This window comes from Micromonospora sp. DT68 (genome assembly GCF_049847245.1).
Classification (GTDB): Bacteria; Actinomycetota; Actinomycetes; order Mycobacteriales; family Micromonosporaceae; genus Micromonospora; species Micromonospora profundi.
On the sequence record NZ_JBNCNZ010000001.1, the window covers coordinates 55,593 to 112,111 of the forward strand.

The following is a 56,519-nucleotide window of genomic DNA, read 5'->3' on the forward strand; positions in this document are numbered from 1 at the left end:
ACTGGTACGTGGACACCGGTTTCGCTTCGCTGCTGATGTTGCTCACGGCCGTGGACGAAGGGCTGGGGGCGTGCTTCTTCGGCATTCCGCCGCAGCGGCTGGCCCCGTACCGGGAGGCGTTCGGCGTGCCGGCGGAGTTCCGCCCCATCGGCGCGGTCACAATCGGTTATCCCGCACCCGACCATCGGTCACCATCGCTGCGCCGAGGGCGTCGCGGAGTGGACGACGTGGTGCGACGTGGGCGGTGGAGCTGAGTCATTCCTCCCAGTTGTCCGGCTGAGGAACGGACGACGGGTAGCGAAACTGACATCAGGGAGCAGAACGCGGCGTGCACTGGGCCGCTAGGCTGGCACGGTCATCGGTGCCGCGCCGCGCGGTGCCCGCCGCGGCCCGGCTCGGCGCCGTCGGTCGGCCCGGCCACGGGGAGGGGAGCGTACCGTCGTGATCTTCAGAGCGGTCCGGGACGGGCGTCCCTATCCGGAGCACAACCTGACGCTCAAGCAGTGGGCGGACATTCCGCCCCGCCCGCTGCGCCTGGATCAGTTGATCACCACCAAGCGGGAGTTGGCGCTCGACAAGCTGCTCGCCGAGGATTCCACCTTCTACGGTGACCTCTTTCCGCACGTCGTGCAGTGGAACGGCGGGCTCTATCTGGAGGACGGTCTGCACCGCGCCCTGCGCGCGGCCCTTCAGCAGCGCAACCAGATCCACGCCCGGGTGCTTGTGCTCTCCGAGCCCATCGAGTGAGCGGTCCCGCCTGAAGCTTCGTTAGGGTGGCGTCCATGACCGCTCCACTGGACCTGCTCGACCTGGACCCGTCGCTCAGCGAGGAGGAGCGGCAGATCCGGGACGTCGTCCGCCAGCTCGTCGACGACCGGGTCCGCCCGCACGTCGCCGACTGGTACGAGCAGGGTCGCGTGCCGGCCCGGGAGCTGGCCCAGGAGTTCGGCAAGCTGGGGCTGCTCGGCATGCACCTGACCGGGTACGGCTGTGCTGGCGCCTCCGCCGTCGCGTACGGGCTGGCCTGCCAGGAGCTGGAGGCCGCCGACTCCGGCGTCCGCTCGCTGGTCTCGGTGCAGGGCTCGCTTGCCATGTACGCCATCTGGCGCTACGGCAGCGAGGACCAGAAACGGCGTTGGCTCCCCGCGATGGCCACCGGCGAGGCGATCGGCTGCTTCGGCCTCACCGAGCCCGACCACGGCTCCGACCCGGCCTCGATGGCCACCCGCGCACGCCGCGACGGCGACGACTGGGTGCTCAGCGGCGGCAAGATGTGGATCACCAACGCGCCGATCGCCGACGTCGGGGTGATCTGGGCGCGTACCGAGTCCGGTGTGCGCGGCTTCGCCGTACCCATGGACATGCCCGGTGTCACGACCCGGGAGATCCCCCGCAAGATGTCGCTGCGCGCCTCGGTGACCGGCGAGATCTCCCTCGACGACGTCCGGGTTCCGGCGGCGGCGCAACTGCCCGAGGCGGTCGGCCTGAAGGCACCGCTGAGCTGCCTCACCGAAGCCCGCTACGGCATCGTCTGGGGCTCTGTCGGCGCCGCCCGCGACTGCCTGGAAACCACATTGGCGTACGCCACCACCCGCACCCAGTTCGGCCGCCCGCTCGCCGGGTTCCAGCTAACCCAGGCCAAGCTCGCCGACATGGCGGTCGAGCTGGTCAAGAGCCAACTGCTCGCCCTGCACCTCGGCCGGCTCGCCGACGCCGGCCGGCTGCGCCCCGAGCAGGTAAGCGTGGGCAAACTGAACAACGTGCGGGAGGCCCTGGCCATCGCCCGGCAGTGCCGCACCATCCTCGGTGCCAACGGCGTCTCCGGCGAATACCCGGTGATGCGGCACGCGAACAACCTGGAGAGCGTGCTGACGTACGAGGGCACCTCGGAGATTCACCAACTGGTCGTCGGGCAGCGGCTCACCGGGCTCTCAGCATTCGCCTGACCTGCCCTTTTGTGCTTTCCGGCCGCTCACCGCGCGGCTGTCGTACCGGGGCCGTACCGTCATTGACAGACGACGTGTCTGACGAGGACGGTGAGTGTGATGGCTCGCGACGCTGACATCAACGAGCCCACCAGGGAGTTCCCCGGTTACCCGACCGGCGACGATCTCAAGGAGCGCTCGACCGCGGCACCCGAACCGCCCGCGGACACACCCGGCGACACCGGCGGCCCGACGCCCGGCGGAGCAGGTGGGGCGGCCCGTGGCCTGCTCCTGCTGCTCGGTGCCGCCGCGCTGGCAGTGGTGGTGCTGCTGGGCGTGCAGGCGACCGGCTTCCTGCCGGACTTCCGCAACCCGTTCGCCAAGGAGCAGACCGACCGCAGCCAGCCGCCGCTGCTGAAGTCGATTCAGGACCTCAGCCGCTACGTTGCCGCCGAGGGCAACTTCCAGGTCGTGGTCGACACCCAGAACGACAGGCGCAACGTTCCCGACTTCCTGCTCAACGAGCGCACCCTGTTCGTCGGAGCAGGCAGTGTCGAGGCGTACGTCGACTTCACCAAGATCGGTGAAGGTGCCATCGTGCAGTCCGCCGACGGTAAGTCCGTCGAGATCAAGCTGCCCGCGCCGCAGCTCGGCAAGACCAACCTCGACATGGAGAAGAGCTACGTCTTCGCCGAGCAGCGCGGCCTGCTCAACCGGCTCGGCGACCTGGTCGGCAACGATCCCAACCGGCAGCAGCAGGTCTACCAGCTCGCCGAGGAACGGATCACCGCCGCCGCCCGGGACAGCGGGCTCTCCGCCCGCGCCCAGGAGAACACCCGCAAGATGCTGGAAGGGTTGATGCGCTCCCTCGGCTACCAGCAGGTCACTGTCACCTTCACGGCTCCCTGAGCTACGTACGTTTCGTACGCGCAAACGCCCGCCCCGACCTTCGTCGGAGCGGGCGTTTCGCATGTCCCTGGCATCGGATGCGCCTGGCAGACCTTGTGATATTCACACCGCCCGTTCCGCCGGCCGCTCTGTTCGCTTACCGCCCCAGGCGCCAAGATCCGCGCAACTTCAGGGATGTTGTTGTGTCGGGCGCCGCCGAGGCAGCAACTTCAATGTTGTTGCTGCCTCGACGCCGCCGCTCAGTCAGGAGAGGCGGGGGTCAGCGGCCGGTGGAGGCTAGGTAGCGGTCCTCGTTGGGCATGAGGACCCAGAGGATCAGGTAGACGATCACCTGGGTGCCGGGCAGCAGCAGCGACAGCAGGAACAGCAGCCGCACCATCCCGGCGGACATACCGAACCGCTGACCGAGGCCGGCGCAGACACCGGCGAGCATGCGCCCCTGGCGGGGCCGAACCAGTTTGCGACTCATCGTCGTACTCCCACTCTGCGGCAATGCACCGCGTCTGCAATCCACGGTACGAAGGGATGGCCACCCTTGCCCTCGGTCTCGAGGAGGATCGGCGACCCGTGGACCCGTAGGTACATACCCGTGCGGTCCCCCTCCAACGCCTCCCGCACCCCGACCTCACGCCCCGACCTCACGCCCCGCGCCCCGACCTCACGCCTCGACCTCGCGCCCCGCACCCCGACCTCACGCCCCGCGCCCCGGAGGGAGATCGTGCTCGATCCTGGATCTAGTGGCCTCATCCCGGCTCGAGGCCACTAGATCCTGGATCAAGCGCGCTCTTGAAGGCGCTTGCCTGTGACGGGGCGCCCGCTTGTGACGGGGCGTTCGCTTGTGACGGGGTGCTCGCGACCGTGTTCGGGCGCGGCGCGGTGGTCGCGACGGGGTGGCGGTCAGGTCGCTCCGGGGGCACCGGGTCGCCGGGAGGTACTGCGGTCGCGTGGTCCGGTGGGCGGTGGTCTGGGCGGGTAGGCTCGCAGGTCGGGCACCCACCACCCCGGGTGGCCGGCGGGCGCCCGACCGGGCGACCACGAGCGGGGCCGCCTGACCGGTGGCCACGACCGGGCCGGATCCCGTACGACGGGACGACGGCGAGGAAGCGCAGCCATGATCAGTGTTTTCGACCTCTTCAGCGTCGGTATCGGGCCGTCGAGTTCGCACACGGTGGGGCCGATGCGGGCCGCCCGTACGTTCGTGTCGGGGCTCAAGGCCGACGGGTTGCTCACCGACACGGCGCGGGTGCAGGCCGAGCTGTTCGGTTCGCTGGGCGCGACCGGGCACGGGCACGGCAGTGGTCAGGCGGTGCTGCTGGGGCTGGCGGGCGAGGCGCCGGAGACGGTCGACACGGACTCTGTCGGCTCCCGGGTCGAACGGATTCGCGCCGAGCGGCGGATCAGCCTCCTGGATGCGCACGAGATCGACTTCGACCCGGACCGGGACCTGACGCTGCATCGTCGCCGCTCGTTGCCGTACCACCCGAACGGGATGACGTTCGCTGCGTACGACGGGGCGGGCGCCGAGCTGCGCAGCCGCACCTACTACTCGGTGGGCGGCGGCTTCGTTGTGGACGAGGCGGCGGCCGGCGCGGATCGGATCAAGCCGGACAGCACGCGGGTGCGGTACCCGTTCCTGACCGGGGCGCAGTTGCTGGAGGTCACCACCGCGACGGGCTTGTCGATCAGCGAGGTGATGCTTGCCAACGAGCGTTCCTGGCGCAGCGAGGCGGAGATCCGGGCGGGTCTGCTGGACATCTGGCGGGTGATGCGGGAGTGCGTGCAGCAGGGCTGCGAGCGGGACGGCGTACTCCCTGGGGGGTTGAAGGTTCGGCGGCGCGCGGCGGAGCTGCGGCGCAGCCTGGAGGCGGACACCGGGAGCACCGACCCGCTGCGCGTGATGGACTGGGTGACGCTGTTCGCGCTGGCGGTGAACGAGGAGAACGCTGCCGGCGGTCGGGTGGTCACCGCGCCGACCAACGGCGCGGCGGGGATCATCCCGGCGGTGCTGCACTACTACACGCGGTTCGTGCCGGGTGCCGACGAGGACGGCGTGGTGCGGTTCCTGCTGGCGGCCGGGGCGATCGGTGTGCTGTTCAAGGAGAACGCCTCGATCTCCGGCGCGGAGGTGGGCTGCCAGGGTGAGGTCGGTTCGGCGTGTTCGATGGCCGCCGCCGGGCTGGCCGAGGCGCTCGGGGGCACTCCGGAGCAGGTGGAGAACGCCGCCGAGATCGGGATGGAGCACAACCTCGGGTTGACGTGTGACCCGGTAGGTGGCCTGGTGCAGATCCCCTGCATCGAGCGGAACGCGGTGGCTAGCATCAAGGCGATCACGGCCGCCCGGCTCGCGCTGCGCGGTGACGGTGTGCACGCGGTGTCGCTGGACAAGGTCATCAAGACCATGCGCGAGACGGGCGCCGACATGAAGGTCAAGTACAAGGAAACGGCGCGTGGCGGTCTGGCCGTCAACGTGATCGAGTGCTGAGTCGGCCGATTCGGGGCATTCGTTCACCGACTGCTAACCTGTCGTCCGTTTCAGGAGGCGGGAGGCTGCGGTGACCGCTGGCGTCGCGGCGTTGTGGTCGCACCGCAACTCGCTGCGCATCCTGGTCCGGCGTGATCTGGCGGTGAAGTACCAGCAGTCGGTGCTCGGCTACTTCTGGTCGCTCATCGAGCCGCTCGGCATGGGCGCCATCTACTGGTTCGTCTTCGGGGTGCTGTACTCCCGGGACACCGGGCGGCACCTCGGTGAGGCGGCCGGGTCGTACCCGCTGTTCCTGATCACGGGGATCTTCGCCTGGATGTGGACCAGTTCGGCGCTGAGCGAGGCCACGAACGCCCTGACCGGCCAGTCCCGGCTGATCACCACGATGAACGTGCCCCGGCAGGTCTTCCCGATCGGGCGGGTCACCGGTCGGTTCGCCGAGTACGCGGCCGGCCTGCCGATCCTCGCCGCCATCGCGGTGATCTACACGGTGCACGGTCGGATCCACCCCGGCTGGTCGCTGCTCGCTCTGCCGCTCGCGGTGGCCGTCCAGGCGGCCCTGCTGATCGGGCTGGCCCTGCTGCTGTCGGCGTGGAACGTGCTGATGCGCGACGTGGAGCGGCTCATGCGGCTGATCATCCGGGTGCTCTTCTACGCCACGCCGATCATCTACCCGCTCAGCCTGGTCCGGGAGTCCAGCCTGCCTGGCTGGCTGAAGGTGGTGTACGAGCTGAACCCGCTGGTCGGGATCTTCCAGCTGCACCACGCGATCTGGTACCCGGACGAGTTCCCGGACGCCCGCCTGCTCGCCACCACAGTCGCCGGCAGCCTGCTGGTGCTGGCTGCCGGCTGGTGGTCGTTCCGCCGGCTGGAACCCGCAGTGCTCAAGGAACTCTGAGATGGCGCCGATCATCGAGGCCGACCAGCTGGGCATCCGGTTCGTCCGCAACCGTCGTCGCCAGCTGCGGCTGCGGGAGCTGTTCATCCACCGGGGCGCACGGGGTGCCCTGCCGGGCCAGTTCTGGCCGCTGCGCGACGTGTCGTTCACCGTCGAGCCGGGCGAGACCGTCGGGGTGATCGGCCGCAACGGCACAGGTAAGAGCACACTGCTGCGGCTGATCGCCGGGGTACTCATCCCGGACGAGGGCAGCATCCGGGTGCACGGGGCGGTGGCCCCGCTGCTGGAGTTGTCCGCTGGTTTCTCCAACGACCTGACCGGGCGGGAGAACCTGCACCTGGTCGGTGGTCTGCACGGGCTGTCGACGAGCTACCTGAAGCGGCACTTCGACGAGATCGTCGAGTTCGCCGGTGAGCAGGTGGAACGGGCCATCGACACGTCCGTGCGGCATTACTCGTCGGGGATGAAGGTGCGGCTGGGCTTCGCGATCATCTCGCACCTGCCGCACCCGATCCTGCTGATGGACGAGGTGACCGCGGTTGGCGACGCGGAGTTCCGCAAGAAGTGTTACGCGACGATTGATCGTCTGCTCGGGGAGGGGCGCACCTTGGTGCTGGTGTCACACAACGAAAAGGACCTGACCCGGTTCTGCCGTCGGGGGTTGTTCCTCGACGCGGGCCGGTTGACGCTCGACGGCACCATCGCCGAGGCGCTCGACGCGTACCACGCAGCGGTTCCGCGGTGACGCTCGCGATAGTGCTCGCCGCCGGGATGCCCGCGGCGGGCCTGACCACCGCGACCGGCGAGCCCCTTGCCGACCGGCTCGCCGCCCAGTTGCGCCGGGCGGGGGCGGACGAGGTGCGTTTCGCCGCCACCCTCGACGAGTTGGCGGCGCTTGCCGACGCCGCCACCGGCCCGCTGCTTGTCACAGGGACAGACCTGGTGGCGCACACCGCCGTACTGCGGCACCTGGCCACCAGCCCGGTGGGGCCGACGGTGGCGCTGGTGCTCAGCGACCCGCCGGTGCCGGGCCGGACTGCGGTGCGCGAGGAGCGCGGGCAGGTAGTGGACGCCGGCGCGGTGGGCGACCTGGACGGCGACGCCACCGGCGTGTTCGGTGGTGCGCTGCGGGTCGGCGTGGACGACCTGCCGAACCTCGCCGCTGCCGCCCGCGCCGCCGCGTCCGGGGTGCTCCCCGTCGCCGCCCCGATCGGCCCGGCCGGTGACGTGTCGCCGCTGCCGGTGGCCGGCGGCGTGGGCTCCGCAGGCTCGTCCGCCGCCGGTGGTCCCGGGTCCGCCGTGGACCGGCTCGTCGCGGGTCTCGCGGGGCTCGGCACACTGATCTTCGCCCAGCGGGTACGCCTGCTCGTCGCGCACCGGGTCGAGGACGCCGCCGGGCTTGCCGTTGCCGAGGCGGCGGTGACGGCTGTGGACGAGGACCGGGCCGAGTTGCGGCTGTCGGTGAAGGAGAAGGACGACTTCTTCTCCACGTACTTCGTCAGCACCTGGTCGCCGTACGTGGTGCGGCTGGCGGCGCGGATGCGGCTCACCCCGACCGGGGTGACGGTGATCTCGGTGCTGTTCGCGCTGGCTGCCGCCGTGCTGTTCGGCGTCGGCGGGCGACCCGCGCTGGTGGGCGGCGCGGTGCTGCTCTACCTCGGGTTCGTGCTGGACTGCGTGGACGGTCAGTTGGCCCGCTACACAAGGCACTTCAGCGCCTGGGGCGGTTGGCTGGACACGATGGCCGACCGGGCGAAGGAATACCTCGTCTACGCCGGTCTGGGCTTCGGGGTGAGCCACGCCGGGCTGGGCAACGGCTGGGCGCTGGCGATCGCGGCGATGACGTTGCAGACCGTCCGGCACATGACCGACACCTGGTACGGGGTGCTGCACGACGAGGCGGCACGCCGGCCCCGGTCGGCGACGGGTGCCAGCGGCGGGATCGGTGACCGGCTCAACGCGGCGTCGACACGGGTGCAGGCGGACACGGGTTCGCTGTCGTACTGGCTGAAGCGGACAGTTGTGTTCCCGATCGGCGAGCGGTGGGCGCTGATCGCGATCACAGTGGCGCTGTTCAACCCGCTTGTCAGCCTGGTGGCGGTGCTCGTGTGGGGCACGTTGGCGTTCGCGTACACGGGTGCGCTGCGTACGCTGCGGGCCCGCTGGATGTGGGTGCCGGTGCTGGACACTGTCGACGCGACACTGCACCGCGATGACGGGCCGTTGGCCCGCCGGTTGCCGGTGGTACGCCCGATGGGGCCGCTCACCCTGGCGGTGATCGCCGCGCTCGGTCCTGCGGTGCTGCTCGTCGTGGCGCTGCTGGGCGACTCGCCGGAGGGTCTGCGCTGGACGGTGCCGGTGGCGTTGCTGGTGCTGCTGGCCGGTGGCCTCGGCGCCGGGGCGGCACACAACGGCCCGCTGGACTGGCTGGTGCCGGCGGCGTTGCGGGCAGGCGAGTACCTGTTCGCCATCGCTGTCGGTGTGGTCGGCGACGCGCCCGGGTGGCTGATCTTCGGGTACGTATTCGTGCTCACCGTGCACCACTACGACCTGACTGCGCGACTGGAGAAGCGGCAGGTGGCACCGCCTCTGCACGCGGCCACGCTGGGCTGGGAGGGACGTTCGGTGCTGCTGACCCTCGCCGCGATTGCCGGTATGGTCAGTATTGGCATGGCTACACTCGGTGCGTACCTTCTCGTGGTCTTCGTGGCGAGCGCCGTCCTGGCCTGGTTCGTCCGACCGGCCCGTGACGCGCGGGCGTCGGCCGCATCCCTGGGCGCGGGAGGTGTGACGCCCCGCTGACGGAGGGACGGCCGGATGGCCCTGATCAGTTTCGTGGTGCCGGCCTTCCGGGTGCAGGGATATCTGCGCGAATGCCTGGACTCGATTCTCGGGCAGCCGGACGTCGACCTCGAGGTGATCGCCGTCGACGACTGCTCGCCGGATGCCAGCGGCGAGATCATCGACGAGTACGCGGCCCGCGACTCCCGGGTCCGGGCGGTCCGGCTGCCGGAGAACGTCGGCCTCGGTCCGGCCCGCAACATCGGGCTGGACCGAGCCGTCGGCGAGTACGTGTGGTTCGTCGACGGCGACGACTGGCTGGTGCCCGACTGCCTGCCGGAGGTCGCCGAGCGGCTGCGGACGACCCGACCGGACGTGCTGCTCGTCGATCACGTCCGGGCGCACTGGAACGACACTGTCACCCGCAGCGCGATGGCCGAGGTGCTTCCCGAGTCACCCGGGACGACCACGTTCCGGCTGCGGGACCGGCCGGAGGCGATGCGGCTGCTGCACACCGCCTGGAACCGGCTGGTCCGCCGGGAGTTCCTTGTCGACCTGGGCCTGCGCTTCTCGGACGGCTGGTACGAGGACGTCTCGTTCAGCTATCCGGTGCTGATGGCGGCGCGGCGGATCGGCGTACTCGATCGGGTGTGTGTCAACTACCGGCAGCGCCGCGCCGGCGCGATCACCAAGACCCGGGGTGACAGGCATTTCGAGGTGTTCCCGCAGTGGCATCGGGTCTTCCACCTGATGGACGCCTGGTCGCCGGCTGTGGACGAACTGCGGCCGGCGGTGTTCGAGCGGATGATCTGGCACTACCTGACGGTGCTCGGCAACGGCCAGCGGATCGCACCGGAGCTGCGGTCGGCGTTCTTCGCGCAGATCACCGAGGACTACGCGCGGTGGCTGCCCGAGGGCGGCTACCCCGTACCCGAGGGGGTGGAGGGGGTCAAGCACCGGCTGGTCGCGTCAGGCCGGTGGCGGACGTTCACTGCGCTGCGGGCTGCCAGCCGAGCCCGTGACACGGCCCGCCGGCAGGTGCGGACCGCCAAGCGGCGGGTCGGGCCGGTCGCCCGTCGCGGTGCCCGGGTGACCCGGGACGGCCTGTTGCGGGAGTACTACCGGGCGGAGCTGCGCCGGCCTGTCGATCCGGCCCTCGCTGTTTACGCCGCCTACTGGTACCGCGGCTACGCCTGCAATCCGGCGGCGATCTACGAGGTCGCCCGCCGGTTGGCCCCCGGTGTGCGTGGGGTGTGGATCGTGCGCCGCGACCGGGTGGATGCCGTACCGGCAGGGGTGGAGTACGTGGTGGCCGGCACTCCTGCCTACTACCGGGTGCTGGCGCGGGCCCGCTGGCTGATCAACAACGTGAACTTTCCGGACTTCGTCCGCAAGCGGCCGGACCAGGTGCACGTGCAGACCCACCACGGCACTCCGGTGAAGGTGATGGGGTTGGACCAGCAGCGCTATCCCATCGGTGCGGGGCGCATGGACTTCGCCGGGCTGCTGCGCCGGGTGGACCGCTGGGACTACAGCGTCAGCGCCAACAGCTTCTCCACCCAGATGTGGGACCGGGCGTACCCGGCCACGTACACCACGCTGGAGGTGGGCTATCCGCGCAACGACCGGCTGGTCACCGCCGGTCCGAACGAGGTACGGCGGCTGCGGGAGGAGTTCGGCTTCACCTCCGACGAGCAGGTGGTGCTGTACGCCCCGACGCACCGCGAGCACCTGCCCGGCTACCGGCCCCCCTTTCAGCCGGACCGGTTCGTCGAGGCGCTTGGTGACTCGGGCCAGTTGCTGATGCGCAGCCACTACTTCCACGACCGGGACCGCCGCCCCGGCCGGCCGGGAACCTGGGAACGGGTACGCGACGTCAGCGGCTACCAGCGGGTGGAGGACCTCTACCTGGTGGCCGACGTTCTGGTCACCGACTACTCCTCGGCGATGTTCGACTACGCGGTACTGGATCGCCCGATCGTGCTCTACGCGCCGGACTGGGAGTCGTACCGTCTGGCTCGCGGGGTCTACTTCGACGTCACCGCCGAGCCGCCGGGCGCGGTGGCCACCACCTTCACGGATCTGCTCGACCTGTTCCGCACCGACGCGGTGCGGTCGGCCGGGGCGACCATTGCCCGGGAACGTTTCCGGGGCCGTTTCTGCACCTTGGACGACGGTCGGGCGGCGGAGCGGGTGGTGCGCCGGGTGTTCCTGGGCGAGCCGTCGGAGCAGTCGAGCCGGTGCTGACCGCCTGACCCGAGCGCCTAGTGTCGTGTAATAGCAACGTCATCGGCCGAACATGAGACGTTTACCCGATGTGCGAGCGCAATGATCCTGGTCACAGTCTTGTGGGGTTCGGCCGACAAGCTGGGGGAGGTGACGGTGAGCACCGTCGCGCTCAAGGATGTGAGCAAGGTTTTCAAGGACGGCACGCTTGCCGTCGACAAAATCAACCTGGATGTGAACGACGGCGAGTTCATGGTGTTGCTGGGCCCGTCCGGCTGCGGCAAGTCCACTGTGCTGCGGATGATCGCCGGTCTTGAGGACCCGACCGAGGGCGCGGTCCTGCTCGACGGCGAGTTGGCGAACGACCTGCCACCGCGAGATCGCAAGATCGCGATGGTCTTCCAGGACTTCGCGCTCTACCCGCACATGACAGTGGGCGACAACATCGCCTTCCCGCTGCGGCTGGCCGGAGTGGAGCCGGAGCCGCGGGGTGAGCGCGTCACCGACGTGGCGAGCGCGCTGGGCATCAACGACGTTCTGGCCCGCAAGCCGGGCCAGCTGTCCGGCGGGCAGCGCCAGCGGGTCGCGATGGGCCGGGCAATCGTCCGACGACCGGGGTTGTTCCTGATGGACGAGCCGCTGTCCAACCTTGACAGCGGGCTCCGCGCCGAGCTGCGCGCGGAGATCTCGGGCCTGACCCGGGAGCTGGGCGTCACCACCATCTACGTCACCCACGACCAGGCCGAGGCACTGACAATGGCCGACCGGGTCGCGATCATGCGCCGCGGAGTGCTCCAGGACGTGGGCACGCCCACCCAGGTGTACGGCCGTCCGGCGACTCTCTATGTGGCAGCCTTCCTCGGCAGCCCGCGGATGAACCTGCTGGAGGCGTCGGTCTACGTCCACCTCGACCGGTACGTCACGCTCACCCTCGGTGACCAGGCGCTCTACCTGCCCTGGAACGACATCCGCAGCCGGGCGGTGGCGCACTACCACGGCGAGCGGATCGTGGTCGGAATGCGAGCCGAGGCGCTCACGCCTGTCGCTCCGGACACCCCCGGTGACGTGCTGCGGGGCCGGATCCGCTATCTGGAGCACCACGGCCACGAGTCGCTTGCGTTCCTCGACATCGGGGCGACCGCGATCATGGTGGACGAGATGGGTGCGCCGCTGGACCCGCCGCCGGTGGGTCAGCGGGGCCTGCGCCGGTTCGGCGCGGTGATGCAGCGGCTCACCGGCAAGCCTGTGGAGACCGAGGAGCCGCAGGCCAACGGCGCCCGCACCAGCGTGCTCCCCGATCCGGGTCGGCACCATCGCCGGCCTGCCGAGTTGGCGGTGCGGCTGGCGCCGTACCCGGCGGTCACCGCCGGGCATCCGCTCGCGGTCTCGGTGCGGATGGACGCGCTGCACTTCTTCGACGAGCGCGGCGCCCGGATCGACGTGGGTTGGCGGTGACGCCACGCCGGAGCGGGGTGGCGGGGCGGTCACCTGGTGGCCTACCGTCTGCCCGCCCAGTCCACTGTGAAAGTCACCGAGAGGGGTGCACCCGTGTCGGGTGACCGTCCCAGCCCGCTCGTCATCGAGCGCATCCTGCGTGACCGCCAGGGCATCTGGCAGCAGATCGTCGCCGAGCGTGACCTCAACGCGTTGACCGGCCGGATGCTGGCCAGCTCGGCAATCGCACTCGCCTGCTACGGGGCGGTGCTCGGTGCCTTCCACAGCCCGCTCATGGCGCTGACCTCCGCGCTGAAGTTGCCACTGCTGTTCCTTGTCACGCTGGCCATCTGCCTGCCCACGCTCTACCTGTTCAACCTGGTCTTCGGCGCCCGGTTGTCGGTGCGCCAGTCGCTGGCGCTGGTGATGGTGGCGATCACCGTCACCTCGATGCTCGCTGTGGCATTCGCGCCGATCAGCCTCTTCTTCCTGATCACCGCTCCGGACTACGGCTTCTTCAAGCTGCTCAACGTCGCCATCCTGACGCTGTCGGCGCTGGTCGGGCTGCGCTTCCTGACCGGGGGGATGCAGGTCCTCAACGACCACGGTCTGCTCGCCCCGGCGGTGGCCGCCGAAGCCCCGGCCCAGGTCAACGCCCAGACACCGGCCCCGGTGTCCGCAGGCGCGGTGCCGGCCACCGTGGCCGCCGGTTCGACCTCCTCCGCCGGTGCCGAGCCGGTCGCCGTGCCGGCCGGAGCGGCGGCGGCAGGGTCGGGCGCGAACGGCGCCACGCCCGCCGCGGCACCGACCGTCCAGACCCCGGCGCAGGTCCCCGCCCAGGCCCAGTGGGGCGGGCAGCCGGCCCCCGGCACGCTGCCGCCCGGCTACCCGGCGACCAACCGCCCGTGGGGCACCCCGCCGGCCCGCCGCAGCGAGCCGGCCCAGCGGCCGGCAAGCATGACGTTGCTCTACATCTGGATCCTGCTCTTCGGCTTCGTGGGGACCCAGCTGGCCTGGACACTGCGCCCGTTCTTCGGCGACCCGGGTCAGGATTTCGCCTTCTTCCGCAGCATCGACGGCAACTTCTACGCCGAGATCCTGCGGACGATCGCCAACCTGTGACCGGGCTGGCGGATGGAGAAGCCCTGGTTGCCGCCTTGGTTACCCGCGAGTAACGTCGGGACATGACAATCGACTCCCGCCAGGTGGCGGCCGGAATGCTGGAAGCGGTGCCGTTCGCCCGCACCCTCGGCATCGAATTCGTCGAGGTGGCACCCGAGGCGGACGGCGGGGTGCGGGCCGTCGTGCGGCTGCCCGACGCCCCGGCCATCCACAACCACATCGGCGGGCCGCACGCCGGCGCGATGTTCACGCTCGGCGAGACGGCCTCCGGCACTGTCGTGCTTGTCGCCTTCGGACACCTGCTCGACCGCATGGTGCCGCTCGTCGTCCGGGCCGACATCGCCTACCACAAGCGCGCGTACGGGCCCGTCCTGGCCACCGCCCGACTCGGGCGACCCGCTCAGGAAGTGATCGACGAGCTGGAAGCCGGCCAGCGACCCGAGTTCCCGGTCGAGGTGCAGATCGGCACCGAGGACGGCAAGCACACGTCGGCGCTCACCGTTCTCTGGACGCTACGGCCGAACTGAGCGGCGGCGCGCGTCACAGAAAGGTGTTTGCGGACCGGCTGGGTGGTTAGATTCGTACCGTGCTGGGCCTACCTGCTCATGTGACCGCCTGTCTCTTCGATCTGGACGGTGTGCTGACGCAGACCGCCCGGGTGCACAACGCCGCCTGGACGCAGACGTTCGACGAGTTTCTGCGCCAGCACGCGACGTCCACCGGGACTCCGTTCCAGCCGTTCGACCCCGGCCCCGACTACAACAGGTACGTCGACGGCCGACCCCGCGCCGACGGCGTCCGGTCGTTCCTCGCCTCCCGTGGGATCGTGCTCCCCGAGGGCAGCCCGGACGACCCACCGGACGCCGACACTGTGAACGGCGTCGGTAACCGCAAGAACGTCCTGCTGCTGGAGCACCTACGCACCGACGGTGTCGAGGTCTACCCGGGCTCGGTGCGCTACCTGGAGGCGGCGGTCGCCGCCGGGCTGCGTCGGGCAGTGGTGACCGCGAGCGCCAACGGGGGTGAGGTGGTCGCCGCAGCCGGGGTGGACCGACTGCTGGAAGCGCGGGTCGACGGGATCGTCGCCCGGCAGCAGGGGCTGCGCGGCAAGCCGCAGCCGGACACCTTCCTGGCCGGAGCCGCCCTGCTCGGCGTCGACCCCACCCAGGCTGCCGTCTTCGAGGACGCGCTCTCCGGCGTGGCCGCCGGTCGTGCCGGCGGTTTCGGCTTCGTGGTCGGCGTCGACCGGGTCGGTCAGGCCGACGAGTTGCTCGCGCACGGCGCCGACATCGTGGTCAAGGACCTCGCCGACCTGCTCGACGCGGGCGACGCCGACCCACCGACGCGCCCGGTCGACGCGACGACAAGCGACGAGCGGGGCACCGCGTGATCCGGGAACGGGCCTATCCCGTCGAGCCCTGGCACATTCGGGAAACCCGCCTGGACATGGACGTGCTGGCCCAGTCGGAGTCGGTCTTCGCGCTGTCGAACGGTCACGTGGGCCTGCGCGGCAACCTCGACGAGGGCGAGCCGCACGGCCTGCCCGGCACCTACCTCAACTCGTTCTTCGAGCTTCGCCCGCTGCCGTACGCGGAGGCCGGCTATGGCTTCCCCGAGTCCGGCCAGACCATCGTCAACGTCACGAACGGCAAGCTGATCCGGCTGCTCGTCGACGACGAACCCCTCGACGTGCGCTACGGCGAGCTGCTCTCCCACGAGCGGGTGCTCGACATGCGGGCCGGCACCCTGCACCGCGAGCTGCACTGGCGGTCCCCGGCCGGCCGTGAGGTAAAGGTCCGCAGCACCCGGTTGGTGTCGTTCACCCAACGGTCGGTGGCCGCGATCAACTACGAGGTGGAGGCCGTCGACGGCCCGCTGCGCCTCATCGTGCAGTCCGAGCTGGTGGCAAACGAGTCGCTGCCCGCGCAGAGCAAGGACCCGCGGGTCGCGGCGGTCCTGGAGTCGCCGCTGCAGGCCGAGGAGGAGCTGACCACCCCGGACGGTGGGCAGCTGATCCACCACACAAAGGTCTCCGGGCTGCGGGTGGCCGCCGCCATGGAGCACGAGGTGCACGGCCCGGACCGCACCACGATCGAGTCCGAGGGGTACGAGGACTGGGTCCGCACGACAATCGCCTGCGTACTCAAGCCCGGTGAGAAGCTGCGGATCGTCAAGTACCTGACGTACGGCTGGTCGAGCCGACGTTCCCTGCCGGCGTTGCGTGACCAGGTCGGCGCGGCGCTTGCCGGTGCCCGCCTCGACGGGTGGGAGGGGCTGCACCGGGAGCAGCGCAGTTATCTCGACGAGTTCTGGGACGCGGCGGACGTGCTTGTCGAGGGCGACCCGGAGATCCAGCAGGCCGTCCGGTTCGGTCTCTTCCACGTCCTGCAGGCCGGTGCCCGGGCCGAGCAGCGGCCCATCTCGGCCAAGGGGTTGACCGGCCCCGGGTACGACGGGCACGCCTTCTGGGACACCGAGATGTTCGTCCTGCCGGTGCTGACGTACACCCAGCCGAGCGCGGTCCGCAGCGCGTTGCAGTGGCGCCACAGCACGCTTGACCAGGCGCGCGAGCGGGCCGAGACACTCAACCTCAAGGGCGCCGCGTTCCCGTGGCGAACCATCGAGGGGCCGGAGTCCTCCGGGTACTGGCCGGCCGGCACCGCGGCGTTCCACATCGCCGCCGACATCGCGGACGCGCTGCGCCGGTACGTGCTCGTCACCGGCGACACCCAGCTGGAGCGGGAGATCGGGCTCGAGCTGCTCGTGGAGACCGCCCGGCTGTGGCGCTCGATCGGGCACCACGACCGGCACGGCCAGTTCCACATCGACGGGGTCACCGGCCCGGACGAGTACACAGCTGTGAAGAACGACAACATCTACACGAACCTGATGGCGCAGCGGAACATGCTCACCGCTGCCGAGTCGGCGATGCGCTACCGGGACGAGGCGTTCCGCCTCGGTGTCACCGACGAGGAGGCGGCGAGCTGGCGGGACGCCGCAACCGCGATGCACATCCCGTACGACGACGAGCTGGAGGTGCACCAGCAGGTGGAGGGGTTCACCCGCCTCCAGGAGTGGGACTTCGCGCACACGCCTGCGGAGAAGTACCCGTTGCTGCTGCACTATCCGTACTTCGAGCTGTATCGCAAGCAGGTGGTCAAGCAGGCCGACCTGGTCCTTGCGATGCACTGGCGGGGGGACGCGTTCACCCCCGAGGAGAAGTTGCGCAACTTCCTCTACTACGAGCGCCGGACGGTCCGTGACTCGTCGCTGTCGGCGTGCACGCAGGCGGTGCTGGCCGCCGAGGTGGGCTATCCCGAGCTGGCGCACATCTACCTGCGCGAAGCCGCGCTGATGGACCTGCACGACCTCAACGAGAACACCCGCGACGGCGTGCACATGGCCTCGCTCGCCGGCGCGTGGCTCGCCCTTATCGGTGGGCTCGGCGGGTTGCGCGACCACGACGGTCAGCTGTCGTTCGCGCCCCGGCTCTCCAGCCGGCTCAGCCGCCTCGAGTTCTCGTTGCAGTGGCGCGGGCTGGCGCTGCGCGTGGACGTGCGACCGCACGAGACGACGTACTCGCTGCGCCACGGCGGCCCGGACGACGTTGTGGAGTTGCGCCACCACAACCAGCTGCTACGGGTCACCTCCGACGAACCGGTGACGGTGCCCGTGCCGCAGGCGGAGCCGACGGCTGCGCCGCCGGAGCACCCGCCGGGCCGGTCGCCACTGCTCCGGCTGCCCGAGCGCGACGAGTGAACGGCCGGGACGGGAATGCTCCCGTCCCGGCCGTTCCACGCGTACGTCAGACGGGTTCTCCGGTCGACGGGCGGCCCAGGGCGTCCCTGGGCGCCATCGCCCGGGGATCGTCGGGCAGGCGGGCCTCGGAGGCCTCGTCCCCGAAGTTCCGGCTCCGCTCGATGTCCTGTTCGCGCCGGTTCTGCTCGTCCATCTGCTGCTGCCGGGAGGTCTGCTGCTTGGCCATGGCGATCCTCGCGATCCGTCGGGGCGCGGTTGCGCCTGCGCGGTCTGCGGTCACCTCCCGGCTACCCGGCGGCACCTGCGACAAACGCGGCCCTGGCCCCGGGCATCCGCACGTCTGCCGGGTGAGTGCGAAGCCCCAGGCGGGGTACGCGTGGGAGGGGCGAGCGCGCGGAGGTGCGGCATGGACGAGCAGAGCAGCACGGTGGCCATTCCGGTAGGGGACGTCCAACTCCCCGCCGATCTGCTGCTGCCCGCCGAGCCGGCCGGCGTGGTGCTGTTCGCGCACGGCAGCGGCAGCTCGCGGCACAGCCCGCGCAACGTGGCGGTGGCCCGGACGCTCAACGGGCGTGGTCTCGCCACAGTGCTCGTGGACCTGCTCACCCCGACAGAGGACGAGGTGGACGCGCGTACCGCCGAACTGCGGTTCGACATCGGGTTGCTGGCTGGCCGGCTGGCCGGGATCGTCGACTGGCTGGCGGTCGAGCGTCCCGCCGGGGACGTACCCGTCGGTCTCTTCGGCGCCAGCACGGGTGCCGCCGCCGCTCTGGTGGCCGCCGCGTCCCGCGCGGACCGGGTGGGGGCTGTGGTGTCCCGGGGCGGTCGACCCGACCTGGCCGGTGCGGCGCTGGCGCGTGTGCGTACCCCCACGTTGTTGCTTGTCGGGGGCCTGGACGAGGAAGTGATAGTGCTCAACGAGCAGGCGCTCGCCGAGTTGGGTGAGGTCGGCGAGCTGCGGGTGGTCCCGGGCGCCACCCACCTGTTCGAGGAGCCCGGCACGCTCGAACAGGTAGCCGACCAGGCAGGTGCCTGGTTCACCGACCACCTGGCCCGCGCGGCCGTTCGTCGCACCTGAGGTCGACGGGTCAACCCGCCGGGGCGGGCGGAACCGCAAGGGTGGCAGTGGCCCGGTGCCGTTGGACGGTGTCGATGATGCGCCAGAGGACGGCGGTGATCGGGACGCTGACGAAGGCACCGGCGATGCCAGCGATCAGGGTGCCGGCGGTGACGGCCACCAGGATCACCGCCGGGTGCAGTCGGACCTGCCGCTTCATCACCAGCGGTTCGAGCAGGTTGCCCTCGATCTGCTGGACGGCGATCACCGCCGCGAGGGTGAGCAGCGCCGTCGTCGGCCCGTTGGCCGCCAGGGCCACGAGCACCGCGACCGCTCCGGCCACCGTCGCGCCGATGATCGGGACGAAGCCGCCGAGGAATGTGATGAGCGCCAGTGGCAGTGCCAACGGCACCCGCAGCACCACAAGAGCCAGGCCGATGCCGATCGCGTCGATAGCGGCGATCAGCATGGTGCCCCGGCTGTACGCGCCGAGCGTCTGCCAGCCGCCCCGACCGGCCTCGGCGACCACTGCGCGGTTCGGGCCGGTCATCCGGGCCAGCACCCAGTGCCACATCGACCGGCCGTCCTTGAGCAGGAAGAAGAGCAGCACCAGAGCGAGCAGCGCGGAGCCGAACACCTCGGTGGCCGTCCGGGCTCCGGAGACCGGGTCCGGCGAACTGCCGCTCAACCCCTCCCGGGCCTGGCTGATCAGACGGTCCAGTTGGGCGTCGGTGACGGGCAGGGTGGACGTGACGAAGTCCCGGCTGCGGTCGACGCCCTGCGTCAACTCCTGGCTTAGCTGGTCGAACTGGCTCGCTGTCAGGTTCCACACCAGTGCGCCGACGCCCACCAGGATGCCGAGCAGCAGCAGGACGGTGAGCAGTGCGGCGAGTGCCGCGGGCACCCGCAACCGGCGCAGCCGGAGCAGCACCGGGTCGAGCAGAGCGGTGAGGAAGATGGTCGCGGCCAGCGCGATGGCAAGCGGCGCCAACAGCAGGGCGATCCGGCCCAGCAGATAGAGCCCGGCGACGATGACCACCAGGCAGGCGCTCCACAGCACCGCGGTGCGGACCAGCCACGGCAGCGCCGCCCACGGATGGCGCGGCTGTGCGTCGTGCGTTGTCTCCCTGGTGTCCGCCCCGGGTTCCTCTGCCGCCATGTCGGTCCTCCTCGATATCCGGGAGGTCGGTACCCGGCCTGACGCGCGCCGACACCCGTACCGCTCCAACGCGAGGTGGGCCCTTGTCGTGGCGGGTGCACACCTGACGTCCGTTCCTGGCCGGCGAGTCTGGATCATCCGGGTTTGGGCAACCCGGCCCAGGGAAGCCATCACTGACGCAGTCGACGTGGAGGAGGACCGTGATGAGCGACTTCATGGACAAGGCCAAGGACTTCGCGGACAAGCACGACAAGCAGGTCGACCAGGGGATCGAGAAGGCCGGCGACATGGCCGACCGGCGCACCGGTGGAAAGTACGACGACCAGATCGACAAGGGCGTGGACCAGGCTCAGGCCCGTACCGGAGAGGGCGACCAGGCCCGCTGAGACGCCGAGACATCCCGGGTCGCCACCGAGGTGGTGACCCGGGATGTCTCATGCGGACCGTCGCCGATTACCCGACGACGGGTCAGTGCTGCCCTTCGCGTAGCTCGTCCATCGAGGTCGGCCGGCCGCTCAACGCGTCGCGCATCCGATCGACCAGGCCGGTGCCGGGGGCGAGCAGCTTGTTCGCCGGAGGGCGGTCCGGTGCGCTCGGATGCGGCCGGGTCGGCGCGATCTTCTTGATCGCCGTCACCTTGCCGGCCAACTCGACAAGCTCCTCCCGGGCCGTCGCGGCGCGCAACCGGGGAAAGAGGTCGTTCTCCTCCTCCTGTACGTGGTGCCGGATGGTGCTGGTCAGGTGGGCGAGCAGCTCGTCGAAGCGCGGGTCGGACGGGTCGACCGACTCCAGGTCCTTCATTGTCCGTTCGGCGTCGGCGTGCTCGGCGATCTCATGCTCGGCGATCTGGTCGCCGTCGGGCAGCGCCTTACGGGCCGTCGGATAGACGTACGCCTCCTCGGCGATCGCGTGGCGGACGAGTTCGGCGATCACCACGTCGACTAGTTGGCGGCGGTACTCGGGGGTGCCCTGCCGCGTCTCCAACTCGACGAAGAGCGCCTCGACCTCATGGTGGTCGGTGACCAGGATGTCGACGACGTCCCGGTCGTCGACGGTCTGCGGATTGCTCATCTCACGTCCCCTTGCCGGTTGCGGATCGGTGGGTGTGTGTGGCCCCTGGTACCCCGCGACGGTGGGACAAACCCATGGTCGCCGATGGATTGCCGGGACGACGCCCGGGTATCCGCCGCCATGGCCGACGACCGTCCACCAGCCGGCCGCGACCGGTCCCGACTCGAAACGGCTGCCGAGAAGAGCGGCCAGTTCGTCGAATCAGTGCGGCACCGCAGCGGGCAGGCCGGCCGGCTCCGGGCCCGACAGTGGGAGATCACCCTGGTGATCGCCGCCCAGGCCGGGCTGGCCGCGGCGCTCGCCGCCCTGATCGCCCAGCACTTCCTCGGCTCCGGCTCGCACGTCTTCGCCCCCGCCGCGGCCGTCGGTACGATCGCCACAGCCATCGGGCAGCGAGCCCGCCGTACCTTCGAACTGCTGGCCGGCGTCGCGTTGGGCCTCATCATCGGTGACACGCTGCGCTTCGTCGTCGGCTCGGGGCCGTGGCAGACCGGCCTTGTCGTCGCCCTCGCCATCGCCACCGCCCTGCTCGTGGCCGGGAAGGGTGGCCCGCTCGTCGGGCAGGCCGGCGGTACCGCAGTGCTGATCACGACGCTGGCCCCGATGGAGAGCGGGCTGGAGGTGCCCCGGATCTTCGACGCGCTTGTCGGTGGCGTCGTCGGCCTGGTGGTGGTCGCGCTGCTGCTGCCGGTAAACCCGATGCGGGTGCTCGACCGGGCGGCGGCACCCATCTTCGATGTCCTCTGCGAGCAGCTCGCCGAACTCGCGCAGGCGGTGCGGGACCGCGACAGCGACCGGACGTTGCGCGTTCTCGACCAGCTCCGTGGCAGCGACGACGACCTGGGCCGACTGCACGACGCGTTGAGCGGGGCCGAGGAGGTGGTGACGATCGCGCCGGCCCGGTGGCACCGCCGCCAGCAGTTCCACAGGTACGCCCTCAGCGCGGGTCATCTCGAACGGCTGCTGCTGGACAGCCGTGCCCTGGCCCGCTGGTCGACGACCGCACTCCAGTACGACGAGCCGATCCCGCCGGAGCTGCCGGACGCGATCGCCCGGCTCGGTGCGGCGGTGGCGCAACTGCGTACGGAGTGCAGGGGTGACGACGCGTTCCAGAACACCCGTACGCAGGTCGAGGAGTGCGCGAACCTTGCCGGGCGGGCGGCCGCCCGTGGGGTCAGGTCGTTCGGCGACGCCCTCGTCACCGGCCTGCGCACCGCGGCCAGCGACCTGCTCCGCGCGACCGGCTGCGCACCGGACGACGCCAACCGGATCGTGCGCGCCGCCGCCGGCGCTGGCGAGGCCAGCGTGCATCCGCCGACCCGGCGACACCTGTACCGGATCCGGCCGACCCGTGCGGCGCGGACCCGGCGGCGGGCCGATCTGGCCGCCCGTCGGCGTCACGACGGCAGGGCCGGCCTCCCCGAGAGTGGGAGACCGGCCCGGTGAACCGTGCGGATCAGGAGGAGTAGCCGCGCTCGGCGATCCAGTTGGCGACCTTCGGCAGGCCCATCCAGTACTCGCCGAGTGCCGGGTTCGCAGGGTCGGCGACCCGGATGGTGTCCCCACCGTCGCGGTAGCCGACAAGCGTCACGTAGTGGCCGCCCTCGTACGAGTGCGGGTTGCCGTTCAGGTCGACGGCAGTGCCCTTGATGTTGGCCACCACCGGCCGTCCGGCGTCGACAGCGGCCAGCACGTCGTGCCGCAACTGCTCGACCTGGTCGGGGCGGGCCACCGGGTCACTGATCTCGGTCGTCCGGTACCTGTCGCCGGTGAGCGCGTTCAGCACCCGGGTGATGTCCAGGGCCGACGCGGTGCCCGACTCGGTCGTGCCGAGCAGCTTGGCGACCTCGTCCTGCGGCAGCGCCTTGCCCTGGGTGGAGAGCGCCATCCGGGTCGCGGCCGGCCCGCAGTAGTAGAAGTTCGGCTGCGCCTGGTAGTCGAACCCGAGCACCCGCTCACCGCTGCGGTTCGTCTGGTTCGACGACGTCGGGGCGACCTGTGCCGGGGCGGAGGCCTGCGCGATGGCAGCCGGGCCGAGGGCACACCCGCCCGCGACCAGCAGGCCGACGACGGACAGACCGCTTTTCTGCATGATCGGGTTCATGGTCGAGTCTCCGTTCGAGGGGTTGGAGCCTCCGACTGGGCGGAGGGCAGCAGCACCGGGAATGGCGCTCGGCTCATCAGGGGGTCGACCCGCGGCGGTCTCGGCCGGGGGTTCGTACCGGTGTAACGGCCCTGCTCCGGCCGGCATTCCGCTCCGAGGCGGCACCCCAAACCACGCAAAACACCCAGGGGTCCCTGAGGTGGCTCGAACGTGGCGATCGGGTGGCGGGTCAGAGGCTCCCGAGCAGCCGGGTCACGGTGATCTCGATGACCACACGTTCCGGATTCGGACGCGGAGTGCGATACCGGTCGGCGTAGCGGCGCTCCGCCTCGGCCACCGCCGCCCGATCCGACCGGACCACCGCCCGGCCCTCGATGGTGAGCCAACGCCGGCCATCCACGTGGCAGACCGCCACCGGCAGGCCCGCCGGACCGGCAGCGGCCACGTGACGCGCCTTGCGGGACGTACCGGAGGTGATCACCCGAGCCAGCCCGGCCTCCGGATCGACTGTGACCCCGACCGGCACCACGTGCGGGGTGCCGTCGGCGCGCAGGGTGGTCAACGTCGCGAGGTGCCGCTCCGCGCAGAAGGCCGCCACCCGGTCGTCGTGCCCGTCCAGCCGGTGATCGCCCGCCACGCCCGTCCCCTGTCCGTCGAACCGACCTCGATCATCGTACGGAGCGTCGGGCGGCCTCCGGAGCCGGCGGCGCGTCCGGCTGCCCGGGCAGCCGGCGACCCTCCACCCGGCGTTTCTGCACCAGCCGGGTGAGGTAGATCAGCGCGCCGGCCAGGACACCCATGTCGTCCAGGTAGATGGGGTCCGGGAGGACGTCGACCGGGAAGATCGCGTAGATGAGCGCCCCGTAGAAGACGACCTTGCCGCTCGCACCGAGCCCGGTCAGCATCCGGCGGGTACGCACCACCCGCACCGCCAGCAGCACCGCGCCGACAAGTGTGGCGATCGCCAGGATGCCGGCGATCACCACGAGCACCCACGTCTCTCGGGACATGGCGTCACGCTAACCCACCGACGGCGGTCCGGCCCGCTGTCGGACCGCCGTGCCGTGCGGTCAGAACGCGGGGACCGCCGCGCGGCCGCGAGCGACAACCACGTTCTCCCGGGTCGGCTCGGTCAGTGGCCGGCCGACCTCGCTGAGCGGCAGCACCGACGACGACTCCGCCACCCGCCGTCCGGTCGCATCGAGGGCTTCCGCGCGGAGGCTGCGGGCCGCCGCGACGGCCAACTCGGCGGCCCGCCAGGCGGCCTGCTCCTGCTCCTGGGCGGCGACGTGCCGGGCCGCCAGGTTGTCGCGGATCGCCCGCTGGAGCACGAGTTCCTGCTCGACCGGGTGCAGCCGAGGGTCCCAGCCGTTGCGGTGCGCGAACACGTCGCTGAGCTGCTCCACCGACAGCTCCCGCCGCCAGTACGCGTCAAGCGCGGCCCGATGCAGGTATCGCTCGCGGTCGGCGTACTCGGCGGGGGTCTGGGTGGTGTACGGCAGTGGCATCGCGGAAGCCTCGACGAGTCGGCGGACGCCGGCCTCGGCGGCCTCCAGTGCCTGCCAGGCGGCCTCGGCCGTCTCCTGCGCGGCCACCCACTCCGCCCGCCGTCGCTGCGCGGTGGTGGTGGCGCGCTCGGCGGCCACCGCGACCTCCTGCGCGTAGCGGCTCTGCTCCCGTTCCTCCTGCGCCTCTTCGATCTGACTGGGCATTGCCGCGGCACGGATCCGCGCGGCCAGGTCGAGGCGGAGAAGGCCGGGACGCAGCAGGAGGACGGCGACAGCGGCCACGACCACCCCGAGCAGGCTCAGCCAGATGACGGCGGCCCGGGGCACGTCGGGCAGGACGGCGGAGAGGACGGTCTGCATGATCAGCACCTCGCGGTCGAACAACGGGTATCGACGGATGGGTCCTGACGGCACCGGGCCGATGATCGACTGATGTCGACGCGGTCGGCTCCGAGTGGTCGGGAGAAGCTGTTTTTCCGATGGCCTGCCGGAAACGATCGCCGCTGGCGGACGTGGCACGGTCACCGGACGGTGGCCGTCGGCTGCGGATCACGCCGACGATGGCGACCCGATGGGCCGGGCGCGTCACCCGAGGTCGGATCGCGCGGATCGTCAGGCGGCCAGGGTCAGCGGGTGGGCGGGCCGCGCCGGGCGGGTGCGCCCCGGCCGGGCTCGATTGCCGGCGCGTGCTCCAGGCCAGCGGTGACCGGGCCGGTCGCCGTGGCGGTGACGACTCCTTCGGCCGCCCCGGAAGGGTTCGGCCGGCCCGCACTGTCGACCGCCTGGGCAGCGGACTCGGACGCAGCCTCGGGCCGGAGGGTGTCCACCCGGCTGCTCACGACGCTCGGCCGGGGCTGCGTCGGGGAGGGAGGCGGTGTCGCGGCGAGGGCGCCGCCGAGGCCGACCGCGAGCACCAGCGCGGTGAACGCCAGCCGGGTCAGCTCCCGAAGTGACCGCAGCACGACCCGCCGGGCTGGGCGGATCTGGTTTGCCGACGACACCCGACCAACCTATCCGCCGACCCGGCGTTGCGCAGCATTGCGGCCGCGCCGGCCGGGGTGACCGCTGCCACTGTGGCCACTGTGGACCGGGTGACGAACGGCCCGGCCTCAAGTGAGGCCGGGCCGTCAAGATCCAGTGGCGCCCGTCGGCTACCCGGCTGCGAGCCGTGCCGCCTCGGGGACGGTCAGCGCGTCGCCCCGGAGGGCTGTCAACTTGCGGTGCCGAGCACCGGCGGCGCCGCGTCCCCGCCGTCCTGCCACACCATCTCGTCCTCGGTCAGCCAGGTCAGGCGATCGTCGGACTCGTCGTCGGTCGGTCGGCCGTTCCCGCCGAGAAGGCCAGGACGGTTGGTGCCCGCCCCGCGACCGGAACCCGGCCGGCCCGTCGCTCCCTGGCCCCCGGCTGCGGCCGCCCGGCCGGTGGCCTCAGCACGCCGACCATCGATGCCGCGCCCGACACCGCTCGCCGAACGGGTGTCGGCAGCGGCCGCACCACCGGTCGGCCGGGCCGCCGGGGTGGGCGTGCTCGTCGAGCCGGCAAGTGTGGACGTGCGCAGCACCCCGCCGGCCGGTGCCCCACCCGGTGCCTTGAAGAGCAGACCCCGGCCGGTCGTCCCGCCGCTGGCCGGTGCCGTCGTCGGTCCGGACATGCTGGCCAGCCCGGCGACGCCGCCGGCGAGCAGTGCCCCGCCGACCAGAGGGTTTGCACTGGAGAGGGAGGTGCTACCAGTGGAGGGGCCCGGACCGGTGACGACGCCGGGCGTGCTGCCGGTGCCCGGGCCGCCTTCGGTGCCGGTGACGAACCCGGTGGCGACCGGGGCCGCGGACGTGTGGGTCGGCGTCGAGATCGTCGCGTTGCCGGTGTGTGCGAGGCGGCTGGTGGTCGGGGCGGCGTGGGGCGTGGTGGTGCTCGGAACGCTGCGGGGCGTCGTCGGGTCCTGGTTGACAGTCTTCGGCGTGTCGTCGCCCGGACGCGGTGGGTCGACCACGCGGTCATAGGCGGACAGGTCGTAACCGGCGGCCAGTTCGGCCACCACGTTCACCATCCGCTTGTGGGCCTTCTCCTGCTCGGCCTTGTCCTGCTGGTGGCCCATGATGCCGCCGACGACGGCACCGGGCAGGCCGAAGGCCGCGCCCTTGAGCGCGCCGGAGACCGCCTTGTCGTTGTCGTCGGTCTCCTCCGGGCTCTCCGCCTTCTTGTGGGCAGTGCGAAGCTGGCCGGCCATCATGGTCAGGCCCTGCTTGACGCCGGACATGCCCTCGCCGAGCGCGTCGGTGTGGCTGACGATCAACGTGAGCCGCCGCTGGAACTCGCGGCCCGCCGAGCCTGTCCAGCTGTTGCCGAGCTTCTCGATGTCGCCGCTCAGCTCCCGGCTCAGGCCGTCCAGGATGCCCTTCAGCGTGGCCCACTTGGCGGCCAAATCGTCGATCTGCTCGGGCTTGCCGGCCATCACCGCGTCGTACAGCTCCTGGTGGCTTTTGCCGTCATAACGCTGGGTGTACTCAGACACGACCGTCCCCCTTCGGCTTGAGCGCCTGGTCGACCCCGTTCAGTGCCGAGTTGATGTCGGTGGCGTTCGCCGCGTTGCGCGCCTCGGCGGTGCGGTAGTTGGAGAGAATGGTGCTGGTCGCCTGCTGCGCCGCCAGCAGAGCCTGCCGGAGCCGCTCGGCCTGCTCCACATAAGACTGGTGGACCGAGCTGTAGCGACGGGCGTTCTGAGTGGCGTCGGTGAACAGGCCCAACGCCGGAGGACTGCACTGCATCTCGGTGTTGAGCTTGCGCAGCACCGCCTCGGCCTGGCTGAGCCGCGCCGCGAGGTTCTTGTGGAAGTCCTCAAGGGACAGCAGGTCCACTTCCGTACGGCCGGTCATGGCAACATCCCCGTCGTTCTGGTCGACAACCGTCAGCGGAACCAGGCTAGTCCACCATTGCAAGCTGCGGCGACCCGTGGCGCTCGCTCAGCCGTCGGTGCCTGTCGATGGCGTGCCACCCGGCGAGAAATGCGCGAGCGCGTCCTCGCGGTCCAGAGTCGGCCCGGTGGGGATCAGCGCGAGCAGGGAACCGGGCACCGCCAGCGGCGTGACCCCCTCGTACCCGAGCGCCCCCAGCGCCTCGGCCGACCCGAGCGGATACCGGACGCCCTGCGGACTGATCAGGTAGACAGTCGACCCGGCAGCGCCGGACCCGCTCGTCCCGGCACCAGGCGCGGCCTGGGCCAGCACACCCTTGCCGCCGGGCAGCAGCACCGACTCGGCCGTACGGACCGCGTCGCGGTTGCCCTGCCGCACCGGCACCGAGTTCGGCTCGTTGGCGCTCAACTCGGCAGGCGCCCGGTCGAAAACCTCAAGCGTGGTGGTCGGCGGGCCGCCGGCGTTGCCGGCCCGGTACGTCGCGCAGAGCAGCGTCTGCCCGGCCCGGGCCGGATACAGGGAGGGCAGCGTCCGCGGCATCCCGTCCGGGTCCAGCCGCTGGTCGGTTAGCAGGCGGCCCGCCTGATCGGGCGTGATGTCGGTGATCTGACCGCCACCGCTGATCATCAGCAGTGCCGTGATCTCACTGATCGAGACGAGCCCTTCGCGGGCCAGGACGTAGTGCTGCCCGGCCGCCTGGAACACCTGCCCGATGGTGGCCGGCCGGCCGGCCACGCTCACCCCGCTGCGGTCACCCATGCCGGGCAGCGACGGCTTGCGCAGCGGCGGTCCAGCCGGCAGCGCGTTGAGCAGTTGCTGCCCGACAGGCAGGGGCGGCGTGCCGCTCATCCGCAGCGCGGCGACCGACTGGTCACCGCCGAGCACCTCGAGCCGGGAGTTGCCGGTGAGCAGGTGCCGCTGACCGTCGACTGTGACAAGCACCGCGCGGTCATCCAACGGGGCGCCACCCGGCAGCGCGCGGTCGATCACGACGCGTGTGGTGGACCGGCGCGGGTCGACGGGATCGGGTACGTCGCAGACCGACCAGGGCAGACCGGTCAACGACTTGCGGCCGGGCAGCGCGTCCGGCGCGCCGACGATGCCGACGGTGCGACCGCGCGGGCGGTCCCGCAACGAGGTCTGCGACATCGTCCGTACCTGCGGGTTCGGCTCGTTCAGGATCAGTCTTGCGGAGGTGTAGTTGAGCGTCGGGTGGAGCTTGCCCTCGACGAACACGTACGTCGCGCCGGTCTCCCGTTCGATGACAAGCGTGTTCTCGTCCAGCGGCGCGGTGTTGCCGGTCAACTGGCCGTAGGCACCCACCCCGCCGAGCACCACGGCCGCGGCGATCGCGCTGCCGAAGACGGCCATGCCGAGTCGCCGCATCGGCAGGTTCGTGGTCTCCGGATCGCCCGACAGGAGAGCGGAGACGATCCGGCGGGTGACGAAGCGGTACGCCTGCACCTGATCGCGGCGGGTCCGCATGACTTACCTCCGGCGGGATGGATCCGCGACGATCAGGTCAGGGTGCCGTCGCGGGCTTCCCTACGATAAGGGGCCGACGGCCGGCCCTCTGGCCCGCCGCCCTGGTCGGCGCCGGGCGTTCCCGGAGCGGAGCCACATCGTGCAGGAGGGACAGTCAGCGATGACGCAGGTTCAGGCGCGACCCGCCCGAGCGGTCACGAGCCCGTCCGACGTCCCGGCGCGGGTGGCCCCGGGCGTCGATCGGCCGGGTCGGGGTCGTATCGGCCCGGTGCTTGTCGGCCAGCTCGTCGTGCTGGAGGTGTGTGCGGTCGCCGTATGGGCCGCGACGGCCGGCCCGAGCTGGCTGCTCGCCGTGGTAGGTGCCGTCGCGGTGCTGGTCGTGGCGGCGGTGTTCGCCCGGCGCGGTGGTCGCTGGTGGTTCGAGGACGTGCTGTTGCGTCGCCGGTTGCGGCGTCGCCGCCAACGCGCGGCGGCGGCGGCACTGGCGAGCGCGTCGGTCGCCGACCCCCGGTTGGCCGCGCTCGCACCCGAGTTGAGCGTCATCGAGCTGACCGACCGTGGCACCCGGCTGGGCATCGGGCAGGACGACCAGGGCTGGTTCGCGGCGGTCGCCCTGCAACCCGGTACCGGCGCGACGGGCGGTTCGGTGGACGCCTCCGTGGTGGACCGCGCGTTGCGGGTGCTCACCGAATTCTCGGCACCCGTCTCCAGGGCCCAGGTCGTCGCGCACACACTGGTCTGGTACCCGGCCTCCGGTGCGCCGCCGGCAGCGCACCGGTCGGTCTGGGTGGCGCTGCGGCTCACGATCCGCGACGCCCGGGTCGAAACGGTCAGCCGCGGCGGTGGGTTGCCCGGCGTACACCGGACGTTGGCCGCCGGGATCGGCCGGCTGGGCAAGGCGCTGACCGCCGCCGGGCTGGCCCACCGGCCGCTGGGCCGCGACGAGCTGCGCGCGGCAGTCGTGTCGGCCGCCGGCCTCGACCTGGTTCCGGAGACGCCGGCGGAGACCTGGCAGGGGCTGCGGGGCGGCGGCTGGACGCACCGCTGCCTGACCCTGCGGGGGCGGCCCGACACTCCGCTCGGCCCGCTTGTGGACGCGATCACCGCCACGTCGGCGCCGTCGCACACGGTGGCCGCGGTGGTCTCGTCCGACGGTCGCCTGGCGGCACCGCTGCTGCGCGTCGCGGCGATGGACAACCACGTCGAGGCGCTGGTCAAGGTCGTCCGGGACGTGGCACAACGCGCCGGCCTCCCGGCCCGGCCGATGGACGGGCAGCACGGCCCGGGCATCTACGCCAGCGCGCCGGTAGCGTCGACGCCGGGTGGCACCGCCCGCCGGTAGTCACCCCGACCGGCCAGCGGCAGGCCAGGCCGCTGACCGGCCAGCTGCGGCAGGTGGGGCGGCGCCCCCCGGCAGCCGGCAGGGTCAGGGCCGCAGGTTGACGATCCAGCCGTACAGGCCGCAGACCCAGAAGGCGAGCGGAACCAACGAGATGATCAGCATGATCTCGACGATGTCGAGCAGCCGGCCCCAGACCGGCGAGATGCGCTTGCCGGCGACGGTCAGACCGTAGATCAGGCTGATCACGGCCGCCAGCAGCAGCCCACCGAGGATGAGACCCAGCCGGACCGGCAACGAGCCACCGGCGAAGGTGGCCGCTGCTGCCAGGCCCAGCCCGACCGTGCCGGCGAGCAGCACCGGGGTGCGCTGCGCCCGGCCCAGGAGCGGACGGGCGCGCAGCAGCGAGAGCAGGGCCAGCACCAGGCACAGCAGCACCGCCGGCAGGCGGCCATCCAGGGCCAGCACCAACTGCGCGCCGAGCACCAGGATCGACACCGTCCACAGCAGACCGGTGAGGAACTGGTCGGCCCGGTCGCTGCGTTCGAGCACCAGCCGGCCGTCGACCGACTCGCTGTCGGTCTTCAGGTCCTCCGGACCGGTCGGGATCGACGGCACCGGCAGCCGGGCCAGCCGGTAGGCGATCATCGGCAGCGCAGGCACCGCGCCGAACGCGACAGCCGCCACCACCGCTGCCGCCGCCGCCGCGTCGAGCCCGAAGGCGAGGCAGAGCAGTGCGCCCAGACCGGCCCCCGCGCCCACCCCTATCGCGGCGAAGAAGAGCGGGTACCGGTCACCGACGGCCAGCACCGCCACCGCACCGGCGACCACCACGGCGGTGGCCGCGAGCAGGGCGTGCGGGCTGCCCAGGTCGGTCAGTTGCAGGTCACCCGCGAGCAGCAGCAGACCTCCGGTGCCCGCGTACACCAGACCGACAATGGCCAGGATCGCGCCGGTCCGGCTGTCGCCTGCGGCGCGGGAGAGCACCGCTGCGCCGACTAGGAGCGCCACCGCGACAAGCAGGGCGGCCATCGTGCCGGGCAGGTGCGGGGGACCGGTGAAGAGGGCGGCCAACGCGCCGGCGCCGAACGCCGCCGCGGCGAACAGCACCGCGAACGACCGGGTAGTGCCGGCCTGCCAGGAGCCGGGGCGCTGGTTGGTGGCGGTCGCGACCGCATCCACCACGTCATCGAAGACGATCTCCGGCGCCGCCGCCGACCGGGGATTGAAATACAGCACCTCGCCGTCGCGTACGCCCAACTGCGCGGCGGTACGCCCGCCGTCCAGTGGTGCGCCGCCCAGCCGGGACAGCGCCCAGCCGCCGTGCCGCACACCCTCGTCGGCCAGGTCCTCCCCGGCATAGCGCAGCAGCGTGGGGAGCAGGTCGGCCATCGGTACGTCCGACGGCAGAGCCAGGTCCATCCGCGTACGGGGAGCCACGATGGTGATCCGGCTCAGGCCACCGGTCGCCGTCTTCGTCGCCACAGTGGCCTCCTGGGTCGTCCTACGCTCGGCGGGCGGCGGTGCCGCAGTACGGGTGCACCGCGCCCACGGGAGATTACCTACGATGACGAGCACGTACAGTGCCCACCCGCGGGCTTCGATCCGCGACGGCACGTCATCAGGCCGCTTCTGGGGAGGAGACAGCCGTGAGCACGGTCGTGTTCCGCCGGCTCCCGCGCCAGCCGGGGCCGGCCCTGCCACGCGGCGAGGTGCTGCTGGAGTCGCCGCCCGAGCTGCCCGAGCCGACGCCACGCGGCATGGGGCAACTGCTCATGATCCTGCCGATGGTCTGCGGGGTCGGCGCGATGGCATTCCTCTACGCCGGCCGGGGCGGCGGCATGATGACGTACGTCGCCGGTGGACTCTTCGGCGTCTCGATGCTCGGCATGGCGATCGGCTCGCTCGCCAACAGCGGCGGCAGCGACAAGGCCGAGCTGAACGCCGACCGGCGCGACTACATGCGCTACCTGGCCCAGATGCGCAAGCGCACCCGCAGGGCCGCCGAGCAGCAGCGGGCGGCGATGGCCTGGCGGCATCCGGAACCGGACGCGCTCTGGTCGATCGCGGCGTCCCGCCGGCTCTGGGAACGGCGGATCACCGAGGACGACTTCGGCGAGACCCGCATCGCGCTCGGCCCGCAGCGGTTGGCCGTCGAGATCGTCCCGCCGGAGACCAAGCCGGTGGAGGACCTGGAGCCGATGAGCGCCATCGCGCTGCGTCGGTTCGTGCGGGCGCACTCGACAGTGCCGGAGCTGCCGACGGCGCTCTCCGTACGCGCGTTCAGCCGGGTGGTGCTGCGCGGTGACCGGGAGGCGGTGCTCGACCTGACCCGGGCGGCACTGGGCCAGCTGGCAACCTTTCACGCCCCCGACGACATGGTGATCGCGGTGGTCGCCGCGCCCGACCGGCAGGCCGTCTGGGAGTGGGTGAAGTGGCTTCCGCACGCCCACCACAGTGGTCGGACGGACGCAGCGGGTGCCCGCCGGCTGGTCTTCGCCAGCCTGGCCGAGGCCGAGGAGTCGCTGAACAGCGAACTGGGCGGGCGTCCCCGCTTCACCGCCGAGGCCAAGCCGCTGACCACCGCGCCGCACCTCGTCGTGGTGATCGACGGCGGCGAGGTCGCGCCGACCTGTCAGCTGGTGGGCCAGGGTCTGCTCGGCGCCACCACCATCGACCTCTCCGGGACGGTGCCGCGCGACGCCGGCCGTTGGCTGCTCTGCCTTGACGCCGGCGACGGCAGCTCACTCGAACTGATCCGGGGCACCTCGTCGACGGCACTCGGCCGACCGGACCGGCTCACCGTCGAGGCCGCCGAAGGGCTGGCCCGGCAGATCGCCCCGTACCGGCTGTCCCAGCAGCAGACCAGCAGCGAGGAGCCGCTGGCCCGCAGCATGGAGCTGCCGGATCTGCTCGGCGTCGGCGACGCGGCGGCAGTCGACGTCCACCAGACCTGGCGGCCGCGTGGCCATCGTGACCGGCTGCGCATCCCGCTCGGCGTCGGCCCGGACGGCAACGTCGTCGAGCTGGACTTCAAGGAGTCGGCGCACGAGGGCATGGGACCGCACGGTCTGGTGATCGGTGCGACCGGCTCCGGCAAGAGCGAACTGCTTCGTACCGTGGTGGCCGCGCTCGCTGTGACCCACTCGTCGGAGGAGCTGAACTTCGTCCTTGTGGACTTCAAGGGCGGTGCGACGTTCGCCTCGCTGGAGGCGCTGCCGCACACAAGCGCCGTCATCACCAACCTGGCCGACGAGCTGCCACTTGTCGACCGGATGCGCGACGCGCTCGCCGGCGAGATGGTGCGCAGGCAGGAGCTGCTGCGGGCGGCCGGCAACTACGTCTCCCGCTTCGAGTACGAGAAGGCCCGCGCGGCCGGCGAGCCGCTGGCCCCGATGCCCAGCCTGCTGATCATCTGTGACGAGTTCAGCGAGCTGCTGGCCGCCAAGCCCGACTTCATCGACCTGTTCGTGATGATCGGCCGGCTCGGTCGGTCGCTCGGCGTGCACCTGCTGCTCGCCAGCCAGCGCCTCGAAGAAGGCAAGCTGCGTGGCCTGGACACCCACCTGTCGTACCGGATCGGTCTGCGCACCTTCTCGGCGGTGGAGAGCCGGATCGTGCTCGGTGTGCCGGACGCGTACGAGTTGCCGAACGCGCCGGGGCACGGCTACCTGAAGACCGACACCAGCACGATGCTGCGCTTCCGGGCCGCGTACGTCTCCGGGCCGTACCGGGCGCCCGGCCAGCAGGCATCCGCGTCGCAGGCACTGGTGCAGCGCCGGATCGTGCCGTACGGCGTCGACTTCCTGCCGGCGCAGGCCCCGCAGATGCCTGTGGACTCCGCGCCGGAGCCGGAGCAGCCGGCCGACGGTAAGGCCGTCGCGATGCTTGACGTGCTGATCGACCAGCTCAAGGGCCGGGGCCGCCCGGCGCACCAGGTGTGGCTACCGCCGCTTGCGGACCCGCCGGGTCTGGGCGAGCTGCTCGGCCCGCTGGCCGTCGACCCGACGTACGGGTTGTGCACCGCGTCCTGGCCGGGCCGGGGTCGGCTCACGGTGCCGGTAGGCGTTGTGGACCGTCCGTACGAGCAGCGCCGTGACCCGATGATGGTCGAGCTCGCCGGGGCCGGCGGCAACGTGGTCATCGTCGGTCGTTCGCTAAGCGGCAAGAGCACGATGCTGCGGACGTTGCTCGCCTCGCTGGCGCTCACCCACACGCCGCGTGAGGTGCAGTTCTTCTGCCTGGACTTCGGTGGCGGCGCGCTGCGCAGTCTGGAGCGGCTGCCGCACATGGCGGGGGTGGCCGGGCGGCGCGACGTCGAGGCGGTGCGCCGTACGGTGGCCGAGGTCGTCGCCGTGCTTGACGACCGGGAGACGCGTTTCGCCCAGCACGGCATCGACTCGGTGGCCAGCTACCGCCGTCGCCGGGCAACGGGCGAGTTCGCCGACGACCCGTTCGGTGACGTGTTCCTGGTGGTGGACGGCTGGAACACGCTGCGCCAGGAGTACGAGGAGCTGGAGCAGACCATCACGACGCTCGCCAACCGGGGCCTCGGCTTCGGCGTGCACGTGGTGCTCACGGCGGTGCGGTGGGCGGAGATCCGGATCAACATGCGGGACCTGCTCGGCACCAAGCTCGAACTGCGCCTTGGGGACGCGGCGGAATCCGAGATCGACCGCCGGGCGGCAATGAACGTGCCGGAGAAGTCACCCGGCCGTGGCCTGACCCGGGACAAGCTGCATTTCCTCACCGCCATTTCGCGGATCGACGGCCGGCGGGACATCGACGATCTGAGCGAGGCGTCGGTCGCGCTGGCCGGGCACGTGGCGGCCAACTGGCCGGGTCGCCCGGCGCCGAAGGTGCGGCTGCTGCCGCGTCGGCTGGCGGTGTCCGAACTGGCGCGGATCATCGACCGGTCGGCGCCCGGCCTGCCGATCGGCGTCAACGAGTCGGCGCTCGCCCCGGTCTATCTGGACCTGGCGAACGAGCCGCACCTGACGGTGTTCGGCGACGCCGAGTGCGGCAAGACCAACCTGCTGCGGCTGATCGCCCGTGGCATCACCGAGCGGTACACGCCCGCTCAGGCCCGGTTGGTGATCGCCGACTACCGGCGCGGGCTGCTGGGCGCGGTGGAGGGCGATCACCTGCTTGACTACGCGCCGTCCAATCAGGCGTTCGCGCAGGGGCTCGGCTCGATCCGCAGCGCGCTGTCCAACCGGTTGCCCGGCCCGGACGTGACCACCGCCCAGCTGCGCGACCGCAGCTGGTGGAAGGGCCCGGACCTGTACATCCTTGTCGACGACTACGACCTGGTGGCCTCCGGTGGCAGCAATCCGCTCAGCGCTTTGCAGGAGTTGTTGCCGCAGGCCCGCGACATCGGCCTGCACCTGATCATCACCCGGCGGGTGGGCGGGGTGTCCCGTGCGCTCTACGAGCCGGTGCTGCAACGGTTGCGGGAGCTTGACTCGCCCGGCCTGCTGATGTCCGGCAGTCGGGAGGAGGGCGCGGTCTTCGGCACGCTGCGGCCGAGCCCGCAGCCACCCGGCCGGGGCACCCTGGTCCGTCGGCGCGATGGCCAACAGCTCATCCAGACCGCTTGGTCCGAGCCGTCGTAACCGCGTTCGTCAAGTCGCGCATTAATGCGACGCCGCGAATTTATCGCCCGCGTCAAATACCTGGCCCGTAAAGCCGCAATCACATCGGCTGATTCATCACTATTCACCTACGGCTGCCTACCAGGGCTGCGAGGACTGGACGGACTCCGCTACGGTCTCTGTTGGAGTGTCCGTCGGTGGGGTGTTTTGCTGCCTTGCCGCGGGGGAGGGGGCGCGGCAAAGCCGACGCCACAACATGACGGAAGGGTGTGAAGCATGGCGTTCGAGGTCGAAGCTGCGACTCTGCATACCGCCGCGAGTGACGTGCGGTCTACGCGTAGCGAGGTCGACGGCGAGCTGAAGAAGCTGTGGAACGTAGTCGACGACCTGGCCATGGCGTGGAAGGGTCAGGCGTCCACGGGCTTCCAGTCGCTGATGACGCGTTGGAACGAGGACACCGTCAAGCTGCTGACCGCGATGGACGACATCGCGGACCTGCTCGACAAGTCGGGTACGACGCACCAGGTCAACGACGAAGAGCAGCAGCAGATGCTGGACAAGTTCCACTCTGCTCTCAACCCGTGATCCCGTAGCGAGCAGAGGAGGAAACATGGCGATCAAAGTTGACTACGCGGTCCTCGAGAGCAGCAACCAGCAGATGCAGGCCATCTCGAAGACCATCGACGAGAAGCTCGACACGCTGCGGTCGATGCTCTCGAAGCTCGAGTGGGATGGCCAGGACCGCGTCGCCTACGAGCAGCACCAGGCGAAGTGGGACCAGGCCGTCCGGGACATCAACCGGGTCCTGAACGAGATCGGTGGTGCCGTCGGCATCGCCCGTGAAAACTACGTCTCCACCGAGATGAGCAACTCGAAGGTGTGGGGCTGAGACAATCGCCGGTGCGGCTCCGGTCCGGTTCGACCGGGCCGGAGCCGCATTGCGTTGGCGTCGGCACAGGTTCTGGGAGAGCGATGCGTACGGGGAATCGTTTCCGATCGGCCCGGCTCGCGGCTGCGGCCGCAGTGGCGTTGTGTGCCGCGCTGGTTCCCGCCGTTGTCGCACCGGCACCTGCTCACGCCGCCGACACGGTCCGGGGCCTGCAGTGGTATCTCGACTCGCTGAAGATCCCCCAGGCGCAGAAGCTCACGCAGGGCAGGGGCGTCGTGGTCGCCGTCATCGACGGTGGGGTGGACGCCAGCCATCCAGACCTTCGCGGCCAGGTGTTGGCGGGGCACGGTGTCAACGCGGCCGCCGCGCCGGACGGGCGACGTGACGACGACCGGGAAAAGGGGCACGGCACGTCGATGGCCGGCATCATCGCCGGGCGTGGTGGTGACCAGATGCGGCAGTTGGGCATCGCCCCGGCCGCGAAGATCCTGCCGGTCTCGATGGGTGCCCGGTTCAACAGCGACGACGTGACCCGCGCCGTCCGGTGGGCGGCCGACGCCGGTGCCGACGTCATCAACCTCTCCGTGGGCGTCGGCGAGGGCGCTCCGCCCCCGGAGTTGGCCGACGCGATCACATACGCGTTGAGCAAGGACGCCGTGCTGGTGGCGTCTGCCGGAAACGTGGAGCAGGGCGATCAGCGCGTCACCTCGCCGGCAAACATCCCCGGCGTCATCGCCGTGTCCGGTCTGGACAAGCGGGGCAACTTCTTCGCCGGCTCGGTGCGGGGCCCGGAGACGGTGATCGCGGCACCGATGGAGAGCATCATCGGGCCGGCACCCAAGGCGGTCTCGTCCAACGGCTACACGGTGGGCAGCGGCACCAGTTCGTCCGCCGCCATCATCTCCGGGGTGGTGGCACTGATCCGCGCCAAATATCCGCAGCTCGACGCGGCAAACGTCATCAACCGCCTGATCAAGACGGCCCGCGACGCCGGGCCGGCAGGCCGTGACCAGCAGTTCGGCTTCGGCGCGGTCGACCCGGTCGCCGCGCTGACCCGCTCGGTGCCAGCGGTGACGGCCAACCCGCTGTTGGAGGGCGCGACCGAGCCGACCCGGCCCGGCGGTGCCGCCCGGCCCGACGATGACGACGGTCCAGCTGTCGAGTTCGGGGTGTCGAACAAGGCCGGCGCGATCGTCCAGGTCGTGCTCTGCGTGGCAGTGCCGATCGTCGCGTTGATCGTCCTGCTGGTGGTGCTCAGGCGCCGCAAGCGGCGTACCCCGGCCGTGCCCGGCCCGTCTGCCGGCGCACAGGGGCCGCCGCCGCCCGGTTGGCCCTCCGGCCCGGCCGGCTGGCAGAGCCCGCCGGGGCACGTCGCGCCGCCGCAGCCCGTTCCGGGGTACGGTCCGCCGCCGGGCCAGCACGGTTATCCGCCGCCGGGCTATCCGCCGCCGGCTGGCCAGCCCGCACCGGGCTATCCGCCGGCCGCGCCGCCTCCGGGCGGACCAGGGTGGCCGGGCACGGGCCAGGTGCCGCCGCAATCCGGCCCACAGCAGTAGTGAGCACAGACCACAAGTCAGGGTTTCGGGGAGGGGACCGATGACGGACGACAGGACCAGCCAGCCGGAACGGTTCAAGATCGACGACATGTACGTTCCGATTCCGGTGGGCACGAATCCGGTGTCGGGCGTGGCGTTGACCGGTCTGGAATTCGACAACGTCAACCATGCCGCCACGCCGGAGGGTCTCGTCACCGCGCCCGGCGAGGCCGGCGTCAAGACCGAGTGGGACGCGAGCAGCCTCGATTCGGCGATCGACTGGCTGGAAACCCACGCCGCCTACCTGAACAAGCTCACCTACAAGATGGTCGACATCCAGGATCTGATGGGTGGAGCGACCGCGGGCATGGCGGGTGGGGTCGGCGGCCAGGCGAGCCCGCTCGGTGGGTTCGAATGGGCGGGCCGGTTGGCTGCCAAGCATCAGGGGCTCTACCGGGACACCGAGGCTGGTGTGCAGAGGCTCGCCCAGAATCTCTACGACGCGGCGGAGGCGTTGCGTCAGGTCAAGCAGAACTACGAGACGGCGGAGGAACAGAACAGGATGTCCGCCCTCGACATGCAGCGGGTCTTCGGTGACGTGGCCGGCCGCGGCGACGGCCGTTAGGACGGGGAGGACGGCAAATGGCTCTGAGCTGGGAAGAGATGTGCCAAAAGGTCGTCATTGACGGCCGGCCTGGTGACGTGGAGAGCGCGGCGCTCGGTTGGGAACAGCTGATCAAGAACCTCAACAACGTCAAGCAGAGCCTCGAAGCCAACATCAAGGACCTGGGCAATACCTGGAAGGGTCCGGCGTACGAGGAGTTCAAGGGCCACATCGAGCTGATCGCCAAGGACACCGGTCAGCTCGTGGCGGACACCGAGAAGGGCGGCGGCATCGTCCAGTCGCTCAAGACAGCCGCCGACAGCCTCAGCGCCGCCCAGCGGGACTTCCCGATCCCGGCGACCTGCGTCAACGACGTCCTGGAGGCGCGCAACGCCAAGCTGACCATCGGTGTCGGTTTCTTCGAGGCCAAGGTCTCGCCGGACTTCCTCGGCTGGCTCGACCCGGTGAGTGCCGTCGCCGACTGGATCAACGACCAGTCCAAGGACGCTGCCGAGGTCTATCAGCGGGTAAGCGGCGAGTACCAGACCATCGCCCCGAACACCCCCGGTAACGCCTTGCCCGGTGACACCGCGGACCCGACCCGTCAGCAACCGAATCTGGGTGGTGGCGGCGGTGGTGGCGGCGGTGTCGGTGGTGTGCCGAACATCGGCGGCGGCGGGCCCGGCGGTGGTCTGGGCGCCAAGCCCTCGATCAGCGGGGCGAGCCTGGTGCCGGAGACGGGCAACCTGTCCGGGGGGTCCGGCATCCACCCGGCCTTCTCGGGTGAGCCCGGCACGGGCAGCTACCCGGGTGTCGGCGGTGTCCCCGGCACTGGCGGTCCCGAGGAGGAGTACAGCAGCGGTCTCGCGGGCGCCGGCGGTGTGCCGGGTCTCGGCTCCGGCGGTGGTGGCGGCCTCGGTTCCGCGGGTCTCGGCGCCGGCGGTGGGGTCGGCGGTGGCGGCAGCGGTCTGGGCAGCGCAGGAGCGGGCGGTGGCGCTCTCGCCGGTGGCGGCGCCCTCGGCCGAGCGGTCTCCCCTGGCATGGGCCCGATGATGGGCGGCGGCGGTGCCGCGGGCGCCGGTCGCGGTGGAGGCCGGGGTGCGGGTGGCCGGCTCGGCGCGGGCGGCAAGCCGGGCGGCGGGATGATGCCCGGAATGGGCGGCGTCGCCGCTGGTGGCGGCGGTGCAGGTCGGGGCGGTGCGGGTCGCGGCGCAGCGGGTGCCGGTGCGGCCGGCCGGGGCGCGGGTGCCAGAGGTGCCGGCGGGATGGCCGGGATGGGCGGCGGTGCCGGCTACGGCGAGGACGACACCTCGCGCAACACCTGGCTTGAGGAGGACGAGGACGTGTGGGGTGCCGACGGCGGGGGAACGTCAGGCATCCTGCGCTGAACGTCCGCGTGTGACGGTGCCGATGCGGTCGACCGCATCGGCACCGTTTCCTGTTCGACGCCGGTGGACGTCGTCAGCCGGTGACGGGCGTGTCGGGGCGTCGGCCGGGTCGCCAGCCGCGTCGACGGCCCCGCGCGACGATCGGTCGCGCGATGAGCAGCAGCCCGGCGAGCAGACCGCCGACCACGGCGGCCCAGAGCGCGACTGTGCGTTGCCAGCTCAGCGGGTCGGCCGCGTTGTCAGGGGCCGGGAGCGCGTCGGGCGGCGGGTCCGAGCGGGTGCCCAACAGGCTCGACACCGCCCGGTACGGGTTGACCACGCCGAAGCCGACCTCCGCGTTGTGCCCGTCCGGCGGGTTGTCAGCGGTTCGTTCCAGCCGTTCGGCGACCTGTTCCGGTGTGAGGTCCGGGTGGGCGGATCGGACCAGCGCGGCCACGCCCGAGACGTACGCGGCGGCGAAGCTGGTGCCGCCCGTCGGCTCGGCGCGGTAGCCGGTGCCGCCCGGTGCGGGGCCGACGATGTTCAACCCGGGCGCGGCGACGTCGACGTACGCGCCGCTGACCGAGGTGCCCACGTGGCCGCCCTGCTCGTCCACACCGGCGACCGCGATCACGCCGGGGTACGCGGCAGGGTAGGCCGGTTTGTCCTCCTGCTGCTCCTGCCGGTTTCCGGCTGCGGCGACCAGCACGACCCGCTTGGCGAGGGCGCGTTCGACGGCCTTCGCCAGCTCGGGGCGGGGCAGTGTCACCAGGGAGAGATTGATCACGTCGGCGCCGTTGTCGACAGCCCAGTCGATGGCCGAGGCGATCTGCCCCGGTAGGGCTTCGTCGTTTGTGCCCTTGGCGTCCGGCAGGACCCGGATCGGCAGGATGCGGGCCCCCGGGGCGACGCCGCTGAAGGGTGCCCCGGTGCCGTCCCGGCCGGCGATGATGCCGGCCACCATCGTGCCGTGACCGACAAGGTCGCACTGGCCCTGGTTGGCCGGCAGGGCGTTGAAGTCGCGCCCCGCGAGGACCTGACCTTTCAGCAGGGGGTGGATTGCGGAAACCCCGGAGTCGATCACCGCGACCGTCACTCCGGCACCCCGGGAGAGGGGCCAGGCGGACGCGGGGTCAAGCCGGCGCAGCCCCCACGGGATCTCCACCAGACCGTCCTCCCCGGCCGGGCCGCAGGTCGGCGGTGCCGCGACGGCGGGGGAGGCGGGGACCACCAGGGCGGTGCCGAGCAGGGCCGCCAGCGTTCCACTGAGGACTGCTCGAACGCCACGGTGTGATCCCGTGGTCGCGCTGGGCGGCAGGCTTTGGCGCACCCGCAAAGATTACCGCCGTGCCGCATCAGGCAGCGTCCCGGCGGGGACCGGTCACGGCTGGTGTGCGTCGTCCTCGGTTGGCGCTTCGGCGAAGAGCGCGAGCAGGTCACCGACCTGGCGGTACGCCTCGGCGGGGTGCCGGAACCGGCCGGCCGGGTTGAGGGTGTACTCGTTGCGGCGCCCGACCCGCGTGCGGTGCAGGTAACCGCCTGCCTCCAGGTCGGCGACGATGGCCTGGGCGGCGCGTTCGGTGACGCCGACCTCGGCCGCCACGTCCCGCAGCCGAGCGGTGGGATCGCGGGCGATGGCCAGCAGCACATGCCCGTGATTGGTGAGGAATGTCCAGTTCCGGCCGCTGCCTGGGCTGCCGTCAGCTGTCGCCGTGCTCGCCATCGTGGGACCGCCTCTCCGGTTGCCCGCCCTCGCCTCGCGCCTGTCGCAGGCGGGTCGAACCGGGCCAACGTATGAAATCTATATCACGCATATCTTGACGCATCTTCTGGTGCGTGTGAACGTGGAGCCCGAGCCAGCGCCCGCCGCCGGGCCGGTCGACGTGCGGGTTGAGCAGGCCAAATGCGTGGAGACGAGGTGCGGGGATGAGCCGTTCCGTAATGCCCGGCGGGCAGCCGGGGCCGCAGCGGGCCACCGATCAGGCACCGGCGCTCACCGAGCCGTCGCGGGCGTACGCCGAACTGGCCGACGGCAACCGGCGCTTCGTCAGCGGCGCTCCACGCCACCCCAACCAGGGCGCCGAACACCGCGCCGCGGTGGCCGACGGGCAGCACCCGTTCGCGGTGATCGTCGGCTGTTCCGACTCCCGGTTGGCCGCCGAGATCATCTTCGATCGGGGCCTGGGTGACCTCTTCGTGGTCCGTACGGCCGGGCACATCGTGGGTCCGGAGGTGCTGGGCAGCGTGGAGTACGCGGTGACAGTGCTCGGCACCCCGCTGGTGGTGGTGCTCGGTCACGACTCCTGCGGTGCCGTGCAGGCGGCCCGTGAGGCCGCCGCCACCGGCACGGCACCCGTGGGGCACCTGCGCGCGGTGGTCGACGCGGTGCTGCCCAGCCTGCGGCGCGCCACGGCCGAGGGTGTGGACGACATCGACGGCATCGTCGACATCCACATCGCGCAGACTGTCGAGACGCTGCTCGGGCAGTCGCCGGTACTGGCCGAGGCTGTGGAGCAGGGCCGGTGCGCGGTGGTGGGGATGTCGTACCGTCTCGCCATCGGTGGGGTGCGTCCGGTGACCGCCGTGCCGGTCGGCGCCGCGACCCTCGACGTGCCGAGCATCGACGTGCCGAGCGTCCCGGACGGCCCGGCCGCGACCGCCGCCGCCTGACAACTGGACCGCCGACCCGCCACGTGCGACGAGGGCCGCCCCGCGTGGTGCGGGGCGGCCCTCGTCTGCGGTACGTGCCGTCAGAGCAGTGACATGTGGACGTGGTCGGTGTGGTTCGACGGTCCGCTGTACGAGCTCCACCCGGTCGCCGGGAACCAGATCTGCCGGTTCCAGATCACGTAGTAGATGCCGAGCCGGTCGGCGTTGCGGATGAGGAACGCTGCGACGTTGTTGCCGTACTTGCGGGTGTCCTCGTTGTGCCACGGGGAGAAGCCGCTCTTCTGCAGCGACCAGTCGCAGGCGCGGCCCTTCGGGTGCTCCCACGGCCCGCCGGGGCGGTAGCAGCCGACGAACCGGGTGAAGCCGGCCCGCCTGACCTCCTTGTAGGCGTGCAGGGTGCGAGGTGTGACGCAGCCGGAGGTGGTCGGGTCGTCCTCGCTGCACGACTGCGGCTTCCAGTCGCCGTCGGCGGTGCGACCCGGGCCGATCTTCGCGACCGGCGAGGTGGCGTCCACGAGACCGCCTGTGAAGCCCTTGCCGCCGACGAGGGAGAGCGCCTTGTCCGCCTCGCTCTTGCGCTTGGCCATCAGGGCGGTCTGCTTCTGCTGCTCGCGGACCTCCGTGTCGAGGGCCAGCTTGGCCTGCTCGGCGCGGATCTTCACCGCGTTGACCTCGGCGAGCTTCTTCTCGTTGATCATGTTGAGCTCGTCGAGGGCCGCGGCCCGCTTGACGAAGGTGTCGGGAGCGTTGCTGTCAAGCAGCATCGCCATCGCGCCGACGCGGCCGGTGCGGTACGACTGGGCGGCGATCTGCGCGACCTGTGGTGCCAACGCGTCCAGGTCGGCCTTGGCACGCTCGACCTCGATCGCCAACTCCAGCTGCCGCTTCTTGGACTTGTCCAGCTTGGACTTGGCGGCGGAGTAGTCGCGGTTGGCCTGCTCGATGACGTCGTTGAGCAGCTTCGGCTCGCCGTCCTCCTCGTGCCCGGACGGTGTGGGGGTCGTCGGGGCGGCGTGGGCCGGTACGGGCCCGGCGAGCACGGTCAGTGCGGCGATCACGGCCACCACAGGTGTCAACCAGCGGCGTAGGGGTGCCGTCACAATGTTCCCTTCCGTCGACCGCCGACCGGGTTAGCTGACGGGTTCGGGGCGGAAGTGGCCCCTACCGCTTGCGCGGATTCACCCCAGGTACCTGGGTCCCCGGCTCGCCGGTTGGCGATTGGGCGGTGGCACCGCAGGCGCCGCTTCGCGCCTTCATCGGTAACCGGCAGCGAGGTTACCCGAGAGTCGGCCGGGTGAGCTACGCCTGGATGCCCACCAAAAGCGTCATATCGCCATGGCGTTGAGTGACCAGTGCTGCGGTCGTCAGGGCGGGGGCCCGATCTGGTCACGCTGAGGAGTGTCACCATGCCGTCTTCGTGCTCCTGTCCGGCTCTGGCCACTGGTCGGTGGCGGTGGATGGGGGTGGGGTGTGCTCGGGGTCGGGCCGGCCCGCGCGTGGACGGCTGAGGGCAGCCAGTACGTCGGCTCGCTCCGGTCGCGGCCGGGGCGCGTCGCCGGCCGGTGTCGAGCCGGCGGCGGTCACCAGAGCGGCCAGCCCTGTGGTCAGCGGTACGGCGGCGATCAGGCCGAGTGTGGCGACCGCACTGCGGACGATCTCCTGTGCCAGGAACTCGCTTGTCAGGATCTGCGTGATGGGTCGTGTGTCGGCGGTGAGCAGGAGCAGCAGCGGCAGCGAGGCGCCCGCGTACGCCAGGACGATTGTGTTGACCGTGGAGGCGATGTGGGCGCGGCCGACCCGCGTGGCCGCCCGGTAGAGCTGCAATCGACTCAGCCCCGGGTTGGCGTTCGCCAACTCGGTGACGGTGGCCGCCTGGGTGACAGTCACGTCGTCGAGCACGCCGAGTGAGCCGATGATGATTCCGGCGAGCAGCAGGCCGTGCAGGTCCACGTCGGCCTGGAACATCGACAGTGTGGTGGCGTCCTCGCTGCCGAAGCCGGTCAGGTGGGTGGCGGCCGTGGCGACGGTGGCGAGCACTCCGGTGAGGATCAGGCTGCCCAGGGTGCCGAGGACCGCTACCGAGGTCTGTGCGGTGACCCCGTGGGTCAGATAGAGCACCACGAACATGATGAGCGCGGCGCCGACCACAGCCACCAGCAGCGGTGACCTGCCGGCGGCGATGCCCGGCAGCACGAAGGTGAGCAGGATGGCGAAGCTTGCCGCCAGCCCCGCCAGCGCGGCCAGGCCCCGCCACCGGCCGAACGCGACGATCGCCGCGGCGAAGACCACAGCCAGCCACAGCAGCGGCGTTCCGCGCTGGTGCTCGGCGATGTTCCAACTGCTGACGGCGGGATCGGTCGGGTCGGTCAGCTCGACCATTATGACGTCGTCGCCGACCTCGACCCGGGGTGCGCCCGGCCCGGCGGGGATCGGGGTCTGCACCTGCTGGCCGGCGCTCGGCCCGTCCTCGACGCGTACGTCCACCGTGCCGCACGGTCCGGCCGACGGGCCGCCCTCGGGTGTCGGCGCCGGCGGGCAGGGCTCGGTCACCACCCGGGTCACGGTGCCGTGGTACCGCGGCACGTCCGCCCCGCCATCGGTCTGCGGCGACCCGTCCCGTGGCCATAGCACCACCGCCGCGAGAACGGTGGCCACGAAGAGCGGCACCACCGTCGCGACGAGGATCCGTCGCACCCGCGGCGGCGCGGGTGGCGCGGAATGGCTGTGGTCGGAACCCAATGCGAGACTCCCAACGATCCGGTGCGAAGTACGTGTCAGCGGAGCGGTCGGTTCACCGTCGACGGGGGAAACGCCGCGGGAAGCGCGCCGGATCGCCGTCCGGCGATCGTCCGATCACGGACGGTCAACGTCCGGCCCGATCGACGGAAAGCGACGCCACGACGTGGTGGCGTCGCAGCCTGACTGCGCGGCGGCGTATGGAGGCTCATCCTGGGAGATGCTATCCAGCTTGTATCGGGGCGGCAGTTCGTGACGGGGTGTCGGATAAGCGAACCGCGTACGTGGCGGGCCCTCGACCGGGCATGTTTGAGGCATGCCGGCTCTGTCACCGCCCGACCCCGACCACAAGCGGCACGGCACCTCCGCCGCACCCTCCCCGCAGAGCAAGCACGCCGGGCATGACAAGCACGCCGGGCACGACCCGGCGATGTTCCGTCGCCGCTTCTGGGTCTGCCTGGTGCTCACCATCCCGGTGGTACTGACCAGTCATCTCGTATCGGATCAGTTGGGTCTGAATTGGGATTTCCCCGGCCGGTCCTGGCTGGGCCCGGTGCTCGGCTCGGTGGTGTTCTGGTGGGGCGGCTGGCCGTTCCTGGTGGGCGCGGTCCGGGAGGTGCGGGACCGGGCGCCGGGCATGATGCTGCTGATCGCGATGGCGATCACAGTGGCCTACACCGCGTCGCTTGCCACCAGCGTGGGCGCCTTCGACCTGGACTTCTGGTGGGAGTTGGCAGCGCTGGTCACCATCATGCTGCTCGGGCACTGGCAGGAGATGAAGGCCATCGGGCAGGCCCGGGGCGCGCTCGCGGCGCTGGCCGCGCTGCTACCGGACGAGGCCGAGCGGGTGACTGCGGGCGGGCAGGTCGAGGCGGTACCGGTGACCGACCTGCGGATCGACGACGTGGTGCTGGTCCGCCCGGGGGGCCGGGTGCCGGCGGACGGTCGGATCGTCGACGGTAGCGCGGAACTCGACGAATCAATGATCACCGGTGAGTCGCGGCCGGTCGCGCGGTCGGCGGGCGACCGGGTGGTGGCCGGCACCGTGGCCACCGACTCGGCGATCCGGGTACGCGTCGAGGCGCTCGGTGAACAGACCGCGCTCGCCGGCATCCAGCGGATGGTCGCGCAGGCACAGGCCTCCGGTGGCCGGGCGCAACTGCTTGCCGACCGGTTCGCCGCCGCGCTGTTCTACGTTGCCACCGGCACGGCCGTCCTGACAGTGCTGGTCTGGACCCTGCTCGGCCGGCCCGACGAGGCGGTGATCCGCGCGGTCACGGTTCTGGTGATCGCCTGCCCGCACGCGCTCGGGTTGGCCATCCCCCTGGTCGTCGCGCTGTCGACAGCGCTGGCCGCGCGGTCCGGGATCCTCGTCAAGGACCGGTTGGCCCTGGAGCGCATGCGCACGGTGGGCGCGGTGCTCTTCGACAAGACCGGCACCCTGACCCGGGGCGCGCACGTGGTCACCGACGTGGTGGTGGCACCGGGCACCGAGCGGGACGAGGTGCTGCGCATCGCGGCGGGCGTCGAGTCCGACAGCGAACATCCGTTGGCCCGCGCGATCGTGTCGGCTGCTGGGCGCGCCGGACCGGCCCCGGCCGCCGGCTTCCGGTCGCTGCCGGGCCGTGGGGTGCAGGCAACCATCGACGGTACGGAGTACGCGGTGGGCGGGCCGGCGCTGCTGCGGGAGCGGGGCCTGTCGCTTCCGGCGGAGTTGCAGGAGGCGACCGGACGGTGGTCGGCGCGAGGTGCGGCGGTGCTGCATCTGGTGCGGCTGCCGGAGACCGTGCTCGGCGCGTTCGCGCTTACCGACGAGGTGCGTCCGGAGGCCCGCGGGGCCATCGACGAGCTGCGCGCCGAGGGCGTCCGGACGATCGCCATGATCACCGGTGACGCCCGCCCGGTGGCGGAGGCGGTCGCTGCGGAACTCGGCTTCCGGCCCGGAGTCGACGAGGTGTTCGCCGAGGTGCTGCCGGCGGAGAAGGACAGCCGGGTGGCCGAACTCCAGCGGCGGGGGTTGACAGTGGCGATGGTCGGCGACGGGGTGAACGACGCGCCGGCGTTGGCGCGTGCGGACGTGGGCGTCGCCATCGGTGCGGGCACCGACGTCGCGATCGAGTCCGCCGGGGTGGTGCTGGCGTCCTCGGACCCGCGTGGGGTGGGTGCCGTGGTCCGCCTGTCCCGGGCGTCGTACCGGAAGATGCGGCAGAACCTGGCCTGGGCGGCCGGCTACAACGTGGTGGCGTTGCCGCTGGCGGCGGGAGTGTTGGCAGGGGCCGGAGTGGCGTTGAGCCCGGCGGTGGCCGCGCTGCTGATGTCGGCGTCCACAATCGTGGTGGCGCTCAACGCGCAGTTGCTGCGCCGGGTCCGGCTGGGCCCGGCGGCGAAATGAGAACCGGCGGCGGGCTGAGGCGCGGCGGCGGGCTGAGGACCGTCAGCCGCGCTTCATGAGTCGTCCGACCGCCGCCATCATCTCGGTGGCCATCTCGTCGGCCCGGCCCTCGGCGGCGCCCTCGTGCATGCAGTGCCGGGCGTGCCCGTCGAGCAGGCCCAGCGCCACCTTGTCGAGTGCGGCCTGGATCGCGGAGATCTGCGTGAGCACGTCGATGCAGTACCGGTCCTCGTCGACCATCTTCTCGATGCCCCGGACCTGCCCCTCGACACGGCGGAGTCGGGTGAGCAGCTGGTCCTTACTGGCGGTGTACCCGCGGATCGGGGTCGGTGTGGTCATGGCGACCAGGATAGCGTACCCCTGGGGGGTATGGTACTGTCGCTCTCGCCGGATACCCCCACCGGGTACCGGTACACGGCAAACGCACGAGTCCGCCTTCGTATTACCCCCCGGGGGTATATGGTCGGAGGTGACGGAGGGAGTTCGTTCGATGGTCAGCACGACGTACCAGGTGAAGGGCATGACCTGCGGGCACTGCGTCAGCGCGGTAAGCGCCGAGGTGGGCGCCATCGCGGGCGTGCACGACGTCCAGGTCGACCTCGCCAGCGGCCAGGTCACCGTCAGCAGTGAGCAGCCGGTGGCTGTGGAGGACATCCGGGCCGCCGTCGACGAGGCCGGTTACGACCTCGTCGAGGCGTGATCGAAAGGCGTGCGATGAACGCGGTCACCAGACTGGGCGGCTTTGCTCTCGGTCTCGCGGCGGTCTTCGGAGCGGCGTACGGGATCGGCCGGGTCGCCGACCCGGCCGCCGAGAGCCGGCACGACGGCGGTGCCGCACACGCCTCGGACCCCACCGAGCAGGGTGGGCACGACGGGGCGGCCGGGCTGCCCGGCGGCCTGCTCGTCTCCGACCGTGGCTACACCCTCGAACCGGTCGCCGCGCCGGCCGGCGAACTCGCCTTCCGGGTGACCGGGCCGGACGGCCAGCCGGTCACCAGGTACGACGTGGCCCACGACAAGCGGATGCACCTGATCGTGGCACGGCGGGACCTGTCCGGCTTCCGCCATGTCCACCCCGACCTCGCACCGGACGGCACCTGGCGGGTCGACACCCCGCTCGCCGGTCCCGGGCAATGGCGTGCGTTCGCCGACTTCACACCGACCGGCGGTGAACCGCTGACCCTCGGAGTGGACGTGACAGTCCCCGGCGCGCTGACCGAGCGCCCCCTGCCTGCCCCGGCCACCAGCACGACAGTCGACGGTTACACGGTCACGCTGGCCGGCGAGCCGCAGCCTGGCCGCACCTCACCGCTCACCCTCACCATCAGCCGGGACGGCCAGCCGATCACCGACCTGGAGCCCTACCTGGGCGCGTACGGGCATCTGGTGGCGCTGCGCCGGGGCGACCTGGCGTACCTGCACGTCCACCCGGAGGGGGCACCCGGCGACGGGCGGACCCAGCCCGGCCCGGATGTCACATTCTTCGCCGAGGTGCCGTCGGTCGGCAGCTACCGGCTCTACCTGGACTTCCGGCACGGTGGGCGTGTGCACACCGCCGAGTTCACAGTCGTCGCCGGCACCCCGACGGCGGGCGCCCCGACAACGGGTGCCGAGCCCACCCCGAGCGGATCCGCGCCGGCCGACCACGGCACCCCCGGCCACGGGCACAACTGACGGGACGGACGATGACCACCACCAGCAGATCGCTGCCCGAGGCGCCGAACCGGATCGAGCTGGCCATCGGCGGGATGACCTGCGCCGCCTGCGCCGCCCGGATCGAGAAGAAGCTGAACCGGATGGACGGGGTCAGCGCCACCGTCAACTACGCCACCGAGAAGGCCACCGTCCGGTACGCCGACGCTGTCACACCTGACGACCTGATCGAGACGGTGCAGAAGACTGGCTACACAGCCGCTGTGCCGTCGCCGCCCGCCGCCACCGAGGAGCCTGTCGACCCGCTGAAGGGACCGCGTACCCGGTTGTGGGTCTCCGCTGTGCTCACCGTGCCGGTGATCGTGCTGGCCATGGTGCCGCCCTGGCAGTTCGACTACTGGCAGTGGCTGTCGCTGGTCCTGGCCGCCCCGGTGGTGGTCTGGGGTGGGTTGCCGTTCCACCGGGCCGCGTGGACCAACCTGCGGCACGGCGCGGCGACAATGGACACCCTGGTCTCGGTCGGCACCCTTGCCGCGTTCGGCTGGTCGCTGTGGGCGCTCTTCCTCGGCGACGCCGGGATGCCGGGGATGACGCACCCGTTCCGCTTCGACATCACCCGCAGCGACGGCGCCGGCAACATCTACCTGGAGGCCGCCGCCGGGGTGACGGTGTTCATCCTGGCCGGCCGCTACTTCGAGGCACGGTCCAAGCGGACCGCCGGGGCAGCCCTGCGCGCGCTTCTCGAACTAGGCGCACGGGACGTGGCGGTACTACGGGACGGGGTGGAGACCCGGATCCCGGTGGAGCAGCTCGCCGTCGGTGACCGGTTCGTGGTCCGTCCCGGTGAGAAGGTGGCCACCGACGGGGTGGTCGACGAGGGCACCTCCGCAATCGACGCCAGCATGCTCACCGGTGAGTCGGTGCCGGTCGAGGTCGGTCCGGGCGACGGCGTGTTCGGGGCCACGATCAACGCGGGCGGACGTCTCGTCGTCACCGCCACCCGGGTCGGCGGGGACACCCAGCTCGCCCGGATGGCCGACCTTGTCGAGCAGGCGCAGAGCGGCAAGGCGGCAGTGCAGCGGCTCGCCGACCGGATCTCCGGTGTCTTCGTGCCGATCGTCATCACTCTCGCGGTCGGCACGCTCGGCTGGTGGCTCGGCACCGGCGCCGGCCCGACCGCCGCGTTCACCGCAGCCGTCGCCGTGCTGATCATCGCCTGCCCCTGCGCGCTCGGCCTGGCCACCCCGACCGCCCTGCTCGTCGGCACCGGCCGGGGCGCCCAGCTCGGTGTGCTGATCAAGGGGCCGGAGGTGCTGGAGTCGACGCGCCGGGTGGACACGGTGGTGCTGGACAAGACCGGCACCGTGACGACCGGCCGGATGACGCTCGTGGACGTGGTACCGGCCAGCGGTGAGGACCGCGCCGAGCTGCTCCGGCTCGCCGGGGCGGTGGAGGCGGCCTCGGAGCACCCGATCGCCGGTGCGGTCGCCGCCGGTGCCTCCGAAGCCGGCGCGCTGCCCGCGGTGACCGACTTCGCCAACCTCGAAGGACTCGGCGTCACCGGGACGGTCGACGGTCGGGTCTTGCTGATCGGGCGGCCCCGGCTGCTGCGCGAACGCGAGATCGACGTACCGCCGGAGATCGAATGGGCAGTCAGCGAGGCGCAGGCTGCCGGTCGTACGGCGATCGTCGCCGGCTGGGACGGGCGGGCCCGGGGCGTGCTCGCGGTCGCCGACGTGGTCCGGCCGACCAGTCGGGCGGCCGTGGCCCGACTGCGTGACCTGGGGCTCACCCCCGTCCTGCTGACCGGGGACAACACCACAGTGGCCCGCGCTGTCGCCGCCGAGGTGGGCATCGACGAGGTGATCGCCGAGGTGCTGCCGGCCGGCAAGGTCGACGTGATCAAGCGGCTCCAGGCCGAGGGGCGCTCGGTGGCGATGGTCGGTGACGGGGTCAACGACGCCCCGGCGCTGGCCCAGGCCGACCTCGGTCTGGCAATGGGCACCGGCACCGACGTGGCGATCGAGGCGTCCGACCTCACACTGGTCCGGGGTGACCTGGACGCCGCGGTGGACGCCATCCGGCTGGCCCGGCGTACGCTCGGCACCATCCGGGGCAACCTGTTCTGGGCGTTCGGCTACAACGTGGCGGCCCTGCCGCTGGCCGCCGCCGGCCTGCTCAACCCGATGATCGCTGGTGCCACGATGGCGCTGTCCTCGGTGTTCGTGGTGGCCAACAGCCTGCGCCTGCGCCGGTTCCGTTCGGCCGCCGGTGATCTGTGACGACGATAAATGGTTGGACCGGAGATGCCCGGGGTACTTCTGGTGGCGAAGCGACACTCGCAATGGAGGTTGACATGGGTATCGACGACAAGATCAACAACACTAGCGAGAACGCGGCCGGCAAGCTGAAGGAAGGCGCCGGTCGGGCCACCGACAATGAGCGCTTGGAGGCCGAGGGTCGCGCCGACCAGTCCACGGCCAAGCTCAAGCAGGCTGGCGAGAAGATCAAGGACGCTTTCAAGAGCTGACGTACGACGTAACCCGCACGCCGGGCCGGTGATCATTCACCGGCCCGGCGTGCTGTGTGTCCGACCCTCCCCCGCCAGGCGTGCTCACGACCGCCGGGTGGCGCGTACGACGACGTCGTGAAGCGTCTTCTCCTGGCCCGCCGGTCCGGGGAACGTGCGGTGGTGCTCGCCGGCGGTGAGGATCTCCCAGGTGGTGCTGTCCAGGCCGGCGGTGATGTCGGCCAGGGTGACCGATGCCTCATCGGGTGGGTGGTGCCCGTGCCCGGTGGCGCCGGGTGCGTGCAGGTGCCCGACGATCAGGAGGGTGCCGCCGGGCGCCACCCAGGAGGAGATGCGGTCGTAGAAGGCCAACTGCGGCATCGCCGGGTGCGCGTAGTGCGTCGTCACCAGGTCGAAGCGCGCCTCCGGAGCCCACGCCGTGAGGTCCGCCTCCACCCACCGCACCCGCTCGGACACCCCGCTTGCCGTCGCGCGTTCGGCGGCGACGGCGAGGGCAGCCGGGGCGATGTCGACGGCGGTGACCTGCCAGCCGTGCGAGGCGAGCCAGATCGCCTCCGTGCCGGTGCCGCACCCGGCGTCCAGTACCGTGCCCGGCGTCAGCCCGGAGGTCTCCTCTCCCAGGTACGGGTGCGGGTCGTTCGCGCCTGCGGCACCGCCGTGGTGACCCTCCTGCCAGCGCCGCTCCCAGTAGGCCCTGTCGAAATCGTGCTGCCCGCTCATCTGTCTGCTCCTTCGCGCGTCGCCATCGACTGTGACCGGAGTCGGAGCGGGCCGCAAAGATTCTTGCCGAAACGGCAAATGGGCCTACCCGGCTAGCGCAGGACCCGGTACGTCACATGCGTGACGGTCGGCCCGGCAACCGCCGCCACCTGCTCCAGGCGCAGAGAAGTGAGACCGTCGAAGAGCTTCTCGCCGCCGCCGAGGATGACCGGCACCAGGTGCAGTTGCAGGGTGTCGATCAGCCCGGCGGCCAGGTACTGCCGTACCGTGCTCGCCCCGCCCGCGATCGCCACCCGTCGGTCGCCCGCCGCCTCCCGCGCCTGCCGCAGCGCCGACTCGATCCCGTCGGTGACGAACCGGAACTCCGTGCCGCCGTTCATCACCAGCGGCGTCCGGGGGTGGTGGCTGAGCACGAACACCGGGGTACGGAACGGGGGCTCGTCGCCCCACCAGCCCTGCCACGACTCGTCCCAGTCGCCGTCCCCGCCGCCGAACATCCGCCGACCCATGATGTACGCGCCGATGTCGCTTGTCATCTCGTCGACGACCTCCGCGTCGATGTTCCGTTCGCCGCCGGTCAGCCCGTGCTGGGCCCGCCAGGCGTCCAGGCCGAAGACCCACTCGTGCAGCTGGAGACCTCCCCGACCCAGCGGGTCCTGCCGACTCTGCTCCGGCCCGGCCACGTACCCGTCGAGCGATATCGACAGCTGACTGATCACCATGCTCATGTCCTTACGATTCGGGCCCTCGCCGCACTCATCGCGGCGGGGCGATTCTTGCGGCCTTCAACTCCAGATAACGCTGCTCGGGCAGGCTCGTGGTGCCACGTGCCGCCGCCAGGTACGCGTCCCGCGCCGCGACGGGCTCACCGGCCATCTCCAGCAGGTGCCCCCGGACTGCGGCGAGCCGGTGGTGCCCGGCGGTGCGTTCGTCGGCGTCCAACTGCGTGAGCAGGGCGAGCCCGGCCCGTGGCCCCTCGGCCATTGCCACCGCCACCGACTGGTTGAGGGTGACCATCGGGTTCGGCGCGATCCGGGCCAGCAGCCGGTACAGCGCGACGATCTGCCGCCAGTCCGTCTCCGCCGCCGTCGGCGCCTCGGCGTGCACGGCCGCGATTGCCCCCTGGAGCTGGTACGGGCCGGGCGGCGACCAGGTCAACGCCTCGGTGATCAGGGTGACCCCCTCCGCGATGGCTGTCGCGTCCCATCGCGTGCGGTCCTGCTCGGTCAGCGGCACCAGCTCCCCGTCCGGGCCGAGTCGGGCCGCCCGGTGCGCGTCGGTGAGCAGCATCAACGCCAGCAGCCCGGCCACCTCGCCGTCGTCAGGCAGCAGCCCGTGCAGGATGCGGGCCAGCCGGATCGCCTCGCCGGTCAGCTCGGCCCGGCGCAGGTCCGGGCCACTGGACGCGGTGTACCCCTCGTTGAAGATCAGATAGAGCACCCGGAGCACGGTGCGCAGCCGCTCGTCCCGCTCACCCGGCGCGGGCATCGTGAACCGGGCACCCGCCGCCTCGATCCGCTGCTTGGCCCGGCGGATCCGCTGGCTCATCGTCGGCTCCGGCACCAGGTGCGCCCGCGCGATCTGGGCGGTGCTCAGACCGCCGACAGCCCGGAGGGTGAGCGCCACCTGCGCCGAACCGGCAAGCGCCGGATGGCAGCAGAGGAACAGCAGGGTGAGGGTGTCGTCGGAGTCCGCCACCGCCGGCTCCGAGTCGGCCGCCGGCGCCGTTGCGGCGTACGCCGGCTCGCGCAGCGCCGCCGCCACCTCGCGGGTCCGACGGGCGCTGTCGCTGCGCCACTCGTCGGTGAGCCGGCGCGTGGCAACGGTGCGCAACCACGCGCGGGGATTGTCAGGTACGCCCTGCTCGGGCCACTGCGTCGCGGCGGCGAGCAGCGCCTCCTGGACCGCGTCCTCGCACCTGTCGAACTGGCCGTGCCGGCGGACCAGCAGGCCGAGGACCTGCGGCGTGAGCGCGCGCAGCAGGTCCTCGACCGTCCGGTCCTCGGTCACATCTCCGTCCCGGCCTCGTCCATGATCGGGCGGACCTCCATGACGCCGCCGAAGCGGACGTCCGGCCAGCGGGCGGCGATCTCGGCGGCCCGCTGCGGGCTGTCGCAGTCGACGGTCAGGTAACCGGCGAACTGTTCCTTGCTCTCCATGAACGGCCCGTCGACGATCTCGGTGTTGCCGCCCACGGCCCGGACGGTCAACGTCTGCGACGGGTCGGCCAGCGCCTGGCCGGCGACCCACTCGCCGCTCTCGGCCAGCTCCTTCATGATCTCGTCGACCTCGCCGAACAGGGCGGTGCGGTCCTCCTCGGAAAGCTCCTCGGTGAAGCCGGGCCGGTTCCAGATCAGCAGCATGTACTTCACGGCGATGCTCCTCAAGCCTCGGTCGCGCCCCGGACGGGGTGCGGCTCACCGGAAGGTCGGAGCCGTCGCCCCGTTCCCTACCGCGTACCGAAGAAAATCGCAGAAACCCCCGGCGGTGGCGCTCCCACGCCGGGGCGGTCAGCGCGGATCGGGCCGGCCCGGCACCTGTCGGGGCTTCCGGCCGCCGCCGACATCAAGGGACGCCCGGTCGGCGGCCGAGGTGCCCGACGACCAGCCCTCGGCATCCCGGGCGCTGAGCCGGTGCCTGGTGACGCCCGGGAAGAGGGTGTCCAGCCGCTCGCGCACCGCCTCGCCCCGCGCGGCGAGCACCGGCAGCAGCCGTTCCGCCCCGGCCGTCTGGGCAGCAGCCTGGTCCGCCGCGTCGGTTGCCGCCTCGGTGGCCGTCCGCAGCCGCTCGCCGATCCGCAGCGCGAACGCGTTGAGGAACGACTCGTCCCACACCTTCGTCCGCCGACCCGACCCCGGCCGGCGCTCGGCACGGCCCCGCAGCATCGCACCGATCGCCTGGACCAGCAGTGAGGTGTAGAGCACCTCCACCGCCAGCAGATCGGCCGGCCAGCCCAGCACTGTGGTGAACCCGAGATCGTCGGACCAGACCGCCTCGCAGCGGTTAGCCGCGGCCACCTCCTGCACCAACAGCGCCTTCGCGCCCGCGTACGGGGCGTCGGTGCTCAGGCGCACCCCGCCGGGCAGGTCGCCGCGCTCCGCCCCGGCGGCCAGCAGCGCCTCGTCGATGCTGTGCCGGGCGATCAACTCCTGCGCCTTGCCGGTGAGCGCCTCCGCCTCGGCCGGGAAGGTGGTCGACTCGGCCTTTGCCAGCAGCGCCCGTACCCGATCGAGCATCGGTGACCCGCTGCGCGCCGTACCCGCAGGTCGGGCCGTCGCGGCACCGGACGAACCGGGCGGCGGGCGCAGCACCGCGATCGGCGGCAGGCTCTCCACGAGCGCGAGGGCGTCCACTGCCGTGCGCAGCGCGTCGGCACGGTCCAGCCCCTCCCGCGCCGACCAACCGGCCAGCACGCCCCGGTCGTCGTCCGACAGCGCCTCGGCGGCCAGCTCGCGCAACTGTTCGTCCCACCACGCCGGAACCGGCTCGGGCTGGTCGCGCCGCTGCACGGCCATCGCGTCACGGACCAGTCGGGCCGCCCGGGCGTCCAGCCGCCGGCTGGTGATCCGGTCCAGGTCGACCGGCTGCCAGCCACGCGGCCAGAGCCGCGCCACGCCACGGACCAGGCGACGCAGCAGGGCCGCGTCGACCGCCGTGG

General features: G+C 71.5%; 53 protein-coding genes and 1 riboswitch (2 of these 54 cut by a window edge). Of the genes, 30 read left to right on the forward strand and 23 right to left on the reverse strand.

The genetic code is table 11. The features are described 5' to 3' along the window. From ACPXB1_RS00285 to ACPXB1_RS00300, 4 genes are all read left to right on the forward strand, one after another. A protein-coding gene (locus ACPXB1_RS00285) for a nitroreductase family protein (protein ID WP_355588257.1) crosses the window boundary here: on the forward strand, window positions 1-254 show its end. 349 nt of this gene lie to the left of the window's left edge; 254 of the gene's 603 nt are visible here — the last part of the coding sequence; the start codon falls outside the window, past its left edge; its stop codon occupies window positions 252-254. A gap of 187 nt (window positions 255-441) precedes the next feature. Continuing rightward, window positions 442-747 carry a type II toxin-antitoxin system VapB family antitoxin gene (locus ACPXB1_RS00290; RefSeq protein ID WP_425734654.1) on the forward strand — a complete coding sequence of 102 codons (306 nt, stop codon included), beginning with the start codon at window positions 442-444 and terminating at the stop codon, window positions 745-747. A 35-nt stretch (window positions 748-782) separates the two neighbouring features. Continuing rightward, a complete protein-coding gene (locus tag ACPXB1_RS00295) occupies window positions 783-1,946 on the forward strand; it encodes an acyl-CoA dehydrogenase family protein (protein ID WP_355588259.1) in 1,164 nt (387 codons plus the stop codon). Window positions 1,947-2,045: 99 nt separating this feature from the next. Next, entirely contained in the window at window positions 2,046-2,834 is a 789-nt protein-coding gene (locus tag ACPXB1_RS00300; protein WP_355588261.1) for a DUF4230 domain-containing protein, read from the forward strand. A 259-nt stretch (window positions 2,835-3,093) separates the two neighbouring features. On the opposite strand, the gene ACPXB1_RS00305 is transcribed toward ACPXB1_RS00300, so the two are convergent. Further along, window positions 3,094-3,303: a PspC domain-containing protein gene (locus ACPXB1_RS00305; protein WP_355588263.1), complete on the reverse strand. Its 210-nt coding sequence runs from the start codon at window positions 3,301-3,303 to the stop codon at window positions 3,094-3,096. Window positions 3,304-3,945: 642 nt separating this feature from the next. Between ACPXB1_RS00305 and ACPXB1_RS00310 the strand changes: the two genes are divergently transcribed. From ACPXB1_RS00310 to ACPXB1_RS00355, 10 genes are all read left to right on the forward strand, one after another. Then, the gene (locus tag ACPXB1_RS00310) at window positions 3,946-5,316 is read left to right on the forward strand and encodes an L-serine ammonia-lyase (RefSeq protein ID WP_355588265.1); all 1,371 of its coding nucleotides are present in this window, start codon (window positions 3,946-3,948) and stop codon (window positions 5,314-5,316) included. A gap of 70 nt (window positions 5,317-5,386) precedes the next feature. Continuing rightward, window positions 5,387-6,214, forward strand: a complete 828-nt coding sequence (locus tag ACPXB1_RS00315; protein ID WP_355588267.1) for an ABC transporter permease — start codon at window positions 5,387-5,389, stop codon at window positions 6,212-6,214. 1 nt (window position 6,215) lies between these two features. Beyond that, entirely contained in the window at window positions 6,216-6,959 is a 744-nt protein-coding gene (locus ACPXB1_RS00320) for an ABC transporter ATP-binding protein (protein WP_377664628.1), read from the forward strand. Window positions 6,960-6,985: 26 nt separating this feature from the next. Further along, window positions 6,986-9,016, forward strand: a complete 2,031-nt coding sequence (locus ACPXB1_RS00325) for a DUF5941 domain-containing protein (protein ID WP_425734764.1) — start codon at window positions 6,986-6,988, stop codon at window positions 9,014-9,016. Window positions 9,017-9,031: 15 nt separating this feature from the next. Continuing rightward, on the forward strand, window positions 9,032-11,242 hold the full coding sequence (locus tag ACPXB1_RS00330) for a bifunctional glycosyltransferase/CDP-glycerol:glycerophosphate glycerophosphotransferase (protein WP_425734655.1): 2,211 nt from the start codon (window positions 9,032-9,034) through the stop codon (window positions 11,240-11,242). Between the two features lie 81 nt (window positions 11,243-11,323). Then, window positions 11,324-12,676 (forward strand): ABC transporter ATP-binding protein, encoded by a 1,353-nt coding sequence (locus ACPXB1_RS00335; RefSeq protein ID WP_355588273.1) that lies wholly within the window; start codon window positions 11,324-11,326, stop codon window positions 12,674-12,676. A gap of 93 nt (window positions 12,677-12,769) precedes the next feature. After that, the gene (locus tag ACPXB1_RS00340) at window positions 12,770-13,777 is read left to right on the forward strand and encodes a hypothetical protein (protein WP_355628273.1); all 1,008 of its coding nucleotides are present in this window, start codon (window positions 12,770-12,772) and stop codon (window positions 13,775-13,777) included. A gap of 62 nt (window positions 13,778-13,839) precedes the next feature. Then, a complete protein-coding gene (locus tag ACPXB1_RS00345; RefSeq protein WP_355588277.1) occupies window positions 13,840-14,304 on the forward strand; it encodes a DUF4442 domain-containing protein in 465 nt (154 codons plus the stop codon). 59 nt (window positions 14,305-14,363) lie between these two features. Continuing rightward, entirely contained in the window at window positions 14,364-15,167 is an 804-nt protein-coding gene (locus ACPXB1_RS00350) for an HAD family hydrolase (protein ID WP_355588279.1), read from the forward strand. Then, window positions 15,164-17,536, forward strand: coding sequence for a glycoside hydrolase family 65 protein (locus ACPXB1_RS00355; protein WP_355628276.1), 2,373 nt, complete (start codon window positions 15,164-15,166; stop codon window positions 17,534-17,536). Before ACPXB1_RS00350 ends, ACPXB1_RS00355 begins: the two co-directional genes overlap by 4 nt. A gap of 46 nt (window positions 17,537-17,582) precedes the next feature. Here ACPXB1_RS00355 and ACPXB1_RS00360 read toward each other — a convergent pair whose 3' ends face one another. Continuing rightward, window positions 17,583-17,762 (reverse strand): hypothetical protein, encoded by a 180-nt coding sequence (locus ACPXB1_RS00360; protein WP_355588283.1) that lies wholly within the window; start codon window positions 17,760-17,762, stop codon window positions 17,583-17,585. Between the two features lie 180 nt (window positions 17,763-17,942). Here ACPXB1_RS00360 and ACPXB1_RS00365 point away from each other — a divergent pair, with 180 nt between their 5' ends. Beyond that, entirely contained in the window at window positions 17,943-18,614 is a 672-nt protein-coding gene (locus tag ACPXB1_RS00365; protein WP_425734656.1) for a dienelactone hydrolase family protein, read from the forward strand. Window positions 18,615-18,624: 10 nt separating this feature from the next. Here ACPXB1_RS00365 and ACPXB1_RS00370 read toward each other — a convergent pair whose 3' ends face one another. Next, the gene (locus ACPXB1_RS00370) at window positions 18,625-19,752 is read right to left on the reverse strand and encodes an AI-2E family transporter (RefSeq protein WP_425734657.1); all 1,128 of its coding nucleotides are present in this window, start codon (window positions 19,750-19,752) and stop codon (window positions 18,625-18,627) included. Window positions 19,753-19,955: 203 nt separating this feature from the next. Between ACPXB1_RS00370 and ACPXB1_RS00375 the strand changes: the two genes are divergently transcribed. Beyond that, window positions 19,956-20,138: an antitoxin gene (locus ACPXB1_RS00375; RefSeq protein WP_355588289.1), complete on the forward strand. Its 183-nt coding sequence runs from the start codon at window positions 19,956-19,958 to the stop codon at window positions 20,136-20,138. A gap of 82 nt (window positions 20,139-20,220) precedes the next feature. Here the strand turns inward: ACPXB1_RS00375 and ACPXB1_RS00380 are convergent, their stop codons facing one another. Then, the gene (locus ACPXB1_RS00380) at window positions 20,221-20,823 is read right to left on the reverse strand and encodes a hemerythrin domain-containing protein (protein ID WP_355588291.1); all 603 of its coding nucleotides are present in this window, start codon (window positions 20,821-20,823) and stop codon (window positions 20,221-20,223) included. Between the two features lie 120 nt (window positions 20,824-20,943). Between ACPXB1_RS00380 and ACPXB1_RS00385 the strand changes: the two genes are divergently transcribed. After that, window positions 20,944-22,269 (forward strand): FUSC family protein, encoded by a 1,326-nt coding sequence (locus ACPXB1_RS00385; RefSeq protein WP_425734658.1) that lies wholly within the window; start codon window positions 20,944-20,946, stop codon window positions 22,267-22,269. Between the two features lie 10 nt (window positions 22,270-22,279). On the opposite strand, the gene ACPXB1_RS00390 is transcribed toward ACPXB1_RS00385, so the two are convergent. From ACPXB1_RS00390 to eccB, 8 genes are all read right to left on the reverse strand, one after another. Next, entirely contained in the window at window positions 22,280-22,927 is a 648-nt protein-coding gene (locus ACPXB1_RS00390; RefSeq protein WP_425734659.1) for a C39 family peptidase, read from the reverse strand. A 229-nt stretch (window positions 22,928-23,156) separates the two neighbouring features. Continuing rightward, complete coding sequence (locus ACPXB1_RS00395; protein ID WP_425734660.1) at window positions 23,157-23,564, reverse strand: pyridoxamine 5'-phosphate oxidase family protein; 408 nt, start codon at window positions 23,562-23,564, stop codon at window positions 23,157-23,159. Between the two features lie 31 nt (window positions 23,565-23,595). Further along, entirely contained in the window at window positions 23,596-23,937 is a 342-nt protein-coding gene (locus tag ACPXB1_RS00400; RefSeq protein ID WP_355588298.1) for a YkvA family protein, read from the reverse strand. A gap of 60 nt (window positions 23,938-23,997) precedes the next feature. Then, on the reverse strand, window positions 23,998-24,849 hold the full coding sequence (locus tag ACPXB1_RS00405; protein WP_425734661.1) for a hypothetical protein: 852 nt from the start codon (window positions 24,847-24,849) through the stop codon (window positions 23,998-24,000). A gap of 212 nt (window positions 24,850-25,061) precedes the next feature. Then, window positions 25,062-25,436, reverse strand: a complete 375-nt coding sequence (locus ACPXB1_RS00410) for a hypothetical protein (protein WP_355588302.1) — start codon at window positions 25,434-25,436, stop codon at window positions 25,062-25,064. Between the two features lie 209 nt (window positions 25,437-25,645). After that, window positions 25,646-26,947, reverse strand: a complete 1,302-nt coding sequence (locus ACPXB1_RS00415; RefSeq protein WP_355588304.1) for a WXG100 family type VII secretion target — start codon at window positions 26,945-26,947, stop codon at window positions 25,646-25,648. Then, on the reverse strand, window positions 26,940-27,308 hold the full coding sequence (locus ACPXB1_RS00420; RefSeq protein ID WP_355588306.1) for a hypothetical protein: 369 nt from the start codon (window positions 27,306-27,308) through the stop codon (window positions 26,940-26,942). The genes ACPXB1_RS00415 and ACPXB1_RS00420 overlap by 8 nt, the downstream gene beginning before the upstream one ends. Before the next feature lie 87 nt (window positions 27,309-27,395). Continuing rightward, a complete protein-coding gene (gene eccB, locus ACPXB1_RS00425; RefSeq protein WP_355588308.1) occupies window positions 27,396-28,832 on the reverse strand; it encodes a type VII secretion protein EccB in 1,437 nt (478 codons plus the stop codon). Window positions 28,833-28,992: 160 nt separating this feature from the next. Between eccB and ACPXB1_RS00430 the strand changes: the two genes are divergently transcribed. Then, on the forward strand, window positions 28,993-30,174 hold the full coding sequence (locus ACPXB1_RS00430; protein WP_355588309.1) for a type VII secretion protein EccE: 1,182 nt from the start codon (window positions 28,993-28,995) through the stop codon (window positions 30,172-30,174). Window positions 30,175-30,258: 84 nt separating this feature from the next. Here ACPXB1_RS00430 and eccD read toward each other — a convergent pair whose 3' ends face one another. After that, window positions 30,259-31,656, reverse strand: a complete 1,398-nt coding sequence (gene eccD / locus ACPXB1_RS00435; protein WP_355588311.1) for a type VII secretion integral membrane protein EccD — start codon at window positions 31,654-31,656, stop codon at window positions 30,259-30,261. Window positions 31,657-31,820: 164 nt separating this feature from the next. Between eccD and eccCa the strand changes: the two genes are divergently transcribed. The 6 genes from eccCa to ACPXB1_RS00465 all read left to right on the forward strand — a co-directional run bounded on the left by eccCa (window position 31,821) and on the right by ACPXB1_RS00465 (window position 40,181). Beyond that, the gene (eccCa, locus tag ACPXB1_RS00440) at window positions 31,821-35,786 is read left to right on the forward strand and encodes a type VII secretion protein EccCa (RefSeq protein WP_355628287.1); all 3,966 of its coding nucleotides are present in this window, start codon (window positions 31,821-31,823) and stop codon (window positions 35,784-35,786) included. A 255-nt stretch (window positions 35,787-36,041) separates the two neighbouring features. Then, window positions 36,042-36,350, forward strand: coding sequence for a WXG100 family type VII secretion target (locus ACPXB1_RS00445; protein ID WP_053658909.1), 309 nt, complete (start codon window positions 36,042-36,044; stop codon window positions 36,348-36,350). 25 nt (window positions 36,351-36,375) lie between these two features. Further along, window positions 36,376-36,654 (forward strand): WXG100 family type VII secretion target, encoded by a 279-nt coding sequence (locus tag ACPXB1_RS00450; RefSeq protein WP_053658911.1) that lies wholly within the window; start codon window positions 36,376-36,378, stop codon window positions 36,652-36,654. 83 nt (window positions 36,655-36,737) lie between these two features. Next, complete coding sequence (locus tag ACPXB1_RS00455) at window positions 36,738-38,210, forward strand: S8 family serine peptidase (protein ID WP_355588315.1); 1,473 nt, start codon at window positions 36,738-36,740, stop codon at window positions 38,208-38,210. 40 nt (window positions 38,211-38,250) lie between these two features. Continuing rightward, window positions 38,251-38,814, forward strand: coding sequence for a WXG100 family type VII secretion target (locus ACPXB1_RS00460; RefSeq protein WP_355588317.1), 564 nt, complete (start codon window positions 38,251-38,253; stop codon window positions 38,812-38,814). 17 nt (window positions 38,815-38,831) lie between these two features. Further along, complete coding sequence (locus tag ACPXB1_RS00465) at window positions 38,832-40,181, forward strand: WXG100 family type VII secretion target (RefSeq protein ID WP_425734662.1); 1,350 nt, start codon at window positions 38,832-38,834, stop codon at window positions 40,179-40,181. A 73-nt stretch (window positions 40,182-40,254) separates the two neighbouring features. Here ACPXB1_RS00465 and mycP read toward each other — a convergent pair whose 3' ends face one another. Together mycP and ACPXB1_RS00475 are read right to left on the reverse strand one after the other, a co-directional pair. Further along, a complete protein-coding gene (gene mycP, locus ACPXB1_RS00470) occupies window positions 40,255-41,490 on the reverse strand; it encodes a type VII secretion-associated serine protease mycosin (RefSeq protein ID WP_425734663.1) in 1,236 nt (411 codons plus the stop codon). A gap of 51 nt (window positions 41,491-41,541) precedes the next feature. Further along, complete coding sequence (locus tag ACPXB1_RS00475) at window positions 41,542-41,883, reverse strand: helix-turn-helix transcriptional regulator (RefSeq protein WP_355588323.1); 342 nt, start codon at window positions 41,881-41,883, stop codon at window positions 41,542-41,544. Between the two features lie 203 nt (window positions 41,884-42,086). Here ACPXB1_RS00475 and ACPXB1_RS00480 point away from each other — a divergent pair, with 203 nt between their 5' ends. Then, a complete protein-coding gene (locus tag ACPXB1_RS00480) occupies window positions 42,087-42,830 on the forward strand; it encodes a carbonic anhydrase (RefSeq protein ID WP_425734664.1) in 744 nt (247 codons plus the stop codon). Window positions 42,831-42,910: 80 nt separating this feature from the next. Here the strand turns inward: ACPXB1_RS00480 and ACPXB1_RS00485 are convergent, their stop codons facing one another. Both ACPXB1_RS00485 and ACPXB1_RS00490 read right to left on the reverse strand, forming a co-directional pair. Continuing rightward, window positions 42,911-43,930: a coiled-coil domain-containing protein gene (locus ACPXB1_RS00485; protein ID WP_355588325.1), complete on the reverse strand. Its 1,020-nt coding sequence runs from the start codon at window positions 43,928-43,930 to the stop codon at window positions 42,911-42,913. Window positions 43,931-43,934: 4 nt separating this feature from the next. Further along, window positions 43,935-44,065, reverse strand: a riboswitch (cyclic di-AMP (ydaO/yuaA leader). A 166-nt stretch (window positions 44,066-44,231) separates the two neighbouring features. After that, complete coding sequence (locus ACPXB1_RS00490) at window positions 44,232-45,569, reverse strand: YibE/F family protein (RefSeq protein ID WP_355588327.1); 1,338 nt, start codon at window positions 45,567-45,569, stop codon at window positions 44,232-44,234. Between the two features lie 313 nt (window positions 45,570-45,882). On the opposite strand from ACPXB1_RS00490, the gene ACPXB1_RS00495 reads away from it, so the two are divergent. Next, window positions 45,883-47,958 (forward strand): heavy metal translocating P-type ATPase, encoded by a 2,076-nt coding sequence (locus ACPXB1_RS00495; protein WP_425734665.1) that lies wholly within the window; start codon window positions 45,883-45,885, stop codon window positions 47,956-47,958. Between the two features lie 42 nt (window positions 47,959-48,000). Here the strand turns inward: ACPXB1_RS00495 and ACPXB1_RS00500 are convergent, their stop codons facing one another. Beyond that, entirely contained in the window at window positions 48,001-48,297 is a 297-nt protein-coding gene (locus ACPXB1_RS00500; RefSeq protein WP_053658928.1) for a metal-sensitive transcriptional regulator, read from the reverse strand. Window positions 48,298-48,448: 151 nt separating this feature from the next. Here ACPXB1_RS00500 and ACPXB1_RS00505 point away from each other — a divergent pair, with 151 nt between their 5' ends. The 4 genes from ACPXB1_RS00505 to ACPXB1_RS00520 all read left to right on the forward strand — a co-directional run bounded on the left by ACPXB1_RS00505 (window position 48,449) and on the right by ACPXB1_RS00520 (window position 52,141). Then, the gene (locus ACPXB1_RS00505; protein WP_355588329.1) at window positions 48,449-48,658 is read left to right on the forward strand and encodes a heavy-metal-associated domain-containing protein; all 210 of its coding nucleotides are present in this window, start codon (window positions 48,449-48,451) and stop codon (window positions 48,656-48,658) included. A gap of 14 nt (window positions 48,659-48,672) precedes the next feature. Further along, window positions 48,673-49,632: a hypothetical protein gene (locus ACPXB1_RS00510; RefSeq protein ID WP_355632357.1), complete on the forward strand. Its 960-nt coding sequence runs from the start codon at window positions 48,673-48,675 to the stop codon at window positions 49,630-49,632. Between the two features lie 11 nt (window positions 49,633-49,643). Next, window positions 49,644-51,893, forward strand: a complete 2,250-nt coding sequence (locus ACPXB1_RS00515; protein ID WP_355632341.1) for a heavy metal translocating P-type ATPase — start codon at window positions 49,644-49,646, stop codon at window positions 51,891-51,893. Between the two features lie 74 nt (window positions 51,894-51,967). Further along, window positions 51,968-52,141: a CsbD family protein gene (locus ACPXB1_RS00520; RefSeq protein ID WP_053659429.1), complete on the forward strand. Its 174-nt coding sequence runs from the start codon at window positions 51,968-51,970 to the stop codon at window positions 52,139-52,141. A gap of 84 nt (window positions 52,142-52,225) precedes the next feature. Here ACPXB1_RS00520 and ACPXB1_RS00525 read toward each other — a convergent pair whose 3' ends face one another. The 5 genes from ACPXB1_RS00525 to ACPXB1_RS00545 all read right to left on the reverse strand — a co-directional run. Then, the gene (locus ACPXB1_RS00525) at window positions 52,226-52,861 is read right to left on the reverse strand and encodes an SAM-dependent methyltransferase (RefSeq protein ID WP_355632344.1); all 636 of its coding nucleotides are present in this window, start codon (window positions 52,859-52,861) and stop codon (window positions 52,226-52,228) included. 92 nt (window positions 52,862-52,953) lie between these two features. Further along, window positions 52,954-53,589 (reverse strand): dihydrofolate reductase family protein, encoded by a 636-nt coding sequence (locus ACPXB1_RS00530; protein ID WP_355588337.1) that lies wholly within the window; start codon window positions 53,587-53,589, stop codon window positions 52,954-52,956. 28 nt (window positions 53,590-53,617) lie between these two features. Then, window positions 53,618-54,871 carry an RNA polymerase sigma factor gene (locus tag ACPXB1_RS00535; RefSeq protein ID WP_355588339.1) on the reverse strand — a complete coding sequence of 418 codons (1,254 nt, stop codon included), beginning with the start codon at window positions 54,869-54,871 and terminating at the stop codon, window positions 53,618-53,620. After that, on the reverse strand, window positions 54,868-55,224 hold the full coding sequence (locus ACPXB1_RS00540; protein ID WP_355588530.1) for a YciI family protein: 357 nt from the start codon (window positions 55,222-55,224) through the stop codon (window positions 54,868-54,870). Before ACPXB1_RS00540 ends, ACPXB1_RS00535 begins: the two co-directional genes overlap by 4 nt. Window positions 55,225-55,371: 147 nt before the next feature. After that, window positions 55,372-56,519, reverse strand: partial view of a DUF2786 domain-containing protein gene (locus ACPXB1_RS00545; RefSeq protein WP_355632346.1) — the 3' portion only. 118 nt of this gene lie beyond the right edge of the window; only the last 1,148 of its 1,266 coding nucleotides appear in the window; the start codon falls outside the window, past its right edge — the gene reads right to left on this strand; the stop codon is at window positions 55,372-55,374.

Coding starts and splice junctions, on each gene's coding strand:
- ACPXB1_RS00305 (WP_355588263.1), bottom strand. CDS start 3,303: ATGAGTCGCAAACTGGTTCGGCCCCGCCAGGGGCGCATGCTCGCCGGT.
- ACPXB1_RS00505 (WP_355588329.1), top strand. CDS start 48,449: ATGGTCAGCACGACGTACCAGGTGAAGGGCATGACCTGCGGGCACTGC.
- ACPXB1_RS00445 (WP_053658909.1), top strand. CDS start 36,042: ATGGCGTTCGAGGTCGAAGCTGCGACTCTGCATACCGCCGCGAGTGAC.
- ACPXB1_RS00525 (WP_355632344.1), bottom strand. CDS start 52,861: ATGAGCGGGCAGCACGATTTCGACAGGGCCTACTGGGAGCGGCGCTGG.
- ACPXB1_RS00450 (WP_053658911.1), top strand. CDS start 36,376: ATGGCGATCAAAGTTGACTACGCGGTCCTCGAGAGCAGCAACCAGCAG.
- ACPXB1_RS00420 (WP_355588306.1), bottom strand. CDS start 27,308: ATGACCGGCCGTACGGAAGTGGACCTGCTGTCCCTTGAGGACTTCCAC.
- ACPXB1_RS00515 (WP_355632341.1), top strand. CDS start 49,644: ATGACCACCACCAGCAGATCGCTGCCCGAGGCGCCGAACCGGATCGAG.
- ACPXB1_RS00345 (WP_355588277.1), top strand. CDS start 13,840: ATGACAATCGACTCCCGCCAGGTGGCGGCCGGAATGCTGGAAGCGGTG.
- ACPXB1_RS00510 (WP_355632357.1), top strand. CDS start 48,673: ATGAACGCGGTCACCAGACTGGGCGGCTTTGCTCTCGGTCTCGCGGCG.
- ACPXB1_RS00430 (WP_355588309.1), top strand. CDS start 28,993: ATGACGCAGGTTCAGGCGCGACCCGCCCGAGCGGTCACGAGCCCGTCC.
- ACPXB1_RS00385 (WP_425734658.1), top strand. CDS start 20,944: ATGGCCGACGACCGTCCACCAGCCGGCCGCGACCGGTCCCGACTCGAA.
- ACPXB1_RS00310 (WP_355588265.1), top strand. CDS start 3,946: ATGATCAGTGTTTTCGACCTCTTCAGCGTCGGTATCGGGCCGTCGAGT.
- ACPXB1_RS00380 (WP_355588291.1), bottom strand. CDS start 20,823: ATGAGCAATCCGCAGACCGTCGACGACCGGGACGTCGTCGACATCCTG.
- ACPXB1_RS00325 (WP_425734764.1), top strand. CDS start 6,986: ATGCCCGCGGCGGGCCTGACCACCGCGACCGGCGAGCCCCTTGCCGAC.
- ACPXB1_RS00390 (WP_425734659.1), bottom strand. CDS start 22,927: ATGAACCCGATCATGCAGAAAAGCGGTCTGTCCGTCGTCGGCCTGCTG.
- ACPXB1_RS00540 (WP_355588530.1), bottom strand. CDS start 55,224: ATGCTGCTGATCTGGAACCGGCCCGGCTTCACCGAGGAGCTTTCCGAG.
- ACPXB1_RS00400 (WP_355588298.1), bottom strand. CDS start 23,937: ATGTCCCGAGAGACGTGGGTGCTCGTGGTGATCGCCGGCATCCTGGCG.
- ACPXB1_RS00370 (WP_425734657.1), bottom strand. CDS start 19,752: ATGGCGGCAGAGGAACCCGGGGCGGACACCAGGGAGACAACGCACGAC.
- ACPXB1_RS00495 (WP_425734665.1), top strand. CDS start 45,883: ATGCCGGCTCTGTCACCGCCCGACCCCGACCACAAGCGGCACGGCACC.
- ACPXB1_RS00455 (WP_355588315.1), top strand. CDS start 36,738: ATGCGTACGGGGAATCGTTTCCGATCGGCCCGGCTCGCGGCTGCGGCC.
- eccB (WP_355588308.1), bottom strand. CDS start 28,832: ATGCGGACCCGCCGCGATCAGGTGCAGGCGTACCGCTTCGTCACCCGC.
- ACPXB1_RS00360 (WP_355588283.1), bottom strand. CDS start 17,762: ATGGCCAAGCAGCAGACCTCCCGGCAGCAGCAGATGGACGAGCAGAAC.
- ACPXB1_RS00460 (WP_355588317.1), top strand. CDS start 38,251: ATGACGGACGACAGGACCAGCCAGCCGGAACGGTTCAAGATCGACGAC.
- ACPXB1_RS00320 (WP_377664628.1), top strand. CDS start 6,216: ATGGCGCCGATCATCGAGGCCGACCAGCTGGGCATCCGGTTCGTCCGC.
- ACPXB1_RS00465 (WP_425734662.1), top strand. CDS start 38,832: ATGGCTCTGAGCTGGGAAGAGATGTGCCAAAAGGTCGTCATTGACGGC.
- ACPXB1_RS00500 (WP_053658928.1), bottom strand. CDS start 48,297: ATGACCACACCGACCCCGATCCGCGGGTACACCGCCAGTAAGGACCAG.
- ACPXB1_RS00475 (WP_355588323.1), bottom strand. CDS start 41,883: ATGGCGAGCACGGCGACAGCTGACGGCAGCCCAGGCAGCGGCCGGAAC.
- ACPXB1_RS00530 (WP_355588337.1), bottom strand. CDS start 53,589: ATGAGCATGGTGATCAGTCAGCTGTCGATATCGCTCGACGGGTACGTG.
- ACPXB1_RS00295 (WP_355588259.1), top strand. CDS start 783: ATGACCGCTCCACTGGACCTGCTCGACCTGGACCCGTCGCTCAGCGAG.
- ACPXB1_RS00520 (WP_053659429.1), top strand. CDS start 51,968: ATGGGTATCGACGACAAGATCAACAACACTAGCGAGAACGCGGCCGGC.
- ACPXB1_RS00300 (WP_355588261.1), top strand. CDS start 2,046: ATGGCTCGCGACGCTGACATCAACGAGCCCACCAGGGAGTTCCCCGGT.
- ACPXB1_RS00335 (WP_355588273.1), top strand. CDS start 11,324: ATGATCCTGGTCACAGTCTTGTGGGGTTCGGCCGACAAGCTGGGGGAG.
- ACPXB1_RS00375 (WP_355588289.1), top strand. CDS start 19,956: ATGAGCGACTTCATGGACAAGGCCAAGGACTTCGCGGACAAGCACGAC.
- ACPXB1_RS00365 (WP_425734656.1), top strand. CDS start 17,943: ATGGACGAGCAGAGCAGCACGGTGGCCATTCCGGTAGGGGACGTCCAA.
- ACPXB1_RS00330 (WP_425734655.1), top strand. CDS start 9,032: ATGGCCCTGATCAGTTTCGTGGTGCCGGCCTTCCGGGTGCAGGGATAT.
- ACPXB1_RS00480 (WP_425734664.1), top strand. CDS start 42,087: ATGAGCCGTTCCGTAATGCCCGGCGGGCAGCCGGGGCCGCAGCGGGCC.